Annotated in this window: 48 protein-coding genes and 1 pseudogene (2 of these 49 running past the window's edge); 23 read left to right on the plus strand and 26 right to left on the minus strand. The window is 72.4% G+C overall.

Features of this window, described 5'->3' with window-relative positions:
- The 5 genes from ACIRPX_RS14625 to ACIRPX_RS14645 form a co-directional block, all read left to right on the plus strand.
- A protein-coding gene (locus ACIRPX_RS14625) for an ABC transporter substrate-binding protein (RefSeq protein ID WP_404193342.1) crosses the window boundary here: on the plus strand, positions 1-165 show its end. The gene continues 1,152 nt to the left of window position 1, outside the view; only the last 165 of its 1,317 coding nucleotides appear in the window; its start codon lies off the left edge, out of view; its stop codon occupies positions 163-165.
- Positions 166-170: 5 nt separating this feature from the next.
- A complete protein-coding gene (locus tag ACIRPX_RS14630; protein ID WP_404193345.1) occupies positions 171-1,160 on the plus strand; it encodes a carbohydrate ABC transporter permease in 990 nt (329 codons plus the stop codon).
- On the plus strand, positions 1,153-2,049 hold the full coding sequence (locus tag ACIRPX_RS14635; RefSeq protein ID WP_404193348.1) for a carbohydrate ABC transporter permease: 897 nt from the start codon (positions 1,153-1,155) through the stop codon (positions 2,047-2,049). Before ACIRPX_RS14630 ends, ACIRPX_RS14635 begins: the two co-directional genes overlap by 8 nt.
- A 29-nt stretch (positions 2,050-2,078) precedes the next feature.
- Positions 2,079-3,443 carry a GH1 family beta-glucosidase gene (locus ACIRPX_RS14640; RefSeq protein WP_404193350.1) on the plus strand — a complete coding sequence of 455 codons (1,365 nt, stop codon included), beginning with the start codon at positions 2,079-2,081 and terminating at the stop codon, positions 3,441-3,443.
- Between the two features lie 135 nt (positions 3,444-3,578).
- Complete coding sequence (locus ACIRPX_RS14645; RefSeq protein ID WP_404193353.1) at positions 3,579-5,456, plus strand: discoidin domain-containing protein; 1,878 nt, start codon at positions 3,579-3,581, stop codon at positions 5,454-5,456.
- Positions 5,457-5,539: 83 nt separating this feature from the next.
- Here the strand turns inward: ACIRPX_RS14645 and ACIRPX_RS14650 are convergent, their stop codons facing one another.
- A complete protein-coding gene (locus ACIRPX_RS14650; RefSeq protein ID WP_404193356.1) occupies positions 5,540-6,316 on the minus strand; it encodes a CDP-alcohol phosphatidyltransferase family protein in 777 nt (258 codons plus the stop codon).
- A gap of 107 nt (positions 6,317-6,423) precedes the next feature.
- Here ACIRPX_RS14650 and ACIRPX_RS14655 point away from each other — a divergent pair, with 107 nt between their 5' ends.
- The 5 genes and pseudogenes from ACIRPX_RS14655 to ACIRPX_RS14675 form a co-directional block, all read left to right on the plus strand.
- Positions 6,424-7,404: a dehydrogenase gene (locus ACIRPX_RS14655; protein ID WP_404193359.1), complete on the plus strand. Its 981-nt coding sequence runs from the start codon at positions 6,424-6,426 to the stop codon at positions 7,402-7,404.
- A 115-nt stretch (positions 7,405-7,519) separates the two neighbouring features.
- Positions 7,520-7,918, plus strand: coding sequence for a 6-pyruvoyl tetrahydropterin synthase family protein (locus ACIRPX_RS14660; protein ID WP_384261102.1), 399 nt, complete (start codon positions 7,520-7,522; stop codon positions 7,916-7,918).
- Entirely contained in the window at positions 7,915-9,126 is a 1,212-nt protein-coding gene (locus ACIRPX_RS14665; protein WP_404193363.1) for a glycosyltransferase family 4 protein, read from the plus strand. Before ACIRPX_RS14660 ends, ACIRPX_RS14665 begins: the two co-directional genes overlap by 4 nt.
- Positions 9,127-9,200: 74 nt before the next feature.
- Entirely contained in the window at positions 9,201-10,130 is a 930-nt protein-coding gene (locus ACIRPX_RS14670; protein ID WP_404193626.1) for a class I SAM-dependent methyltransferase, read from the plus strand.
- Positions 10,127-11,056, plus strand: a pseudogene (locus ACIRPX_RS14675) (lysylphosphatidylglycerol synthase transmembrane domain-containing protein); the annotation flags it as partial. The gene ACIRPX_RS14670 and the pseudogene ACIRPX_RS14675, both read left to right, overlap by 4 nt.
- 143 nt (positions 11,057-11,199) lie before the next feature.
- On the opposite strand, the gene ACIRPX_RS14680 reads toward ACIRPX_RS14675, so the two are convergent.
- Positions 11,200-11,964, minus strand: coding sequence for a creatininase family protein (locus ACIRPX_RS14680; protein ID WP_404193366.1), 765 nt, complete (start codon positions 11,962-11,964; stop codon positions 11,200-11,202).
- 38 nt (positions 11,965-12,002) lie between these two features.
- On the opposite strand from ACIRPX_RS14680, the gene ribA reads away from it, so the two are divergent.
- On the plus strand, positions 12,003-12,662 hold the full coding sequence (ribA, locus tag ACIRPX_RS14685; protein ID WP_404193369.1) for a GTP cyclohydrolase II: 660 nt from the start codon (positions 12,003-12,005) through the stop codon (positions 12,660-12,662).
- An 84-nt stretch (positions 12,663-12,746) separates the two neighbouring features.
- On the opposite strand, the gene ACIRPX_RS14690 is transcribed toward ribA, so the two are convergent.
- Positions 12,747-14,000: a serine hydrolase domain-containing protein gene (locus ACIRPX_RS14690; RefSeq protein WP_404193372.1), complete on the minus strand. Its 1,254-nt coding sequence runs from the start codon at positions 13,998-14,000 to the stop codon at positions 12,747-12,749.
- Between the two features lie 233 nt (positions 14,001-14,233).
- On the opposite strand from ACIRPX_RS14690, the gene ACIRPX_RS14695 reads away from it, so the two are divergent.
- From ACIRPX_RS14695 to ACIRPX_RS14705, 3 genes are all read left to right on the plus strand, one after another.
- Positions 14,234-14,671 carry a PPOX class F420-dependent oxidoreductase gene (locus ACIRPX_RS14695; protein ID WP_404193375.1) on the plus strand — a complete coding sequence of 146 codons (438 nt, stop codon included), beginning with the start codon at positions 14,234-14,236 and terminating at the stop codon, positions 14,669-14,671.
- 231 nt (positions 14,672-14,902) lie between these two features.
- Positions 14,903-15,313, plus strand: coding sequence for a VOC family protein (locus tag ACIRPX_RS14700; protein ID WP_404193378.1), 411 nt, complete (start codon positions 14,903-14,905; stop codon positions 15,311-15,313).
- Positions 15,314-15,360: 47 nt separating this feature from the next.
- Positions 15,361-15,702: a VOC family protein gene (locus tag ACIRPX_RS14705; protein WP_404193380.1), complete on the plus strand. Its 342-nt coding sequence runs from the start codon at positions 15,361-15,363 to the stop codon at positions 15,700-15,702.
- 415 nt (positions 15,703-16,117) lie between these two features.
- On the opposite strand, the gene ACIRPX_RS14710 is transcribed toward ACIRPX_RS14705, so the two are convergent.
- Both ACIRPX_RS14710 and ACIRPX_RS14715 read right to left on the minus strand, forming a co-directional pair.
- Entirely contained in the window at positions 16,118-17,476 is a 1,359-nt protein-coding gene (locus ACIRPX_RS14710) for an MFS transporter (protein ID WP_404193383.1), read from the minus strand.
- A gap of 184 nt (positions 17,477-17,660) precedes the next feature.
- Positions 17,661-18,326 carry a TetR/AcrR family transcriptional regulator gene (locus tag ACIRPX_RS14715; protein WP_404193386.1) on the minus strand — a complete coding sequence of 222 codons (666 nt, stop codon included), beginning with the start codon at positions 18,324-18,326 and terminating at the stop codon, positions 17,661-17,663.
- Between the two features lie 154 nt (positions 18,327-18,480).
- Between ACIRPX_RS14715 and ACIRPX_RS14720 the strand changes: the two genes are divergently transcribed.
- Complete coding sequence (locus ACIRPX_RS14720; protein ID WP_404193389.1) at positions 18,481-19,368, plus strand: shikimate dehydrogenase; 888 nt, start codon at positions 18,481-18,483, stop codon at positions 19,366-19,368.
- Between the two features lie 86 nt (positions 19,369-19,454).
- Positions 19,455-21,239 carry a bifunctional sugar phosphate isomerase/epimerase/4-hydroxyphenylpyruvate dioxygenase family protein gene (locus ACIRPX_RS14725; protein WP_404193392.1) on the plus strand — a complete coding sequence of 595 codons (1,785 nt, stop codon included), beginning with the start codon at positions 19,455-19,457 and terminating at the stop codon, positions 21,237-21,239.
- On the opposite strand, the gene ACIRPX_RS14730 is transcribed toward ACIRPX_RS14725, so the two are convergent.
- The 3 genes from ACIRPX_RS14730 to ACIRPX_RS14740 are packed head-to-tail and all read right to left on the minus strand — an operon-like array spanning position 21,226 to position 26,945.
- On the minus strand, positions 21,226-22,689 hold the full coding sequence (locus tag ACIRPX_RS14730; RefSeq protein ID WP_404193394.1) for a membrane-associated oxidoreductase: 1,464 nt from the start codon (positions 22,687-22,689) through the stop codon (positions 21,226-21,228). The genes ACIRPX_RS14725 and ACIRPX_RS14730 overlap by 14 nt on opposite strands.
- A 12-nt stretch (positions 22,690-22,701) precedes the next feature.
- On the minus strand, positions 22,702-24,069 hold the full coding sequence (locus ACIRPX_RS14735) for a hypothetical protein (protein ID WP_404193397.1): 1,368 nt from the start codon (positions 24,067-24,069) through the stop codon (positions 22,702-22,704).
- Entirely contained in the window at positions 24,066-26,945 is a 2,880-nt protein-coding gene (locus ACIRPX_RS14740) for a peroxidase family protein (RefSeq protein ID WP_404193400.1), read from the minus strand. The genes ACIRPX_RS14735 and ACIRPX_RS14740 overlap by 4 nt, the downstream gene beginning before the upstream one ends.
- A gap of 321 nt (positions 26,946-27,266) precedes the next feature.
- Between ACIRPX_RS14740 and ACIRPX_RS14745 the strand changes: the two genes are divergently transcribed.
- The gene (locus ACIRPX_RS14745) at positions 27,267-28,634 is read left to right on the plus strand and encodes a lipase family protein (protein ID WP_404193403.1); all 1,368 of its coding nucleotides are present in this window, start codon (positions 27,267-27,269) and stop codon (positions 28,632-28,634) included.
- Here ACIRPX_RS14745 and ACIRPX_RS14750 read toward each other — a convergent pair.
- The 10 genes from ACIRPX_RS14750 to ACIRPX_RS14795 all read right to left on the minus strand — a co-directional run bounded on the left by ACIRPX_RS14750 (position 28,573) and on the right by ACIRPX_RS14795 (position 43,100).
- On the minus strand, positions 28,573-29,160 hold the full coding sequence (locus ACIRPX_RS14750; RefSeq protein WP_404193406.1) for a histidine phosphatase family protein: 588 nt from the start codon (positions 29,158-29,160) through the stop codon (positions 28,573-28,575). The genes ACIRPX_RS14745 and ACIRPX_RS14750 overlap by 62 nt on opposite strands.
- Positions 29,161-29,167: 7 nt before the next feature.
- Positions 29,168-30,046: a phosphogluconate dehydrogenase (NAD(+)-dependent, decarboxylating) gene (gnd, locus tag ACIRPX_RS14755; RefSeq protein WP_404193409.1), complete on the minus strand. Its 879-nt coding sequence runs from the start codon at positions 30,044-30,046 to the stop codon at positions 29,168-29,170.
- 1 nt (position 30,047) lies between these two features.
- Positions 30,048-31,712: a glucose-6-phosphate isomerase gene (pgi, locus tag ACIRPX_RS14760; protein ID WP_404193412.1), complete on the minus strand. Its 1,665-nt coding sequence runs from the start codon at positions 31,710-31,712 to the stop codon at positions 30,048-30,050.
- 1 nt (position 31,713) lies between these two features.
- Positions 31,714-32,640: a glucose-6-phosphate dehydrogenase assembly protein OpcA gene (gene opcA / locus ACIRPX_RS14765; RefSeq protein WP_404193414.1), complete on the minus strand. Its 927-nt coding sequence runs from the start codon at positions 32,638-32,640 to the stop codon at positions 31,714-31,716.
- Complete coding sequence (gene zwf / locus ACIRPX_RS14770; protein WP_404193417.1) at positions 32,637-34,190, minus strand: glucose-6-phosphate dehydrogenase; 1,554 nt, start codon at positions 34,188-34,190, stop codon at positions 32,637-32,639. The genes opcA and zwf overlap by 4 nt, the downstream gene beginning before the upstream one ends.
- Complete coding sequence (gene tal, locus ACIRPX_RS14775; RefSeq protein ID WP_404193419.1) at positions 34,187-35,359, minus strand: transaldolase; 1,173 nt, start codon at positions 35,357-35,359, stop codon at positions 34,187-34,189. Before tal ends, zwf begins: the two co-directional genes overlap by 4 nt.
- 19 nt (positions 35,360-35,378) lie before the next feature.
- Positions 35,379-37,454: a transketolase gene (gene tkt, locus ACIRPX_RS14780; RefSeq protein WP_404193421.1), complete on the minus strand. Its 2,076-nt coding sequence runs from the start codon at positions 37,452-37,454 to the stop codon at positions 35,379-35,381.
- 209 nt (positions 37,455-37,663) lie between these two features.
- Entirely contained in the window at positions 37,664-39,061 is a 1,398-nt protein-coding gene (locus tag ACIRPX_RS14785) for a glycoside hydrolase family 16 protein (RefSeq protein ID WP_404193424.1), read from the minus strand.
- A gap of 206 nt (positions 39,062-39,267) precedes the next feature.
- Entirely contained in the window at positions 39,268-40,500 is a 1,233-nt protein-coding gene (locus tag ACIRPX_RS14790; protein WP_404193427.1) for an Ig-like domain-containing protein, read from the minus strand.
- Between the two features lie 497 nt (positions 40,501-40,997).
- Positions 40,998-43,100 (minus strand): MMPL family transporter, encoded by a 2,103-nt coding sequence (locus ACIRPX_RS14795; protein WP_404193430.1) that lies wholly within the window; start codon positions 43,098-43,100, stop codon positions 40,998-41,000.
- Positions 43,101-43,308: 208 nt separating this feature from the next.
- Here ACIRPX_RS14795 and ACIRPX_RS14800 point away from each other — a divergent pair, with 208 nt between their 5' ends.
- Entirely contained in the window at positions 43,309-43,716 is a 408-nt protein-coding gene (locus ACIRPX_RS14800; RefSeq protein ID WP_404193432.1) for a VOC family protein, read from the plus strand.
- Here the strand turns inward: ACIRPX_RS14800 and ACIRPX_RS14805 are convergent.
- Together ACIRPX_RS14805 and ACIRPX_RS14810 are read right to left on the minus strand one after the other, a co-directional pair.
- Positions 43,713-44,381: a response regulator gene (locus ACIRPX_RS14805; protein WP_404193435.1), complete on the minus strand. Its 669-nt coding sequence runs from the start codon at positions 44,379-44,381 to the stop codon at positions 43,713-43,715. The two genes, ACIRPX_RS14800 and ACIRPX_RS14805, sit on opposite strands and share 4 nt — an antisense overlap.
- Positions 44,378-45,562 (minus strand): sensor histidine kinase, encoded by a 1,185-nt coding sequence (locus tag ACIRPX_RS14810; protein WP_404193438.1) that lies wholly within the window; start codon positions 45,560-45,562, stop codon positions 44,378-44,380. The genes ACIRPX_RS14805 and ACIRPX_RS14810 overlap by 4 nt, the downstream gene beginning before the upstream one ends.
- A gap of 201 nt (positions 45,563-45,763) precedes the next feature.
- On the opposite strand from ACIRPX_RS14810, the gene ACIRPX_RS14815 reads away from it, so the two are divergent.
- Positions 45,764-47,071, plus strand: coding sequence for a lipase family protein (locus ACIRPX_RS14815; protein ID WP_404193441.1), 1,308 nt, complete (start codon positions 45,764-45,766; stop codon positions 47,069-47,071).
- Between the two features lie 7 nt (positions 47,072-47,078).
- Here ACIRPX_RS14815 and ACIRPX_RS14820 read toward each other — a convergent pair whose 3' ends face one another.
- Both ACIRPX_RS14820 and ACIRPX_RS14825 read right to left on the minus strand, forming a co-directional pair.
- Positions 47,079-47,834 carry an IclR family transcriptional regulator gene (locus ACIRPX_RS14820; RefSeq protein ID WP_404193443.1) on the minus strand — a complete coding sequence of 252 codons (756 nt, stop codon included), beginning with the start codon at positions 47,832-47,834 and terminating at the stop codon, positions 47,079-47,081.
- A 42-nt stretch (positions 47,835-47,876) separates the two neighbouring features.
- The gene (locus ACIRPX_RS14825) at positions 47,877-48,302 is read right to left on the minus strand and encodes a MarR family winged helix-turn-helix transcriptional regulator (protein ID WP_404193628.1); all 426 of its coding nucleotides are present in this window, start codon (positions 48,300-48,302) and stop codon (positions 47,877-47,879) included.
- A gap of 195 nt (positions 48,303-48,497) precedes the next feature.
- Here ACIRPX_RS14825 and ACIRPX_RS14830 point away from each other — a divergent pair, with 195 nt between their 5' ends.
- Genes ACIRPX_RS14830 through ACIRPX_RS14845 form a run of 4 tightly spaced genes read left to right on the plus strand, consistent with a single transcriptional unit; the run spans position 48,498 to position 52,267 of the window.
- Positions 48,498-49,415, plus strand: coding sequence for an SDR family NAD(P)-dependent oxidoreductase (locus ACIRPX_RS14830; protein WP_404193446.1), 918 nt, complete (start codon positions 48,498-48,500; stop codon positions 49,413-49,415).
- Positions 49,415-50,290: an amidohydrolase family protein gene (locus ACIRPX_RS14835; RefSeq protein WP_404193631.1), complete on the plus strand. Its 876-nt coding sequence runs from the start codon at positions 49,415-49,417 to the stop codon at positions 50,288-50,290. Before ACIRPX_RS14830 ends, ACIRPX_RS14835 begins: the two co-directional genes overlap by 1 nt.
- A 10-nt stretch (positions 50,291-50,300) precedes the next feature.
- On the plus strand, positions 50,301-51,803 hold the full coding sequence (locus ACIRPX_RS14840) for a long-chain fatty acid--CoA ligase (RefSeq protein ID WP_404193449.1): 1,503 nt from the start codon (positions 50,301-50,303) through the stop codon (positions 51,801-51,803).
- Positions 51,804-51,811: 8 nt separating this feature from the next.
- Positions 51,812-52,267, plus strand: coding sequence for a MaoC family dehydratase (locus tag ACIRPX_RS14845; protein WP_404193452.1), 456 nt, complete (start codon positions 51,812-51,814; stop codon positions 52,265-52,267).
- On the opposite strand, the gene ACIRPX_RS14850 is transcribed toward ACIRPX_RS14845, so the two are convergent.
- The 4 genes from ACIRPX_RS14850 to ACIRPX_RS14865 all read right to left on the minus strand — a co-directional run.
- The gene (locus ACIRPX_RS14850; protein ID WP_404193455.1) at positions 52,258-53,088 is read right to left on the minus strand and encodes a PaaX family transcriptional regulator C-terminal domain-containing protein; all 831 of its coding nucleotides are present in this window, start codon (positions 53,086-53,088) and stop codon (positions 52,258-52,260) included. The genes ACIRPX_RS14845 and ACIRPX_RS14850 overlap by 10 nt on opposite strands.
- Positions 53,089-53,112: 24 nt before the next feature.
- A complete protein-coding gene (locus ACIRPX_RS14855) occupies positions 53,113-53,964 on the minus strand; it encodes a hypothetical protein (protein ID WP_404193458.1) in 852 nt (283 codons plus the stop codon).
- Positions 53,965-54,146: 182 nt separating this feature from the next.
- Positions 54,147-57,095, minus strand: coding sequence for a glycoside hydrolase family 2 TIM barrel-domain containing protein (locus ACIRPX_RS14860; RefSeq protein WP_404193460.1), 2,949 nt, complete (start codon positions 57,093-57,095; stop codon positions 54,147-54,149).
- Positions 57,092-57,246, minus strand: the 3' end of a protein-coding gene (locus ACIRPX_RS14865) for a carbohydrate ABC transporter permease (protein WP_404193463.1). 709 nt of this gene lie beyond the right edge of the window; only the last 155 of its 864 coding nucleotides appear in the window; the start codon falls outside the window, past its right edge; its stop codon occupies positions 57,092-57,094. The genes ACIRPX_RS14860 and ACIRPX_RS14865 overlap by 4 nt, the downstream gene beginning before the upstream one ends.

The raw sequence follows: 57,246 nt of genomic DNA on the forward strand, positions 1-57,246 counted from the left end.
AGCGCCGCCGCGCTGCCGCAGGTCGCCGACGAGTCGCAGTTCGAGACGGCGGTCGGTACGGCCGTCAAGGACCTGTTCGCCGACGCGGCGGCCGGGCGCGCGATCACCACCGACTCGGTGAAGGCGAAGCTCGAGAAGGCCCAGCAGCAGATGCCGGCGAAGTGAGTTCGATGACCACCACGACCCTCAAGGAGCCGGTGAGGGGGAGTGCCCCCGGGGCGGAGCCGCGCGAACCGCGCCGCCGTCCCGGGCGGATCCGCCGGATCGGGCTCCCGTACCTGCTTCTCCTGCCCGCCCTGCTGCTCGAACTCCTGGTCCATCTCGTGCCGATGGTCATCGGCATCGTGATGAGCTTCAAGGAGCTCACGCAGTTCTACATCCGCGACTGGGGCTCCGCGCCCTGGTCGGGCCTCGGCAACTACAAGGTGTCGGTGGACTTCGACGCCCCCGTCGGCGAGGCGCTGCTGCACTCCTTCTTCGTCACCGTCGGCTTCACCCTGCTGTCGGTCGGTCTGTGCTGGCTGATCGGCACGACGGCGGCGATCTACATGCAGGACACCTTCCGCGGCCGCGGTCTGCTGCGGGCGCTGTTCCTGGTGCCGTACGCCCTGCCGGTCTACGCGGCCGTCATCACCTGGGTGTTCATGTTCCAGCACGACAACGGCCTGGTGAACCACGTCCTGCACGACCAGCTGCATCTGACCGGCAAGCCGTCCTTCTGGCTGATCGGCGACAACAGCTTCTACGCGCTGCTCACCGTGTCCGTGTGGAAGGGCTGGCCGTTCGCCTTCCTCATCGTCATGGCCGGGCTGCAGAACATCCCGCGCGAGCTGTACGAGGCCGCCGCCCTGGACGGCGCCGGCATGCTCCAGCAGATCCGCCGCATCACCCTGCCGTCCCTGCGCCCGGTCAACCAGGTGCTGGTCCTGGTGCTGTTCCTGTGGACGTTCAACGACTTCAACACGCCGTACGTCCTGTTCGGCAAGGCCGCACCCGAGGCCGCGGACCTCATCTCGGTCCACATCTACCAGGCGTCCTTCGTCACCTGGAACTTCGGCACCGGCTCCGCGATGTCCGTGCTCCTGCTGCTGTTCCTGCTCGTGGTGACGGGCGTGTACCTGGTGCTCACCTCACGCGGACGGAGGACCGGAGATGTCTGAGTCGCTGCGGATGCCGGCGCGGAAGGCGCGGGCGGCAGCCAAGTCGCCCATGGCGATGCCCAGTTCGTTCATCTGGACCCGGCGCGTCTTCCTCACCCTGCTCACCGGCTTCGTGCTGATCCCGGTGTACGTCATGGTCTCCAGCTCGCTGAAGCCCCTCGCGGACGTCACGGGCAAGTTCCGCTGGCTGCCCAGCGGTCTGACGATCCGGCCGTACATCGACATCTGGTCGACCGTCCCGCTCGCGAAGTACTTCATGAACTCGCTGATCGTGGCGGTGTCCGCGACCGTCTGCTCGGTGGTGGTCGCGGTGTTCGCGGCCTACGCCGTCAGCCGCTACAGCTTCCGCGGCAAGCGGGTCTTCACCGTCACCGTGCTGTCCACCCAGATGTTCCCGGGCATCCTCTTCCTCCTCCCGCTGTTCCTGATCTACGTCAACATCGGCAACGCGACGGGCATCGCCCTGTTCGGCTCGCGCGGCGGCCTGATCCTCACCTACCTCACCTTCTCCCTGCCGTTCTCGATCTGGATGCTCATCGGGTACTTCGACTCGGTGCCGCGCGACCTGGACGAGGCGGCGCTGGTGGACGGCTGCGGACCGCTGGGCGCGCTCTTCCGGATCGTCGTGCCGGCCGCGATACCCGGCATCGTCGCCGTCGCCGTCTACGCCTTCATGACCGCCTGGGGCGAGGTGCTGTTCGCCTCCGTCATGACCAACGACGCCACCCGCACCCTGGCCGTCGGCCTCCAGGGCTACTCCACGCTCAACGACGTCTACTGGAACCAGATCATGGCCGCCTCGCTGGTCGTCAGCGTGCCCGTGGTGGCCGGTTTCCTGCTGCTGCAGCGCTATCTCGTCGCCGGGCTGACGGCGGGGGCCGTCAAGTGACCAACTCCCACCGCTTTGAGAGGACTTCCGTGTCCGACCGCATCGACCTCGCCGCCTTCCCCCACGATTTCCTGTGGGGCACGGCCACCGCGGCGTACCAGATCGAGGGAGCCGTCGCGGAGGACGGCCGCGCCCCGTCGATCTGGGACACCTACTCCCACACGCCCGGCAAGGTCGCCGGCGACGACAACGGCGACGTCGCCTGCGACCACTACCACCGCTGGCGCGAGGACATCGGCCTGATGCGTCGACTGGGCACCAACGCCTACCGGCTGTCGGTCGCCTGGCCGCGGGTGATGCCCGGCGGCGACGGCCCGGTCAACCCCAAGGGCCTCGCGTTCTACGACGAGTTGATCGACGCCCTGCTGGAGGCGGACATCACCCCGTCCGTCACCCTCTACCACTGGGACCTGCCGCAGGCCCTCCAGGACCGCGGCGGCTGGCCCGAGCGGGACACCGCCCTCGCGTTCGCGGAGTACGCCTCGGTCGTCGCCGAACGCCTCGGCGACCGCGTGTCGCAGTGGGCCACGCTCAACGAGCCCCTCTGCTCGGCCTGGATCGGCCACCTGGAGGGCAGGATGGCCCCCGGCCTGACCGACCTGACGGCCGCCGTCCGCGCCTCCTACCACCTGCTGCTCGGCCACGGCCTCGCCGTCGACGCGATCCGCGCCGCGGCCCCCTCCGCCCGGGTCGGCATCGTCACCAACCTCTCCACGGTGCACGCCGCCACCGACCGCGAGGAGGACGTGGCGGCCGCCCGCCGGCAGGACGGCCACATCAACCGCTGGTGGCTGGACCCGGTCTACGGCCGCGGCTTCCCGGCCGACATGCGCGAGGTCTACGGCGTCGAACTGCCCGAGCGCGACGGCGACCTGGCGAAGATCGCCGCCCCGCTGGACTGGCACGGCCTGAACTACTACATGCCCTCCGTCGTCGCCGACGACCCCTCGGCGCCGGCGCCCCACGTCCGTTCCGTGCGCCGCCTCGGCGTCCCGCGCACCGGCATGGACTGGGAGATCGACGCGAGCGGCATCGAGGCGCTCCTGCTGCGCCTCACCGACGAGTACCCGATCCGCCGGCTGTACGTCACCGAGAACGGCTCCGCCTACCCGGACGTCGTACGCCCCGACGGAACCGTCGACGACCCGGAGCGCCAGGACTACCTGGAACGCCACCTCGCCGCCTGCGCCTCGGCCGTCCGCAAGGGCGCCCCGCTGGCCGGCTACTTCGCCTGGTCGCTGCTCGACAACTTCGAGTGGGCGTACGGCTACGACAAGCGGTTCGGGCTGGTCCACGTCGACTACGAGACGCAGGTGCGCACCATCAAGGGCTCGGGCCACCGGTACGCGGACATCGTCCGCGCCCACCGCGGCCGGGCACGCCGGGCGGCCTGACACAGACCGCGGTGGGCGCGGCCCAGGGGAGCTCGCGCCCACCGCGCCGTTCGTTGATCCGCCGGCCGCGCCGGCAGCCACGCGCACCCGTACATCTGTCATGTACGCAACATCAACGACCCTCAGGAGAGCCGCATGCCGTCCCGCATTCCCCGCACGCTCCTGGCCGCCCTCGCGACGGCGGCCCTGCTGTCCCCGGGCATCACGGCACTGGCCGCACCGGCGTCCGCCGCGGCGGCCGCGGCGAGCTGGGACACCGACCGGGCGAACGCCGCCTACGCGGCGGACCCCGCGGCCGTCACCGCCTCCGGCAGCGAGAACGGCGGCACCACACCCGGCCTGGCCTTCGACGGCAACGGCGCCACCCGCTGGTCCAGCGACTTCGCCGACGACGCCTGGATCCGCGTCGACCTCGGCAGCACCGTCCGGATCGACCGGGTGGTGCTCGACTGGGAGGCGGCCTACGGCAGGAGATACGTGCTGGAGGCCTCGGCCGACGGCACCGACTGGACCCCGTTCTACACGGAGACGGCCGGCACGGGCGGCTCGGTCACCGCGAGCACGTACCCGCAGGAGGTACGGGGCCGCTACGTCCGCATGCGCGGCGTCGAACGCGCCACGCCGTACGGCTACTCGCTGTACGCCTTCAAGGTCTACGGCGGTGAGCCGGCCCCCGCCTCGACGACCCGCACGAACCTCGCCCTGAACCACCCCGCGTACGCCGATTACTACCAGCACGCGGGCACTTCCCCGGCGTTCGTGACGGACGGCGGCATACCCGCGAACCTGAAGGACGACGCGACCCGCTGGTCCAGCGACTGGAACGCGGACCGCTGGGTCTCGGTCGACCTGGGCGCCACGTCGACGATCTCCTCGATGGACCTGTACTGGGAGGCGGCCTACGCGGTCGACTACCAGCTCCAGGTCTCGGACGACAACCGCACCTGGCGCACGGTCTACGAGCCCACCCCGGCCGAGATCGCCGCCCGGCGCGCGAACGTGAAGTCCCCGGCGGAGGCGGTCGGCCTGCACGACACCGTCACCCTCCCCACCCCGGCGACCGGCCGCTACGTCCGCATACTCGGCAAGGAACGCCGCAGCTTCTACAACCCGGCACCCGCGACGGCCCGGTTCGGCTACTCCCTCTACGAGTTCCAGGTGTGGGGCACGGGCGGCAGCGCGTCGGCGGCGTACCCGGCCCTGCCGGGGGACCGGCCGGGCACGTACCGGACCACGTTCTTCGACGACTTCACGGGCGCGGCGCTCGACCGCTCCAAGTGGCGGGTGGTGCGCACGGGAACGGAGATGGGCCCGGTCAACGGCGAGTCGCAGGCGTACGTCGACTCACCGGACAACGTCCGCACGGAGAACGGCGAGCTGATCCTGAACGCCAGGTACTGCAAGGGCTGTACGCACGCGGGCGGTGGCACGTACGACTTCACCTCGGGCCGTGTCGACACCAACACCCACGTCGACTTCACCTACGGCCGGGTCAGCGCCCGGATGAAACTCCCGGTCGGTGACGGTCTCTGGCCCGCCTTCTGGCTGCTCGGCTCCGACGTCGACGACCCCTCCGTCTCGTGGCCCGCCTCCGGCGAGACCGACATCATGGAGAACATCGGCTACCCCGACTGGACCAGCAGCTCCCTGCACGGCCCCGGCTACTCGGCCGACGGCAACATCGGCACCCGCCAGACCTTTCCCTCCGGCGGCACGATCGACCAGTGGCACACCTACGCGGTGGAGTGGACGCCGACGGCGATGCGCTTCTACGTCGACGACCGGTTGGTCCAGGAGACGACCCGCAACAAACTGGAGTCGACGCGGGGCCAGTGGGTCTACGACCACGACCAGTACGTGATCCTGAACCTGGCCCTGGGCGGCGCGTACCCCGCCGGCTGGAACCAGGTGACCAGTCCCTACTGGGGACTGCCGCAGTCGAGCGTGGACAAGGTCGCGGGCGGGGGCGTACGGGCGGAGGTGGACTGGGTGCGGGTGGAGCAGAAGGACTGAGCGGCCTGTCGGGGATACGACGCGAACACCGTTCTCGTCCGATCCCACCTCGCGGCCGGACCGGGCGGCTGAGGGACCCTCGTTCAGGACGCCACCGTCTGCGGCTCCGGCGCCAGGCCCAGGATCTCCTCCACCTCGGCGTCCTGGACGCGGGAGGTGCGGCGCAGCCACCTGACGTCGCGGCCGAAGGACCAGGTGAGCGACCCCAGGGCCAGCAGGACCACGCCGAGGGACGCCAGGTGCGGCAGGCAGCCCGACGCGGCCAGCAGCAGGCAGATGCCCTGCATCGCCGCCACCGTCTTGCGGGCCATGCTCGGCGGGAGTTCCGCGTTCAGCCAGGGGCAGACACGGGCCGCGGCGACGAAGGCGTAGCGCATGGCGCCGATCATCAGCACCCACGGTCCGAACTCCATGGACACGTAGACGCTGAGGACCAGGATGAGGAAGGCGTCGACCTCCATGTCGAAGCGGGCGCCCAGCGGGGTGGAGGTGCCGGTGGCGCGGGCGACCTTGCCGTCGACGCCGTCCAGGATCAGGGCTATCGCCGTCAGGCCGACGAACAGCGTGACGGGCGGGGAGCTCTCGAAGGAGTCCGCGACCAGCGCCGTGACGCCGCCGACCAGGGTGGCCCGGCCCAGCGTCACCCGGTTGGCCGGGCCGAAGGAGCGCGGCCGGGAGCGGTGCAGCGCCCGGGAGAGCACCGCCCAGCTGGCCACGGCGAAGGCCAGGCCGGTCAGCCAGCCCGCCGGCCCCATGCCGATCGCCGTGCCGAGCAGGGCCAGCAACAGGATCTGAAGGCCCGCTCCCACAGCGGTCTCCTGCTGGACCAGCCTCGCGTCGTAAGTGTTGTTCAGGGCCACCGCACACCCTCCGGCCGTATGACAGAGTCGATCAACGCCGCGTACTGTGCGCGGCCTGTGCACACCTCGGTACGTGAACGGCTTCCCGATCGTTCAGGAGGATTCCGATGAACCACATCGCCCGAGCGTTCTGGCTCAGCCGTCCGGGGCTGGGCGAGATACGGACCGCCGACCTGCCCGAACCCGCCGAGGGCGAGGTGCTGGTGCGCTCGCTCTACTCGGGGGTCAGCCGTGGCACGGAGACGCTCGTGTTCCGTGGCGGGGTGCCGCGAAGCCAGCACGCGGCCATGCGCGCCCCCTTCCAGGAGGGCGATTTTCCGGCGCCCGTGAAGTACGGCTACCTCAATGTCGGGGTGGTGGAGGAGGGGCCGGCGGAGCTGACCGGGCGGACCGTCTTCTGCCTGTATCCGCACCAGACCCGGTACGTCGTCCCGGCCGCCGCCGTCACCGTCGTACCGGACACCGTGCCCGCCGGGCGGGCCGTCCTCGCGGGCACCGTCGAGACCGCCGTGAACGCGCTCTGGGACGCCGCGCCCCTGGTCGGGGACCGGATCACCGTGGTCGGCGGCGGCATGGTCGGCTGCTCGGTCACCGCCCTGCTGGCCCGTTTCCCCGGAGTGCGCGTCCAGCTCGTCGACGCCGATCCCGGCCGTGCCGAGGTCGCCGAGGCCCTCGGTGTCGACTTCGCCGCGCCCGCCGACGCGCTCAGCGGCCGCGACCTCGTCGTGCACGCCAGCGCCACCGAGCAGGGCCTGGCGCGGGCGATGGAGCTGCTGGCGCCCGAGGGCACCGTCGTCGAGCTGAGCTGGTACGGCGACCGGACGGTGGGCCTGCCGCTCGGCGAGGCCTTTCACTCCCGGCGCCTGACCATCCGCAGCAGCCAGGTCGGCACCGTCTCCCCGGCCCGCGCGAACCGCAGCTACGCCGACCGTCTCGCCCTCGCCCTCGATCTGCTGGCCGACCCGGCGCTCGACGCCCTCATCACCGGGGAGAGCACGTTCGAGGAGCTGCCGCGGGTGATGCCGAAGCTGGCCTGTGGCGAGATTCCCGCCCTCTGCCACCGCGTGAGGTACCCCGAAACGGCCTGACCTGAGAAAAGAGTCTGAGACGGCTGAACACGGGGAAGCGAAGAGCCGTACTAAGGGCATCCCCCGGCAGGCATCGACCGGGGGGCCAGACGCGCCGCACCTGGAGGGTCGTCCGTTGTTCAGTGTCACCGTCCGCGATCACATCATGATCGCCCACAGCTTCCGCGGCGAGGTCTTCGGGCCCGCGCAGCGCCTGCACGGAGCGACGTTCCTGGTGGACGCCACGTTCCGGCGCGAGCAGCTGGACGACGACAACATCGTCGTCGACATCGGACTGGCCACGCAGGAGCTGGGCGCCGTGGTCGCCGAGCTGAACTACAGAAACCTCGACAACGAGCCGGAGTTCGCCGGGACCAACACGTCGACGGAGTTCCTGGCGAAGGTCGTCGCCGACCGGCTCGCCGCCCGGATCGAGAAGGGCGCCCTCGGCGAGGGCGCCAAGGGCATCGCGGGGATCAGCGTGACCCTGCACGAGTCGCACATCGCCTGGGCGAGTTACGAGCGTGCCCTGTGACCCACGTGACCTTGGAGAAGGTGGAGAAGCGCCGGCCGGCGGCGGAGCGGACGACGCTCGACTACGTCCCCCTCCAGCACCCCGGCCCGAAGGACGCCGAGATCATTCCCATGTCCCTGCGCTCCGTGCACTTCGTCCTGCCGGGCGGTGTCGACGACCCGGCCGCGCCGAGCGGCGGCAACGCCTACGACCGGCGTGTCAGCCTCGATCTGCCCGGCTTCGGCTGGCAGGTCCACCCGCACGCGGTGGCCGGTGGGTGGCCCCGGCCCACGGCCGCCTCCCGCGCCGAACTCGCCCGTACGCTCGGGGAGTTGCCGGACGGCTCGGTCGTCCTGATGGACGGCATCGTGGCCTGCGGCGTCCCGGAGGTCGTCGTCCCGGAGACCGAACGGCTGCGCCTCGCCGTGCTGGTGCACCTTCCGCTCGGCGACGAGACGGGCCTGGAGCCCGCCGTGGCCGCCGAACTGGACGCCAGGGAGCGGGCCGTGCTGCGGGCCGTGCCCGCCGTCATCGCCACCAGCGACTGGGCCGTACGGCGCCTCGTCTCGCACCACGGCCTCGCGCCCGAGCGGGTGCACGTCGCCGCCCCCGGCGCGGACATCGCGCCCCTCGCCTCCGGCACCGACGGTGTCTCCCGGCTGCTGTGCGTCGCCGCCGTGACCCCCCGCAAGGGGCAGCACCGGCTGGTGCAGGCGCTCGCCGCGGCGGCCGACCTGCCGTGGAGCTGCGTGTGCGTCGGCGGACTCGGGCACGACCCCGAGTACGTCGCCCGTCTGCGGCTGCTGATCGAGGAGAACGGTCTGGAGGACCGCATCGAGCTGGCCGGCCCGCGGGCCGGTGCCGCGCTCGACGCCAGCTACGCCGCCGCCGACCTGATGGTCCTCACCTCCTACGCCGAGACGTACGGGATGGCCGTCACCGAGGCCCTGGCCCGCGGCATCCCGGTGCTGGCCACGGACGTCGGCGGGCTGCCGGAGGCGGTCGGACGCGCTCCCGACGGCGGCGTGCCCGGCATCCTGGTGCCGCCGGAGGACCCGGCCGCGCTCGCCGCCGAACTGCGCGGCTGGTTCGGCGAGGCAGACGTCCGGCGCAGGCTCAAGGCCGCCGCCCGGGGCCGGCGGGCCGCCCTGGACGGCTGGGCGACCACGGCCCGCAGCCTTGCCGGAGTACTGGGCCGGCTGCCGAGCGAACCCAGGAGGGCGGCATGAACAGGACCGCAGAGATCGGTGGGAAGATCCCGGCGCGGCCCGGGTCCCGCCACGACTCCGAACCGGTAGACCCCATGACGCGCAGCCCCGAACCGACGGACTCCGTGATCCCCGGCGCCGGCCCCGCCCCCGGGGAGCGCGCCACCGTGCGCCTGCGGGACAACGGGCCCGACGAGGCGCCCCGGTACGCGCCCGAGTGGCTGGAGCTGCGGGAGCCCGCCGACGCCGCCGCGCGGGCGCACGACCTGCTCGACCCGCTGCGGATCCGGCTGGCCAACCGGCCCGGCAGGGGCGGCCTCGTCATCCACGACCTGGGCTGCGGCACCGGCTCCATGGGCCGCTGGCTCGCACCCCGGCTGGACGGCGCCCAGCACTGGATCCTGCACGACCGCGACCCCTACCTGCTGCACTTCGCGGCCGTCGCCTCCCCGCGCTCCGCCGCCGACGGCAGCCGGGTCAGCGTGGAGACACGGCGCGGCGACGTCGCCCGGCTCACGGCGGACGCCCTGCGCGGCGCCTGTCTGGTGACGGCCTCCGCACTGCTCGACGTCCTCACCCGGGAGGAGATCGACACCTTCGCGGACGCCTGCACCGGAGCCGGCTGCCCGGCCCTGCTGACCCTCTCCGTCGCCGGACGCGTCGACCTCGGTCCCGCCGACCCGATGGACGAGGAGATCGCCGAGGCGTTCAACGCCCATCAGCGCCGGGACGGCCTGCTCGGCCCGGACGCGGTCACGGCGGCGTGCGAGGCCTTCTCGGAGCGGGGCGCGACGGTCCGGGTGGACCCGAGCCCCTGGCGGCTCGGGCCGGACGAGGCCGCGCTGACCGCCCAGTGGCTGCGCGGCTGGGTGGGTGCGGCCGTCGAGCAGCGGCCCGCGCTGAAGGCGCGTGCGCAGCGGTACCTGAGCGAGCGCCTGGCCGCCTGCGAGGCGGGCGAGCTGCGCGTCACCGTCCATCACAACGACCTGCTGGCGCTGTCCCGGCCGACGGGCGGGGCGTCATGAGCGTGGAGACGGTAGGAGTGCCGGTGGTACGGCGCGAGGGGCGGGGCGGGGTGCGCACCGGCGTACCGGCGACGGCCGCGCCCCGCCGGCGCAAGGCCCTGGCCCTGCTCGACTCCCCGGCCGTACGGGCCCACTTCGGCACCGTCGCCGGCGTCGCCATCCTCGGCGGCCTGCTGTGGCGCCTGGGCACCGGGGTCCTGCTGGACGGGCTGCGGCGCATCGACGCGACGACACTGCTGCTCGCACTCGCCGTCGGCCTGGTGACCACCGTGCTCAGCGCCTGGCGCTGGGCGCTGGTGGCCCGCGGACTGAGGATCCACCTCCCCCTCGGGACGGCCGTCGCGGACTACTACCGCTCGCTCTTCCTGAACGCCGCCCTGCCCGGCGGTGTCCTCGGAGACGTCCACCGGGCCGTGCGGTCCGGGCAGAACGCCGGCGACATCGGCCGCGGTGTGCGGTCCGTCGTGCTCGAACGGGTCGCGGGACAGATCGCGTTGACCGTGGTCGGGGCGGTGATGCTGCTGACGATGCCGTCGCCGGTGCGGGCCGAGGTGCGCCACGTCGCCCCGCTGGCCGCGCCGGCCGTACTCGGCGCGCTCGCCGTCGTCGTCGCGCTGCGGATGAACAAGGCGCCGTCCCGGCGCGGACGGGCGCTGCGCGCGACGCTCGGCGAGGCGCGCGAGGGACTGTTCTCGCGGCGCAACTGGCCGGGCGTGACCCTCTCGTCGCTGCTGATCCTGGCCGGCCACTTCGCGCTGTTCGTGCTCTCCGCCCGGGTCACGGGGTCCGGTGCCTCCGTCGCCGTCCTGCTGCCGCTGGCCGTGCTGGCGCTGGCCGCCATGGGGCTGCCGCTGAACGTCGGCGGTTTCGGGCCCCGCGAGGGCGCCACCGCCTGGGCGTTCGGCGCCGCGGGCCTCGGCGCGAGCAGCGGTGTGGCGGTCGCCGTGGTGTACGGCGTGCTCAGCTTCGTGGCCGCGCTGCCCGGCGCCCTCGTGCTCGTCCACCGCTGGTGCACCGGCCCGCGCACGGGCTCCCGGGCGGCCGCCGCGGCCCCGGAGCCCGCCGCCCGCTACGCCCGCCCGTCCGCCGAGGTGAGGAGCGAGAAATACGCGCCGAAGGAATCCGCGAGGCTCGCCAGCAGTTCCTTCCCCTTTTCCGCGGAACCCAGCGAAGGGCGCCCGATGACGCCCGAATCGGTGTAGCCGGACATACCGAGGGTCAGGAGATGGCGCCGGTCGTCCGCGACGAAATCGGAGGTCTCATAACCGGGCCGGAGGAATTCCGGGTGAGCGTGCAGAAGGATGGAGGTCTCGATTTCTCCCGCGTGCATGTCGGTCAGCAGCGAGGTGGTCACCCCCGCCCGCTGCCGCGCCGCCTCCCAGTCCTCCGCGGCCGGGAAGAGCGCCATTCGTTCGCCGCGGGCGGAGGATTCCTGAACGACGTTGCCCAGTACGTAGTTCCCGCCGTGCCCGTTGACCACCACCAGGGCGTCGACGCCGGAGCGGCGGAGCGAGGCGGCGATGTCCGACACCACCGCATGAAGGGTCACCGAGGAGATGCTGACGGTACCGGGCCAGGCCGCGTGCTCGTGCGAACAGGAGATCGTCACCGGGGGAAGCAGGTGCACCGGGTACGCCGCGGAGATCTCCCGGGCCACGGCGCAGGCGACGAGCGTGTCGGTCGCCAGCGGGAGGAACGGGCCGTGCTGCTCGAAGCTTCCGACGGGAAGCACCGCGACCTGCGTTGAGACACCCGCGCCCCTGGTCCGTACCTCTTCCGTAGTGTCCGCCGGCACCAGCCCGTCCGCCGCCGTACGCGCGCCCGAAACACTCATTTCTTCACGGCCTTTCGTCTCTGCTTAGGAATCAGATCATGACAGAAAAAATCGGCGTCCTCGGCAAGAAGTCTCCACAGCGCACGGGCGTGGAGCGGATCGTGAATGCGCCATTGCCCACGGTGTACGGGCAATTCCGCGCAGTGGGCTACCTGGACCACGATCGCGGCGATGAGCAAGTGGCCCTCGTGCACGGTGACATCGGAGCCGAGGGCGTTCTCACCCGGCTGCATTCCGAGTGCCTGACCGGTGATGCCTTCGGTTCGCAGCACTGCGAGTGCGGGGATCAACTGGCCTTCGCGCTCAAGGCGGTGGCCGCCGAGGGCAGCGGCGTCGTCATCTACCTGCGCGGCCACGAGGGCCGCGGCATCGGTCTGCTGGCCAAGCTGCGGGCGATGGCGCTGCAGGCGGAGGGCCTGGACACCGTCGAGGCGAACCTGGCGCTCGGGCTGCCGGTGGACGCCCGCGACTACGGCGTGGCCGCCGGAATCCTGCACGACCTGGGCGTGAACTCGGTGCGGCTGATGTCCAACAACCCGCGCAAGCGGGAGGCGCTGGTGCAGCACGGCATCGAAGTGGCCGAGACCGTGCCGCTGTTGATCCCCCCGTGCGAGAGCAACATCACCTACCTGCGCACCAAGCGGGAGCGGCTCGACCACGTCCTGCCGCACCTGGACGCGGTCGCGCACCTGTCCTGAGCACGTCCGCCACCTCGCCGCCGGTGCCCGCAGGGACCGCCGCCGGCGAGGTGGGGGTTCACGCGCCGGGTGCCGCCGCGGGGCTCAACCGCGCCACGACGGCGCCCGGTCCGTGACGGCCTCGTGGACCAACCGACGCAGCTCCGGGATGATCCTGAGCGAGGTCCTCGGGCGGACCTGGGTCATGAACTGCACGGTCAGGTCGCGCACGGGGTCGACCCAGAACGTCGTCGTCGCCGCGCCGCTCCAGCCGTAGGTGCCGGCCGCCGTCGGTGACAGGGTGCGTTCCGGGTCGACGACGACGGAGACGCCGAGGCCGAAGCCGACGCCGTCGTTGTTGGGCTCGTCGTGGGCCGGGCGGCTGCCGTGGGCGCGCAGGTCGGCACCGCCGGGAAGGTGGTTGCGGGTCATCAGGTCCACCGTCCCGGGCGCGAGCAGCCGGACGCCGTCGAGTTCGCCGCGGCGGCGCAGCAACTCCATGAAGCGGTGGAAGTCGTACGCGGAGGCCACCATGCCGCCGCTGCCGGACAGGAAGCGGGGCCGCCCGCCGCGCAACGGCAGCCCCGGGACGGGCTTGATACGGCCGTCGTCGCCCTCGCCGTACAACTCGGCCAGCCTGGGCGCCTGTTCGTCGCCGACCTGGAACCCGGCGTCCGCCATGCCGAGCGGACCGAGGATCCGCTCGGCGAAGAACGCGTCGAGCGGCTGCCCGGACACGACCTCGATCACCCGGCCCAGCACATTGGTGGAGACCGAGTAGTTCCACTGCGTGCCCGGCTCGAACTGCAGCGGCATCCGCGCGTACACCTCGACGGTCCCGGCCAGGTCCGTGCCCGGTACCACCGAGGACTCCAGGCCGGCCGCACGGTACAGGGCGTCGACGGGATGGCTGTGGTAGAAGCCGAAGGTCAGGCCCGAGGTGTGGGTCAGCAGGTGGCGGATCCGTATCGGCCCGTCGGCCGGGCGGGTCCGTACGTCCTCGCCCTCGCCGCTCTCGTACACGCGCGGGTTCGCGAAGATGGGGAGATAACGGTCGAGCCGGTCGTCGAGCGACAGCCGGCCCTCCTCCACGAGCATCAGGGCGGCGACCGAGGTGACCGGCTTGGTCATGGAGTAGATCCGCCACAGGGTGTCGGCCTCGACGGGCAGGTCCTCGGCGACGTCACGCCGGCCGTGGGTGGTGAGGTGCGCGACGCGCCCACCGCGGGCCACGGCCACCAGGAAGCCGGGCAGGCGTCCCTCGTCGACGAGGTGGGCGCACGCCTGGTCGAGCCGGTCCAGGGCCTTCACGTCCAGCCCGGCCTCGTCCGGTTCGGCCTCTTGTCGCAGCGTTGCCATCGCTCTCCTTCGAATGCGCTCGTCGAGGTGTGGTCAGGCGGTACCCCCGCCCGGACGGCCTCAGACCTCATCGTCGCGCAGGAACCTGGACCTGGGACCCCTCCCGGTCATGATTGATCGTTTGAGTGGAACGTTTCGGCAACGCCCGGCCCGCCACAGCCGGCCGGGCGGTGCGCGGCCCGCGGTGCCCCCGCGCGGGAATGTGCGGCTCCGCCGGAGGGGTTGATCGAGGTATGACTCAGGACGCACTGCTCGAACTGCTCTCCGAAGGGCGTGGCGGGGTGCTGGTCACCCTCAAGCGCGACGGCCGGCCCCAGCTGTCGAACGTCGGCCACCACTACTACCCCGACGAACGCGTCGTCCGGATCTCGGTCACGGACGACCGGGCCAAGACACGCAACCTGCGCCGGGACCCGCGGGCGTCGTACCACGTGACCACCCCCGACCGCCGGGCGTACACCGTCGTCGAGGGCACGGCCGAGCTCTCGCCCGTGGCGAAGGACCCGCACGACGACACCGTCGACGAGCTGGTCCGGCTGTACCGCGACGTCGTCGGCGAGCACCCCGACTGGGACGACTTCCGCGCCGCGATGGTCAGCGACGGGCGGCTGGTGGTGCGGCTGAAGGTGGAGCACGCCTACGGAATGCCGCAGGGGGCCAACCGGGGCTGAGGGCAGCCCCGGTGCACCCCGACCACGTGCTCCGGCCGCCCCTGAATCCGGCCGGAGCACGCGCCGTTACCTCATGATTACCGCAGTGTGCCCCATGCCTCAACGGCGCCCGGTGGCCGGAGGCTTCACGGAGACCTAGGACCCGGGGCGCAGGGCGGACGGCCGATGGCCCTGGGATCACCGGCTGCCTAGGCTGCGAGGGTCGAAACCGCAGCTCGGAAAGAGGTCAGCATGGCTGTCAACGGCCGCAGTCACATCCGTGTCGCCCGGCCCTCCCGGGACCTCGCCGCCGCCGAGCGGTTCTGGGTGGGCGGGCTCGGGCTGAGCGTGGTGTGGCGGGCCGAGGGGGGGACCGAACCGGGCGAACACGATCTGCTGATGGCGGGCTGGCCGGACGCGGGCTGGCACCTGGAACTCGTCCACGAGCCCGGACGGCCCGTCGAGCCCCGGCCCACCGAGGAGGACCTCCTCGTCGTCTACGTCGACGGGCCGGTGCCGGAGGAACTGGTCGCCCGTCTGGAGGAGCACGGCGGCAAGCGGGTGACCTCGCCGAATCCGTACTGGAACCGGTGGGGCGTGACGGTCGAGGATCCGGACGGGTACCGGCTGGTGCTGTGCGAGCGGGGCTGGTCCAACGCGTAGCCTCCGCGGTGCTTGCCGCGGGGCCGGTGCGCGCATACTCTCCGCGCGTGATCAATGGGGCCCATGTGGTGATCTACAGCAATGACGCCGGGGCGGACCGGGCGTTCTTCCGGGACGTCCTCGGGTGGGAGCACGTCGATGCCGGGCACGGGTGGCTGATCTTCAAGGCGCCGCCGGCCGAGGTGGCCTTCCATCCGGCCGACGGTGAGCCGTCGCACGAACTGATGCTGATGTGCGACGACCTCGACGCGACGACGGCCGAACTCACCGACAAGGGCGTGGAGTTCACGCGGCCCCTGCAGGACGCGCGCTGGGGCCGGCTGACCGGGTTCCGGCTGCCGGGCGGCGGCGAGGTCGGTCTCTACGAGCCCCGGCACCCGAAACCGTAGCCGGGCCCTGCGACGACCGCAGCCGAGTCCGGCGCCCCAGGACCGCGACAGCCGGTACCGGCGAACGCCTGATGACCCCAGCCGTGTCCGGCCACCCCGGAGCGGTTGCCGGCGGCCGCCGGGGGTGTGTCGGCGGACCGTGGCCACCTGAGTGATGGCTGGCGGACCCGGCTCCGGGGCCGTTCCCGGCGGCCCATGACCTTCTGGGCTGTGGTCGGCGGGACGAGGCGACTGGAGTCGTGGGTCGGCGAACCCCGGCTGCGCGGGCCGTGGCCGGCGACACCTGGTGTGCGGAGTGGTGGCCGGCGGCTGGCCCGCGGTGCCGTGGGCGGCGATGCCTGGCGGCTGGAGTCAGGGGCGGTGGACCCCGGTCTCCGGAGCCGTGTGGGGTTCGGAGGCCGGGGTGGCGGGGCGGTCAGGCCGTCACGGTCTCCCGCTGCGACGCGGGGCCGGGCGCGCGCTCGCCCAGCTGCTCCGTGGGGACCTTGTGGGTCTCGCGGGCCGAGAGCGCGGCGACGACCGGCGGGACGCACAGGGCCGCGGTGAACAGGGCGACCGAGGACCAGTCGGTGCCGTCGGGGCCCGCGATCCGCGCGGCGAAGGTGACCGCGAACCCGGCCACCGCGAAGCCGATCTGGGTGCCGATCGCCATGCCGGACAGACGGACACGGGTGGAGAACATCTCGCCGTAGAAGGAGGGCCAGACGCCGTTCGCGGCGCTGTAGACCACGCCGAAGGCGACGATGCCGAGCACCAGGGTCAGCGGATAGTTGCCCGTCGAGATCGCCCACAGGTAGAGGAACATGGCGATCGCGCTGCCGGCCGCGCCGATCAGGAACACGGGGCGGCGGCCGACCCGGTCCGACAGGGAGGCCCACAGGGGGATCGCGGCGAGCGCGACGAGGTTGGCGAGCGCGCCCACCCACAGCATGGCGGACCGGGACATGCCGACGGAGTCGCTGGTGGCGTAGGCGAGGGCCCAGACGGTGAAGATCGTGGAGACCGAGGCGACCAGCGCGCCCCCGATCACCCGCAGCACGTCGGCCCAGTGCTCGCGCATCAGCACCGCGAGCGGCAGCTTGGCCACGCCCTCGGTGGCCGCCTGCTGCGCGAAGGCCGGCGTCTCCTCCAGCCTGCGGCGGATGACGTAGCCGACGGCGGCGACCACGACGCTCGCCCAGAACGGTATCCGCCAGCCCCAGGCCAGCAGCTGGTGCTCGGGCAGCGCGGCGACCGGGATGAAGACCAGGGTGGCGATGAGCTGGCCGCCCTGGGTGCCGCCGAGGGCGAAGCTGGTGAAGAAGCCGCGCCGGTGCGACGGCGCGTGCTCCAGCGTCAGGGAGTTCGCGCCGGCCTGCTCGCCGGCGGCCGAGACGCCCTGCAGGACGCGGCACAGCACCAGCAGGACCGGGGCCAGGCTGCCCACCTCGGCGCGGGTGGGCAGGCAGCCGATCAGGAACGTCGACAGGCCCATCAGGAGCAGCGTGAAGATCATGACCTTCTTGCGGCCGGTCCGGTCGCCGAAGTGCCCGAGGAAGAGCGCGCCGACGGGCCGGGCCGCGTACGCGACGCCGAAGGTGGCCAGGGACAGCAGGGTCGCGGTGGCCGGGTCGGACGCGTCGAAGAAGACCTTCGGGAAGATCAGCGCGGCGGCGCTGCCGTAGATGAAGAAGTCGTAGTACTCCAGGGCGCTGCCGATCCAGGCGGCCGCCGCGGCCTTTCTCGGTTGCCCGGCGGCTGCGGCGGGGTCGCGGGGTGCGACGGAGTGCGACACGGCGTGCTCCTTCGAGGGAACTCCGACGTAGGCGGAGTGAGCGGGAGGGGGAAGCGGAGAGCGGGGCAGCGGGCCGATGGAGGAGCCGGATCCCGGCCTAATTAACCCACTGGATAGTTAGTCTCGGTGGGTAGGGATGTTGCGCCGCCGTTTCGCGCGTGTCAAGGGGGGCTGCCGCGCGGCCTCAGTCCGCGGCGCGCTCCGCCGTCAGGTAGGCGATCACCATGTCGCCGAGCATGGCGCGGTAGTGCTCGCGCTGCGCCGGGTCCACCAGGTCGCGGCCGAACAGGGCGCCGAAGGTGTGCCGGTTGGCGACCCGGAAGAAGCAGAAGGAGCTGATCATCGCGTGCAGGTCGACCGCGTCGACGTCGGCCGTGAAGAGGCCGGACTCCTGCCCGGTGGCCAGGATGCGGCGGATCACGTCGAGTGCGGGGGAGCCGATCTTCCCGAGTTTCTCCGAGCCGACGATGTGGGCGGCGCCGTGGATGTTCTCGATGCTGACCAGGCGGATGAAGTCGGGGTGCTGCTCGTGGTGGTCGAAGGTCAGCTCCGCCAGGCGCCGGATCGCCGCGACCGGGTCCAGGTGCTCGACGTCCAGCTCCTGCTCGGCCTCCCGGATCACGCCGTACGCCCGCTCCAGGACGGCCGTGAACAGCTGCTCCTTGCCGCCGAAGTAGTAGTAGATCATCCGCTTCGTGGTGCGGGTGCGGGCGGCGATCTCGTCGACGCGGGCGCCGTCGTACCCGGCCCGGGCGAACTCCTGTGTGGCGACGTCGAGGATCTCGGCCTGGGTGCGGGCGGCGTCACGGATCCGCCCGTTCGGTCGTGCCGGTTCGTCGACGCTGGTCATCGGGTTCCTTCGGGAGTGCGGCCAGTGCCGCAGATTGTAGAAGGCGGCCCGGGCGGAGCCGCCCGGCAGGCGGGCCGGGGCTTCCCAGGGAGCGGTCCGGCTGATATAGCTAACGTACTAGTTCGTACATTAGCGCTCGGTTCAGGAGGTCCGCGTGGCCAAGGACTCGTATCTCGTCGGACTGATCGGTTCGGGCATCGGCCCCTCGCTCAGCCCGGCGCTGCACGAGCGGGAGGCGGACCGGCAGGGTCTGCGCCATCTGTACCGGCTCATCGACATCGATGGGCTCGGGCTGCCTCCGCAGGCGGTCGGCGACCTGTTGCGGGCCGCCCGCGACCTGGGCTTCGACGGGCTGAACATCACCCACCCGTGCAAGCAGCTCGTCATCGGGCACCTGGACGCGCTCGCCCCGCAGGCCGAGGCGCTGGGCGCGGTGAACACCGTGGTCTTCGAGGACGGCCGTGCCGTCGGGCACAACACCGACGTCACCGGGTTCGCCGCGTCGTTCGCGCGCGGGCTGCCGGACGCCTCGCTGGAGCGGGTGGTGCAGCTGGGGGCCGGCGGCGCGGGCGCGGCCGTCGCCCACGCGACGCTCACGCTCGGCGCGGAACGGGTCACCGTCGTCGACGCGCTGGCGGATCGGGCGGTCTCCCTGGCCGGCCGGCTGAACGAGCACTTCGGGCAGGGGCGCGCCGCCGCCGCTTCGCCGGACCGGCTGGCGGGGCTGCTGGCGTCCGCCGACGGCGTCGTGCACGCGACGCCCATGGGGATGGCCGCGCACCCCGGCCTGCCGTTCGCGGCCGGCCTGCTCCGGCCCGAAGTGTGGGTGGCCGAGGTCGTCTACCGGCCGTTGGAGACCGAGTTGCTGCGGGCCGCCCGGGCGGTCGGCTGCGCCACGCTGGACGGGGGCGGGATGGCCGTGTTCCAGGCCGCGGACGCGTTCAGGCTCTTCACCGGGCGTGAGCCGGACGCCTCGCGGATGCTGGCGGACATCGGTGAGCTGGCCGGGGCCTCGGAGAGTCCGGTCGGCCCCGTGCGGTGACGGCCACGGGTCGTTCGTGGTTGATCGCGCCGTTCCCCGCGCCCCTGAAGGGGTGTCGCGGTACGGCATGTCGAAGGAGTTGGGCCGTGCGTACCTCTATCGCCACCGTTTCGCTCAGTGGGTCGCTCACCGAGAAGCTCACCGCCGCCTCGCAGGCCGGGTTCGACGGAGTGGAGATCTTCGAGAACGATCTGCTGGCCAGCCGGCTCACCCCCGAGGAGATCCGGGGGCGGTGTGCCGATCTCGGGCTGAGCATCGATCTCTATCAGCCGATGCGCGACGTCGAGGCCGTGCCCGAGGAGGAGTTCGGGCGCGGCCTGCGGCGGGCGCGGCACAAGTTCGAGGTGATGCGGCGGCTGGGTGCGGACACGGTGCTCGTCTGCTCCAGCGTGCATCCCCTCGCGGTCGACGACGACGATCTCGCCGCCGGGCAGCTCGGCCGACTCGCCTCCCTGGCCGAGGAGTTCGGCGTCCGCGTCGCCTACGAGGCGCTCGCCTGGGGGCGGCACGTCAGCACCTACGACCATGCCTGGCAGATCGTGGAGAGGGCGGACCATCCCGCGCTCGGGACCTGTCTCGACAGTTTCCACATCCTCTCCCGCGGGTCCGACCCCAAGGGGATCGAGGACATCCCGGGCGAGAAGATCTTCTTCCTGCAGCTCGCGGACGCGCCGCTGCTCGCGATGGACGTCCTGCAGTGGAGCCGCCACTACCGCTGCTTCCCGGGGCAGGGCGGCTTCGACGTCGCCGGACTCGTGCGGCACGTGCTGCGCGCGGGGTACGACGGGCCGCTCTCGCTGGAGGTGTTCAACGACGTCTTCCGCCAGGCCGAGGCCGGTCCTACGGCCGTGGACGCGCACCGCTCGCTGCTGGTGCTCCAGGAGGCGGTGGGACCGGCCGGCCTGCCGGGGCCCGTCGTCCCCACCGGGGTGGCCTTCGCCGAACTGGTCACACCCGACGCCGAGCCGGTCTCCGAGGTGCTCGGCGCACTGGGGTTCGCCCGTACCGCGCGGCACCGCAGCAAGCCCGTCGACCTGTGGCAGCAGGGCGAGGCGCGCGTCCTCGTCAACACCGGTCCGGCGGCGCGGCGCGAGGGGACCGGACTCGCCGCCATCGGCCTGGAGTCACCGGACCCGGGCGGCGCCGCCCGCCGGGCCGAGGCCCTGCTGGCGCCGGTGCTGCCGCGCCGTCGCGCGGCGGACGACGTGCCGCTGGAGGCGGTGGCGGCCCCCGACGGCACCGAGCTGTTCTTCTGCGCCACGAACCGGCCCGAACTGCCGGACTGGCGCGCGGACTTCGAGCCCGTCGCGCACACCGCGAGGGACTGCGGCGTGACCCGGATCGACCACCTGGCCCTGGTCCAGCCCTGGCACCACTTCGACGAGGCCGCCCTCTTCCACCGCAGCGTCCTCGGGCTGTCCGCGCAGGAGAGCGTGGACGTCGCCGATCCGTACGGGCTGCTGCGCAGCCGGGCCGTCAGCAACGCCGACGGGAGCGTGCGCATCGCGCTGTCCGTGGGCGCGTCCCCCGACGAAGACACCGCGCACGCGCAGCACATCGCCCTGGCGACGCCCGACGTGGTGGCCGCGGCCCGCCGCCTCCTCGCCGCGGGCGGACGGCTGCTGCCGATACCCGCGAACTACTACGACGACCTGGCCGCCCGGTTCGAGTTCGCCGACGGGGAGCTGGAGACGTACCGCGAGCTCGGCATCCTCTACGACCGGGACGCGCACGGGGAGTTCCGGCACTGCTACACCCGGACCGTCGGCCGCGTGTTCTTCGAGCTCGTCCAGCGCGACGGCGGCCATCGCGGCTACGGGGCGCAGAACGCGCCCGTCCGGCTGGCCGCCCAGCACGTCACTGGCGGCTGACGCTTCTGGTCACGCCGGTGACGACCGTCGTGGCCAGGATCCAGCCGGTGATGATCAGGGCGTAGGCGAGGTACTGGTACCAGCCGTCCGGCGCGAAGGCGTCCTCCTGGCCGAAGGAGATCACCGGCAGGAGCAGGTCCAGGGTGTAGAAGACCGGGTTGAAGTGCGGGGCCTCGGACTCCTTGAGCGGGTGCGGATGGTGCACGGCGTAGGCGGCCGAGCCGACGGCCAGCAGGGAGAGCAGCCAGACGGCGGCGCGCAGCGGGCGGAAGCCGTAGCCGACGGTGGCGTCCTGGACGTAGCCCCACAGGCGCCCGTACCAGGTGCGGGTGGCGCGCAGCCGGCGCTGCTTGGCGAGCTGGACCATCCGGGCGGCGTAGTCGTCGCCGACCCGGCGGTAGGCGGCGGTCAACTGCTCGTAGGCGTAGGGGACATAGCCCTCGGGGTCGCGTTCCAGCATGCTCAGGCGGCGCTCGGCCGGCACGTGCGGGGTCAGGGCGGTGTAGCTGAGCTCGTTGATGTGGACCCTCTCCGGCAGGGTCGCCGGATCCAGGGTGAGCAGGTCGATCTGGGAGCGCCGCAGGTTCAGGGCGCCCTCGATGCGTGTGTCGGGGCGCAGCCACAGTTCGCCGATGACGCAGCTGCTGGCCCGCAGCGCGGTGCCGCCCGGCTGGGAGAGGCGGGAGTGCAGCAGGTCGAGGCAGCCGGGTATGCGCGAGCCGCGGAACTCGATCCGGCCGCGGGCCGTGAGGCAGCGGGCGCGGACGTCGGAGCCCACGGTGAGGTTCTGCGCGTCGAGCGCGGTGCCCGACGGCAGCTCGAACTCGGTGTCCCGGAAGTTGACCCCGCCGGCGACGGACGCGCCGGTGAGCCGGACCTGGCCGCGGGCGCGCAGCCCCGGCGCCCAGAGGTCGTCGCCGATCTCGACCTGGTTGAGCTGCAGGGCCGGCTCACCGGCGTCCGGCGCCTCGAAGCGCGCGCGGTCCATGAACAGCGCCCCGGCGATGTGGGCCCCGCCGAGCCGCACCGGTCCACGGAACCGGCAGTCCGTCAGCCGCAGCACGCCCTCCACCCGGATCGTGGCGGCCGTCAGACCCGGCAGCACCGAATTGCTCAGGTTGAGCTGGCGGACCCGCCAGCCGTACAGCTGCGGCACCTCGTCGACGTGGCAGCCGCTGAGCCGGACGGCATGGTCGGTCTGCGCGTACCGCAGGTCGAGCTCGCCCGTGACGCGCGCCCCCGACAGCTTGAGGGCGGCGATCTCCCCGGGCTCACGCGGCCCGTTGAGCAGCAGATGGCGCAGGACGGAGGCGCGGACGGAGCGCTCCGGCCCCCAGTCCGCGCCGTCCGCCGCGTCCTCGGCGGTCCCCGTGCCGAAGTCGACCGCCGCTCCCGTCGCGAACGCCCGCCATATCCGCCGCTCGGCCGGCGTCAGATCGTTGATCTCCACAAACCGGGAACTCTAGTCCCACAACTCCGCGTGCCGCCGGTGGGTTTCGGTGAGGCCGTGCACGAAGAACCGCTCGTAGTACTCCCGTTCCACGTGGTGGGCCTGGAGCCAGATCCCCGGCACATGGATCGCGTCCGTGTGCGCGGGGAAGCGGCGGTGGGTGCGGATGACGTACTCGCAGATGTCGCGCGCGCAGTCGATCACCCGCTCCTCGTACTCGCTCGCCTCGGCGAGATAGCGCTGCCCGTAGTCCTCCCGGTAGATGCGGGTGAAGACGTCCTTGTCCGTGTAGGTGCCGCCGGCGCCGAACTTGGCGCCGATCACCGAGTCGACCGCGTCCGACATCGACGGGTGGGCCGGCGGGCACGCGGCCGCGATCAGCGGTTCGCCCCCGGGCGAGGTGAGGCCCACCGGGTGCGAGCGCAGCGTCGCGTACCTCGGCAGCGGGACGTGCCAGCGCCAGACGTCCGCGAGCCGCCAGCGCGGGGTGACGAAGGTGAAGCCCAGCATCCGGCCGTACGCGCGGGAGAACTTCGGGTCGCCCAGGGCGATCTGCGGGTTGATCGACGCGTGGATCCAGGCGCCGAGCCCCATGGCCTCGGCCGTCAGCATCAGGTTCTGCAGCAGCAGATCCGCCTCGATCTGCGTGCGCATCGGGCCGAGCGCGCCGAGCGGCAGCTTGAGATCGCCGTTGAGGAAGCCGTCGGCGACCCACTTCCTCACGCCGGCCGGGCGGTAGAAGTTGCGGTCGTCCACCAGCGTCGGCCGGGCGCCGTCGGGTTGGGTCAGCAGATACATCAGCGCGTTGATGTACTGGTGCGAGAGGTCCACCACCGGGAAGAACACCGTCGTCCCGGGGAGGTTGGACAGGAAGCGGTTGGAGTCCAGGTAGGCCGGGAAGTCCCGCCTGTCCCGGGGTACGTCGAGCCGGTGGTCGAGGACCCTCACCTTGGACCGTTCCGCCCGTGCCACCAACGTCTCGGCGTCGAAGGGCTCCTGGGGCGCCGGCGCCAGCCTGCGCAGGTAGTACGTCCCCGTGTCGTTGATCATGAAGAAGTGGGTGCCCTGCGCGTTGTCGGGGCTGCCCGCGGTCCGTCCCGCCATGGTCAGGTTGGGCTTGGCCATGATGGGCGTACCGTCGCGCGGGTCCTCGAAGGGACGGTCCGGCATGGTCAGGCCCGTGCAGCCGGTGACCGCGACGAGCACCGCCTCCTCCAGCTCCGACAGCGGTTGCGGGGTGTGCGTGGAGCGGTGGCTCATCGAGCCGGCCGGCACCGAGGCGCCCCGGCCGACCCGGTGGGTACGCCGGTGCCAGACCGTGTCCAGCAGGGGCCGGCCGAGCAGGTCGGCCAGCCCGGGGTGTCCGTCGGCCGGGCTCATGCGCGGCCTCCGCCGGCGTCCTCGTCGCCGGTCGGCCGCACGGCGCGCCACGGCGCGAAGGCGCTCGCCGCGCGCGGCAGCAGCGCCGCCAGCTCCGGGCAGTGCCGCAGGATCACCGAGTTCATGCCGCCCCGCTCCACCCAGTCGATGCCCAGCGGCGTGTACACCTCGGGCCGGTAGTCGACGTTCAGGAAGCGGTCGGACTGAAGGCGCCGGCTCGCCATCAGGATGAAGACGCGGAACGCGGTGTCGCTGAAGCCGAACCCGGTCGGCGGGTTCTCCCCGAACAGGCCCACCACGGTGTCGATCTCGTCGACCGAGCGGTAGACGTCCTTGAGCCGGGCGAGCGTCTCCGCGTTCTCGGTCAGCTCCTCGAAGGAGCGGATGCGCCGCTTGTGCAGGCCCTCGCGGAAGTCGTTGTAGCGCGGCACGCCGCGCCGCCGCGTCCGGACCAGGTCCACCACCGACAGGTCGATGATCTCCCCGTCCCGCTCGAAGTGCTGCAGCGCCCGCGGGAAGTTGTGCAGGGTGATCGCGCCCGGATGGGCGATGCCGAAGGAGTACAGGGTGTTCGCCAGGCCCGTCTTGCGGATCTGCGTCTCCGCCGCGCCGCCCTGGATGTCCAGGAGGCCCACCGTCTCCAGACGCTGCCCGAAGTGGTGCTCACGCAGCTCGAAGTCGTCGGGGACGAGCGGGTGCATGCGGTAGACGGTGACGAAGTCCTCGGTGAGCGAGTACGGCGCCGTGTGGTGGTCCGGCAGGGTCTTCGGGATGCCCGTCAGCGAATGCGCCTCGAACAGCCACAGGCCCAGCTGGTTGAGCCACTTCCTGGGCGGGCCCTGCCAGTTGGTCTTCAGCGCGATGTCGATCGCCTCGGTGGCGAGGATCGCCGGCGTCCACTCCACCGTGTGGATCTTGGCGATCAGCGCCGAGACGACGAGCCGCGCCGTGTGGTGGATGCGCTCCTCGCTCATCGTGGGGTACTGGTCGCGCAGCGCCTCGCACACCGCGTTGTGCTCGCGGGCGAAGAGGGTGTGCATGCAGCTCAGGCCCATCCACCAGCTCTCGTTGAAGCCGGTCAGCGGGATGTGGCCGTTGCCGCCGCCGGGCAGATGGCCGTCCTCCAGGCGCAGTTCGGCACGTCCGTCGGCCTCCCGCAGGAAGCGGGCGGTCTGCTCGTCCTCGCCGTACACCTCCGATCCGTCCCACCAGTGCGAGGCGGTGTTGCCGAACAGGATCGGCGGGCGGCCGGGCACCTCGATGCCCTCGTTCTCGGCGAACCGCATCACGTTCTCGCCGGGCCCGCCGGGGGTGTTGTGCCAGGGGCCGCTGCCGGGCGGCAGCGGAACCTCGACGCTGCGCCCGCCGGGCTTGTGGCGGCGGTGGTTGACCCAGTCGTGCACCTGGAACTGGATCCAGGCCGCGGCGAGCACGTTGAGCGAGGTCGCGGGCACGAAGTTCTCGCGGTACAGGAGCCGGCGGCTCACGGTGACCGCGTTGGGGGTGTCGAAGAGGTCGGGCCGGTGGTCCGGCTCCAGGTTGCGGCCGAAGGCGGCGCCGACCGCGCCCATCCGCGGGGCCGACAGATCGTTGTACGTCCCGTCGTAGGACCGCTCGCCGCGCAGCCGTTCGGGGATCGGCGCCGGGACCCGCTGCGCCCTCGGCGGTGCCTCGCGGGGTTCGGTGTCGATCAGGTTGAGCCGGCGCAGCACCCTGCGCAGGAACACCAGGTTCAGCAGGCTCAGCTGCAACGGCAGCCGGTGCCAGGGCACATACCGGTTCAGCAGGGCGAAGCCGGCCTCCGCCGGGCGGCCGAGGACGCGGTTGCGCAGGGGTTCCCCGGTGACGAACCGCAGCCCGAGCCGGTGGGCGCTCGCGGCCTGGTAGGCGGCCTTGCGGGCCCGGTTGATGTTGCCGAGCGGGCGGAAGTCGTCCGTGGTGTACCAGGGGTTGAAGGCCAGGTCCTCGATCCGCCCCGCGGCCGCGCGGGCCTCGGCGGTCGTCAGGTCCTGGCCGGGCAGCGTGAGCCGGGCCACCGCCACCGCGGGCGAGACGGCGTCCTTCCACTCCACCGAGGCGTCCTCGACCGGGGTGCGCCGCTCGTCCACGAACCGCTGCACGCACAGGTCGTAGCTGACGTCCCCCTGGGCCAGCCGGTGTGCGAACTCGCGGCGCAGGGCGTCCGGGTCGCGGCGGTCCGGCGTGGGCGCGGGCGGGGTGCCGGGCGCGGGCCGCAGCAGGTACCGCACGGGTCCCGCCTCGCCCCACAGGATCGCGCCGCGGCTCCAGAAGGTCTCGCCGGCCAGGGAGCCCACGGTGTGCCGGGTGGCCGCCCGGACGTTGCGGCGCATCCGGTTCGCGGTGCCGAGACCCACCGCGAGCGGCAGCTTCACCAGCAGCCCGAACGCCTTCCGCACGGGGCTGCGGGCTCCCGCCATGGCCTTGGCGAAGGCCACGAACTCGCGGGCGTCGCGGGCGTGGGAGACCGGGTGGCTCGTCGCCAGCAGGTCGTGGCTCTCCTCCTGGGACACCCGCACCCGTACGGCCGCCCCGTGCAGGTCGGGTGAGCCGTCGCCCTGCCGGATGCCGCTCGCGTTGGACAGCCGCACCAGCGCCGGGTACTCGGCGCCCGGCCGGGCGTAGCCGACGCGCAGTGCCGCGGGCAGGTCGTCGTGGAAGCGCAGCCGGGCGTTCTCCACGGCCACCGGTGCCTTGGCGTGGAACGTCCGGGCGACCCCTCCTCCCCCCGCCCGGGCATTCTTGACCTGCACCTTCATCAACTCGGCGGCGAGCTGCTCGAACACCAGCCGTTCCGCTTCGGCGCTGCCGCCCTCGTACCGCTCGTACGGCGGTTCCTGCTGCCCGGTCTCGGCCATCGGTCATTTCCTCACGTACGGATACGTACGGGACAGAGCCCTGCACGCTACCGGCGGCCGGGGGGACTCACAGCGACGGTTCGCGCCGTTGTGCGCCCTCGTGCGCGCGCGGCGTGCCAAGCGGCGGCGCCGGGCGTCCTGGCCGGTCAGCCGGGTGGCCGCGGCGGTGGTGACGACCCGTGGCCGCACCGCGCGCGCCTCCGTTCCCCAGCAACACCATCCGCCGCCCCCGCCGTGGCCGGGGAACGACTCCCCGCCGGTTGACGGCCCACGGGGGCGGTGGTGTGCTCACCACCCGCATCGTTCCGGGGGAGGTCCCACATGCGGGACGCATACGTCAAAGGGCCCGCGTACAGCGCGCTGCGCCCGTGCAAACCCAAGACCGATCCGAGCGGTTTCCCCGTCTACCCCGACCTGGTGGAACGGCTCGTCGAGGCCAAGCACCAGCCCGATCCGGAGGGCGTCCTCCCGCATGTGCTGGCGACCTGCTCGGACTACGCGTACGCCGGGTTCGAGCAGCACAGCGATCCGGACACCGTCGCCATGATCATGGCGCGGCTGGGCCTGGGGGAGAACGAGGTCCGGGTCTTCGAGCAGCGCGTGGACGCCATGTACATCGCGTCGGCCGCCTACCTGATCCTCGACAAGGACCACCGGGCCGCGATCCTCTGCTACCGCGGCACCCAGCCCGAGGACATCATCAGCATCCTCACCGACGCCGACGTGCGGCCGGAGATGCTCACGGTGGAGCTGGAGGGCCGGCGCCACGAGGTGCACGCCGGCTTCTACCGCAACGTCCGCGCCACCCGGCATCAGGTCGTCGGGGCCCTGGAGCGGGCCGTGCGCGGCGAGTCCCTGAACCCCGCGCAGGAGGGCTCGCGCGGGGACGGCCTGGAGGCCCTCTACCTCACGGGGCACAGCCTCGGCGCGGCGATGGCGGCGATCATGGCGGTCACGCTCGTCCACGAGCCGCGCTACCGGCACATCGCCGAGAGGCTCAAGGGCGTCTACACCTTCGGCCAGCCCATGGTCGGCGGCCCCGACCTGGCCCGCGCCTGCGAGGAGACGCCCGGGCCGCGCGGCACCTATCCGCTGCGCGACCGGCTGCTGCGCTACATCTTCGACCGGGACGTCGTGCCCGCGCTGCCGCCCCGGCCGGTCGGCCCCTACGCCCCCTTCGGCCGCGAGTTCCACTACCGCAGGCGGCACGGGCCCGTCGACGCGGCGCTCACCTTCGCCGCCGACTCGGCGATCGAGGCCCTGACCCTGCCGGGCGACCTCGTGCGCGCGGCCACCGGCCGGGACCGGGACGGGCTGCTGCCGCGGATCACGGAACGGGCGCGCCGGTCGGTACGGCCCCTGCTGCGCGGCGGCGGGGACGGCGGCTGGACCGAGACCGGCGAACCGGGCCTGAACTACCCGCAGATGGACAGCCTGGCCGGACTCGCGGTGGTGGCGCCGCTGGCGTTCTTCGCCACCCGCCTGGCACTGACCCGCTCCATTCCCTTCAAGTACTCCTTCGACGACCACGGCCCGGGCCACTACGTCAACGCGCTCGCGCCACCGGGCGTGCTGAGCGAGTTCGGGGACGTGCTGCAGCCCGGGGCGGTCACCGCGAGCGGCGGCTCTACGGCCTGGTGTTCCACTCGGCGATCACCGGGCGGCCGTGCTCGGTCGACAGCCGGCTGACGGTGCCCGTCGCCAGCTGGAAGAGCCGTCCGTCCGCCGGCGCGAGGCCGAGCCGACGCGCCGTCAGGACGCGGAGGACATGGCCGTGGGCCACGAGGACCACGTCACCGCCGGGGAGGAGGGCGTCCACCCGGGACAGCACCCGGTCGGCGCGCCGACCGATCTGCTCGGGCGTCTCGCCGGGGTGGCCGTCGGGACCGGGCGGCACGCCGTCGGTCCACAGGTCCCACCCGGGGCGGGTGCGGTGGATGTCGACGGTGGTGACGCCCTCGTAGGCGCCGTAGTCCCACTCGTGCAGGTCCGGCTCGACCGACGCCCCGGTGATGCCCGCGAGTTCGGCGGTGCGTGTCGCGCGGCCGAGCGGGCTGGTCAGGACGCGTGCGTAGGTCCGCTGCGAGAGGAGCGGAGCGAGGGACTTGGCCTGCCCCTCACCGTGCGCGGTGAGAGGCAGGTCGGTGAAGCTGGTGTGCTGTCCCGACAGGCTCCACTCCGTCTCGCCGTGGCGGACCAGGAGAAGGTCCCCCACGGCCCGGCTACTCCTTCGACTCGACGGCGTGCCCGCCGAACTGGTTGCGCAGCGCGGCGATCATCTTCATCTGCGGCGAGTCGTCCTGGCGGGAGGCGAACCGTGTGAACAGGGAGGCCGTGATCGCGGGCAGCGGCACGGCGTGGTCGATGGCCGCCTCCACCGTCCAGCGGCCCTCGCCGGAGTCCTGCGCGAAGCCCCTGAGCTTGTCCAGGTGCTCGTCCTCGTCCAGGGCGTCGACCGCGAGGTCCAGCAGCCAGGAACGGATGACGGTGCCCTGCTGCCAGGAGCGGAAGACCTCGCGGACGTTGTCCACGGAGTCCACCTTCTCCAGCAGCTCCCAGCCCTCGGCGTAGGCCTGCATCATGGCGTACTCGATGCCGTTGTGGACCATCTTGGAGAAGTGCCCGGCGCCCACCTTGCCGGCGTGGACGTAGCCGTAGGGGCCCTCCGGCTTCAGCGCGTCGAAGATCGGCTGGAGCCGCTCGACGTGCTCATGGTCGCCGCCGACCATGAGCGCGTAGCCGTTCTCCAGACCCCACACGCCGCCGGAGACACCGGCGTCGACGAAGCCGATGTTCTTGGCGCCCAGCTCCGCGGCGTGCTTCTCGTCGTCCGTCCAGCGGGAGTTGCCGCCGTCGACGACCGTGTCGCCGGGGGACAGCAGCCCGCCCAGCTCGTCCACGACCGACTGGGTGGCGGCGCCCGCCGGGACCATCACCCAGACCACGCGCGGCGCGTCGAGCCTGCCCACCAGGTCGGCGAGGCTCTCCGCGTCGGAGAGGTCGGGGTTGCGGTCGTAGCCGACGACGGTGTGGCCGGCGCGGCGGATCCGCTCGCGCATGTTGCCGCCCATCTTGCCGAGACCGATGAGACCGAGTTGCATGTCACTTCACTTCCTTGAGCTCGCGGTACGCGGCCACGAGAGCGGTGGTGGAGGGATCGAGACCGGGAACGTCCGTGCCGTCCGTCAGGGCGGGCTCGACGCGCTTGGCGAGGACCTTGCCCAGCTCGACGCCCCACTGGTCGAAGGAGTCGATGTTCCAGACGGCGCCCTGCACGAACACCTTGTGCTCGTAGAGGGCGATCAGCTGGCCGAGGACCGACGGGGTCAGCTCGCGGGCCAGGATCGTGGTGGTGGGGTGGTTGCCCAGGAAGGTCCGGTGCGGCACCTGGGCCTCGGGCACGCCCTCCGCGCGCACCTCCTCGGCCGTCCTGCCGAAGGCCAGCGCCTGGCCCTGCGCGAACAGGTTGGCCATCAGCAGGTCGTGCTGCGCGGCCAGTTCGCCGCTCAGCTCGCCCGACGGGCGCGCGAAGCCGATCAGGTCGGCGGGGATCAGCCGGGTGCCCTGGTGGATCAACTGGTAGTAGGCGTGCTGGCCGTTGGTGCCGGGTGTGCCCCACACCACCGGGCCGGTCGACCAGCCCACCCGGTGGCCGTCGCGGTCCACCGACTTGCCGTTGGACTCCATGTCCAGCTGCTGGAGATAGGCGGTGAACTTCGACAGGTAGTGGCTGTAGGGCAGCACGGCATGGGACTCGGCGCCGAAGAAGTTGCCGTACCAGATGCCCAGCAGGCCCAGGATCAGCGGGGCGTTGGCCTCGGCCGGCGCGCCGCGGAAGTGCTCGTCGACGATACGGAAGCCGTCGAGCATCTCCCGGAAGCGGTCCGGGCCGATGGCGATCATCAGGGAGAGGCCGATCGCCGAGTCGTACGAGTAGCGGCCGCCGACCCAGTCCCAGAACTCGAACATGTTGTCCGGGTCGATGCCGAACGCGGTGACCTTCCCGGCGTTCGTCGACAGCGCCACGAAGTGCCGGGCGACCGCCTTCTCCTCGCCGCCGAGCCCGGCGAGCAGCCAGGAGCGGGCCGCGGTGGCGTTGGTGAGGGTCTCGATCGTGGTGAAGGTCTTGGAGGCGACGATGAAGAGCGTCTCCTCGGGGTCCAGGCCGCGGACCGCCTCGTGCAGGTCGGCGCCGTCGACGTTGGAGACGAAGCGGAACGTCAACTCCCGTGCGGTGAAGGTGCGCAGGGCCTCGTACGCCATCGCCGGCCCGAGGTCGGAGCCGCCGATGCCGATGTTGACGACGTTGCGGATGCGCTTGCCGGTGTGGCCGGTCCAGGCGCCGGAGCGGACGCGGCCGGCGAAGTCGGCCATCTTGTCCAGCACGGCGTGGACCCGGGGCACGACGTTCTCGCCGTCGACCTCGATCACCGCGTCCCGGGGCGCCCGCAGCGCCGTGTGCAGCACCGCGCGGTCCTCGGTGACGTTGATCCGCTCACCGCGGAACATGGCCTCGCGCAGCCCGGACACGTCGGTGGCGGCGGCCAGCTCCTGCAGCAGGGCGAGGGTCTCGTCGGTGACCAGGTGCTTGGAGTAGTCGATCCGCAGGTCGCCGACGCGCACGACGTACCGCTCGGCGCGGGCGGGGTCCGCCGCGAACAGCTCACGCAGCATCGGGTGGTGCAGCGCCCGCGCGCGGTGGTCCTCCAGAGCGGTCCACTCGGGGCGCCGGGTGAGCCGGGGGGAGTCGGCCGAAGAGTCGGACATGTCAGACGGTCTCCTTGGTGGCCTCGCCGCGCAGGGCGACGGCGTACATCTCGTCGGCGTCGAGGCGGCGCAGCTCCTCGGCGATGAGCTCGGACATGGTGCGGACCTTCAGCGCGAGGGTGCGCGGGGGCTGGTCCGGCAGGGTCAGCGTGGCCAGCGGGCCCTCGGGGCGGTCGATGACGATGTCGCCGCCGGCGGTGCCGAGGCGGACGGTGGTGACGACCGGGCCGTCGGTGACCACGCGGTCGATGCTCACGTTCAGCCGGGCCTCCAGCCAGCGCGCGAGCAGTTCGGCGGCCGGGTTCTCGGCCTCGGCCTCGACGGCGCCCGAGACGATCTCCGTGCGGGCCTGGTCCAGCGCCGCGGCCAGCATCGAGCGCCACGGTGTCAGCCGGGTCCAGGCGAGGTCGGTGTCACCGGGCGCGTACGAGCGGGCCCGCTGCTCCAGCGCCACCAGCGGGTCCGCGACCGCGTACAGGTCGGTGATCCGGCGCTGGGCGAGGGCGCCGAGCGGGTCCTTGGCGGGCACCTCCGGCGCGTCCACCGGCCACCACACCACGACCGGGGCGTCCGGCAGCAGCAGGGGCAGGACGACCGAGTCGGCGTGTTCGGACACCTCGCCGTAGGTGCGCAGCACGACCGTCTCGCCGGTGCCGGCGTCGGAGCCCACCCGCACCTCGGCGTCCAGCTTGGAGGCGACGCGGTCGCGCGGGGTGCGGGCCTGGCGCCGGATGACGACCAGGGTGCGCGAGGGGTGCTCGTGCGAGGCCTCCTCCGCGGCCTTGATCGAGTCGTAGGCGTTCTCCTCGTCCGTGACGATCACCATCGTCAGGACCATGCCCACGGCGGGCGTGCCGAGGGCGCGGCGGCCCTGCACCAGCGCCTTGTTGATCTTGCTTGCCGTGGTGTCGGTCAGGTCGATCTTCATGGCCTGCGCCAGCTCCGTCCGTCTCGTGCGAGCATCTCGTCGGCTTCCTCGGGTCCCCAGGATCCCGATGCGTACTGCGCGGGCCTGCCGTGGTCCGCCCAGTACTTCTCGATCGGGTCGAGGATCTTCCAGGACTCTTCCACTTCCTGGTGACGGGGGAACAGGTTGGCGTCGCCGAGCAGTACGTCCAGGATGAGCCGCTCGTACGCCTCCGGGCTGGACTCGGTGAAGGACTCGCCGTAGGCGAAGTCCATCGTGACGTCCCGGATCTCCATCGAGGTGCCCGGCACCTTGGAGCCGAAGCGGACCGTCATGCCCTCGTCCGGCTGGACGCGGATGACGATCGCGTTCTCGCCGAGCTCCTCGGTGGCGGTCGAGTCGAAGGGGGAGTGCGGCGCCCGCTGGAAGACGACCGCGATCTCGGTGACCCGGCGGCCCAGGCGCTTGCCCGTGCGCAGGTAGAAGGGGACGCCGGCCCACCGCCGGTTGTCGATCCCGACCTTGACGGCCGCGTAGGTGTCGGTCCTCGACGTGGGGTCGATGCCCTCCTCCTGGAGGTATCCGGCCACCTTCTCGCCGCCCTGCCAGCCCTCGGCGTACTGCGCGAGCACCGTGCTGCGGCCCAGGTCGTCGGGCAGCCGCACCGACTTCAGCACCTTGAGCTTCTCGGTGAGCAGCGCCTCGGCGTCGAAGGCGATGGGCTCCTCCATCGCGGTCAGGGCCATCAGCTGCAGCAGGTGGTTCTGGATGACGTCGCGGGCGGCGCCGATGCCGTCGTAGTAGCCGGCCCGGCCGCCGATGCCGATGTCCTCGGCCATGGTGATCTGCACGTGGTCGACGTACGAGCGGTTCCAGATGGGCTCGTACATCTGGTTGGCGAAGCGCAGCGCCAGGATGTTCTGGACGGTCTCCTTGCCCAGGTAGTGGTCGATGCGGAAGACCTGGTCCGGATCGAACACGTCGTGCAGCAGCGCGTTCAGCTTGCGGGCGCTGGCCAGGTCGTGCCCGAACGGCTTCTCGATGACCGCCCGCCGCCAGCCGTCCTGGGGGGCCTTGGCCAGTCCGTGCTTCTTCAGCTGCTGGACCACCTTCGGGAAGAACTTCGGCGGTACGGAGAGGTAGAAGGCGTAGTTGCCGTTGGTCCCGCGCGCCTTGTCGAGCTCGTCGACCGTGCTGCGCAGCAGCTCGAACGCCGTGTCGTCGTCGAAGTCGCCCGGGATGAACCGCATGCCCTCGGCGAGCTGCTGCCACACCTCCTCGCGGAACTCCGTCCGCGCGTGCTCGCGCACCGCGTCGTGCACGACCTGCGCGAAGTCCTGGTCCTCCCAGTCCCGGCGGGCGAAACCGACGAGCGAGAAGCCCGGCGGCAGCAGACCGCGGTTGGCCAGGTCGTAGACGGCCGGCATCAGCTTCTTGCGGGACAGGTCACCGGTGACGCCGAAGATGACGAGCCCGGAGGAGCCCGCGATACGGGGCAGCCGCCGGTCGCGCTCGTCGCGCAGCGGATTGGTCCAGTCGAGATCCGCCTCGGTCGCGGCCTGATCGGTCATTCTGCGTCGACCCCCTTGCTGTCCAGGGACTTCGTCACGGTGTTCAGCAGGTCCTCCCAGGCCGTCTCGAACTTGGCGACGCCCTCGTCCTCCAGCTGCTGGACCACCTCGTCGTAGGAGATGCCGAGCGCCTCGACGGCGGCCAGGTCCGCGCGGGCCCGGTCGTAGCCGCCGGTCACCGTGTCACCGGTGATGCCGCCGTGGCCGGCGGTGGCGTTCAGCGTGCCCTCCGGCATCGTGTTGACGGTGCCGGGCGCGACCAGCTCGTCGACGTACAGGGTGTCCTTGTACGCCGGGTCCTTCACCCCGGTGGAGGCCCACAGCGGGCGCTGCGGGTTGGCCTGCGCACCGGCGAGGGCGGTCCAGCGCGCCGACGGCCGCGTCGGGCCGGCGACGGAGCCGAACACCTCTTCATAAGCCTCGTACGCGAGCCGTGCGTTCGCCAGCGCGGCCCTGCCCCTCAGGGCGAGCGCCTCGTCGGTGCCCAGCACGGTCAGGCGCTTGTCGGTCTCGGCGTCGACTCGGGAGACGAAGAAGGAGGCGACGGAGTGGATCGTGGCCAGGTCCAGGCCCCTGGCCTGCGCCTTCTCCAGGCCGGCCAGGTAGGCGTCCATGACCTCGCGGTAGCGCTCCAGCGAGAAGATCAGCGTGACGTTGACGCTGATGCCCCGGCCGACCACCTCGGTGATCGCCGGGAGCCCGGCCTTCGTCGCCGGAATCTTGATCATGACGTTGGGGCGGTCGACCAGCCAGGCGAGCTGCCCGGCCTCGGCGACGGTGGCCCTGGTGCGGTGCGCGAGACGCGGGTCGACCTCGATCGAGACCCGGCCGTCACGGCCGTCGGTCGCCTCGTACACGGGCCGCAGGACGTCGGCGGCGGCGCGCACGTCGGCGGTCGTCATCATCCGTACGGCCTCGTCGACGGTGACGCCCCGCACGGCGAGGTCGGCGAGCTGCTCCTCGTAGCCCTCGCCGGAGCCGATGGCGGCCTGGAAGATGGAGGGGTTGGTGGTCACGCCCACCACGTGGCGGGTCCGGACGAGCCGGGCCAGGTCGCCGGAGGCGATGCGCCTGCGCGAGAGGTCGTCCAGCCAGACGGAGACGCCTTCGCCGCCGAGGCGTTCGAGGGCTCCCACCGCGGGCGCGGTTGCTTCGGTCACAGTGATCATCTTCTTTCTGGCGATCGGATCAACGGCGGACGGCGGCCAGGGATTCCCGGGCCGCGGCGGCGACGTTCTCGGGGGTGAAACCGAACTCGGCGAACAGGGTCCCGGCGTCGGCGGAGGCACCGAAGTGCTCGAGGGAGACGATGCGTCCGGCGTCACCCGTGAAGCGGTACCACGTCAGGCCGATGCCCGCCTCGACCGCGACGCGGGCCTTCACCGAGGGCGGAAGGACGCTGTCGCGGTAGGCGCGCGGCTGCTCCTCGAACCACTCCACGGACGGCATCGACACCACGCGCGTGCCGGTGCCCTCGGCCTCCAGCCGCGCGCGTGCGGCGACGGCGAGCTGCACCTCGGAACCGGTGGCGATCAGAATCACGTCCGGCGTCGCGGTCGAGGACTCCTCCAGGACGTAACCGCCCTTCGCCGCGTCGGGGTTGGGCGCGTAGGTGGGTACGCCCTGGCGGGTGAGCGCGAGGCCGTGCGGAGCCGGCCGGGTGGAGTGCCGCCGCAGGATCTCGGCCCAGGCGACCGCGGTCTCGTTGGCGTCGGCGGGCCGGACCACGTTCAGGCCGGGGATGGCGCGCAGCGCGGCCAGGTGCTCGACCGGCTGGTGCGTGGGTCCGTCCTCACCGAGACCGACGGAGTCGTGCGTCCACACGTACGTCACCGGCAGCTGCATCAGGGCCGACATACGGACGGCGTTGCGCATGTAGTCGGAGAACACCAGGAAGGTGCCGCCGTAGATGCGGGTGTTGCCGTGCAGGGCGATGCCGTTCATCTCCGCGGCCATCGAGAACTCGCGGATGCCGAAGTGGACGGTGCGGCCGTACGGGTCGGCCTCCGGCAGCGGGTTGCCCCTCGGCAGGAAGGACGAGGCCGGGTCGATGGTGGTGTTGTTGGAGCCGGCCAGGTCGGCGGAGCCGCCCCACAGCTCGGGCAGCACCCCGCCGAGCGCCTGCAGCACCTTGCCGGAGGCGGCGCGCGTGGCGAGAGCCTTGCCCTCCTCGAAGACCGGCAGGGCGTCCTGCCAGCCCTCCGGCAGCCGCCCGGCCACGATCCGGTCGAACAGCTCGGCCCGCTCGGGGTGGGCGCCGCGCCACTTGTCGATCCGCTTGTCCCAGGCGGCGTGCGCCTCGGCACCGCGGTCGAGGGCCTCGCGGGCGTGGGCGAGCACGTCGGCGTCGACCTGGAACGACCGCTCGGGGTCGAAGCCGAGCACGCGCTTGGTGGCGGCCACCTCGTCGGCGCCGAGCGCCGAGCCGTGGGAGGCCTCGCTGTTCTGCGCGTGCGGGGCGGGCCAGGCGATGATCGTGCGCATCGCGATGATCGAGGGGCGCCCGGTCTCGGCCTGCGCGGCCGTCAGCGCCGCGTGCAGCGCGGGCACGTCGACGTCGCCGCTCTGCGCCGGCTCGACGCGCTGGGTGTGCCAGCCGTAGGCCGCGTAGCGCGCGAGGACGTCCTCGGAGAACGCGGTCGCGGTGTCGCCCTCGATGGAGATGTGGTTGTCGTCGTGGAGGAGGACCAGGTTGCCGAGCTTCTGGTGGCCGGCCATCGAGGAGGCCTCGGCGGAGACGCCCTCCTCCAGGTCGCCGTCGGAGACGATCGCCCAGACGGTGTGGTCGAAGGGGGAGGTGCCCTCGGGGGCCCCGGGGTCGAACAGGCCGCGCTCGTAGCGGGCGGCCATCGCCATGCCGACGGCGTTGGCGACGCCCTGGCCGAGCGGTCCGGTGGTGGTCTCCACACCGGCCGTGTGCCCGTACTCGGGGTGACCGGGGGTCTTGGAGCCGTGGGTCCGGAAGGCCTTCAGGTCGTCCAGGCCGACCTCGTAGCCCGCCAGGAACAGCTGGGTGTAGAGGGTGAGCGAGGTGTGGCCGGGGGAGAGCACGAAACGGTCCCGGCCGGTCCACTCGGGGTCGGCGGGATCGTGACGCATCATCTTCTGAAAGATCGTGTAGGCGGCCGGGGCCAGGCTCATCGCGGTGCCGGGATGGCCGTTGCCCACCTTCTGCACCGCGTCGGCCGCCAGCAGGCGGGCAGTGTCGACCGCACGCCGGTCGAGTTCGGTCCATGTGAAGCGGTCCGGTGTCTGCGTGCTCATCTTCAAGAAGTCCTCGATCGAAGCGATTCTGCTGCTCGGATGCGTTCAAATCTAAAAGTCTGACTTTTGAGCCGGAAGGTCGCCTGCAGCACACCGAACAGACGCCGGCGGCGTTCCGGGCGGAACTGCGGTAGGCCCGAAACCGCCGGCCGGCACGGGTGATGCCCCGCGAGGAGGGGTGTCCTCGCGGGGCATCGTCATGTGCGGGGTCAGTGGCCGAAGTCGAACCAGTTCACGTTCACGAAGTCGGCCGGCTGGCCGCTGGTGAAGGTGAGATACACGTCGTGCGTCCCGGTCACCGAGCTGATGTTGGCCGGGACGGTTCTCCACGACTGCCAGCCGCCCGTGTTGGACAGTGCGAAGCTGCCGATCGGTGCGTTGCTGCGGCTGTCCAGGCGCACCTCGACCAGACCGCTGACGCCGCTCGCCGCGCCGCTCGCCACCCTGGCCTTGAACTGGGTGGCCGCCGTGGAGCCGAAGTCGACGCCCTTGTAGAGCGCCCAGTCGCCGTTGGCGATGTAGCCGATGTCCTGTCCGCCGCCGCTGTCCGTGGTGCTCTCGGCGGTGACGCCGGACTGGCTGTCGTAGGACTCGGCCTGGATGGGGCTGTAGGCGTCGCGGTTGCCGCTGGGCGGCGGTGTGGTGCCACCACCGCCGGACGAGAGGACCTGGACGTAGTCCACGACCATCGGGTGGCCGGACTCGGTGGCGCTGGTCGGACCGCCCCCGAAGGCGTCCGGGAAGCCGCCGCCCATCGCCACGTTCAGGATCACGAAGAAGCCGTGGTCGGTGGCGTTGGCCCAGGTCGTCGCGTCCATCTGACTGGCCGTCACGGTGTGGTAGTTGACGCCGTCGACGTAGAAGCGGATGGCCTCGGGGCTGACCGAGCGGTCCCACTCCATGCTGTAGGTGTGGAAGCCGGACTGGCAGGTGCTGCCCGGACAGGCGATCGAGTTGCCGATGCCCGTCGTCTCGTTGCAGGGACCGCCCGGATTGGTGCCGCAGTGCATGGTCGCCCAGACCTTGTTGATGCCCTGGACGTTCTCCATGATGTCCAGTTCACCGACGCTCGGCCAGTTCTGGTAGTTGCCCCGGTAGGGCGCGCCGAGCGCCCAGAACGCCGGCCAGTAGCCCGCGGCCGCGTCACCGGTGACGTTGGGCATCTGGATCCGGGCCTCGACGCGCAGCTTGCCGCCCGCCGGGGGCTGGAAGTCGGTGCGGGTGGTCTCGATCCGGCCGGAGGTCCAGTGGCCGGACACGTCGCGCACCGGGGTGATGCGCAGGTTGCCGTTGCCGTCGAGCGCGACGTTGTTGGTGCTGCTGGTCATCCTCTCGACCTCGCCGGTGCCCCAGTTGGCGGCACCGCCGGGATAGGAGGTCCCGGTGTCGTACTGCCAGTTGGAGGTGTTGACGCCGGTTCCGGCGGAGCCGTTGAAGTCGTCGAGGAAGACCTGGTTCCAGCCCGACGGGGGAGTCGGGGCGGACGCGCTGGCGGACTGGGTGGTCATGGTGGCGGCCGCGGCCACCAGGCCGAGGGTGCCGACGGCGGCGACGACGGCCCGCCGCAGCGAGCGTCGTCTGTGGTGCGTGCCGGAGGTGTCACTCATGCGGGGTGCCTCCCGGGGACGGAGTGAGATGCGCTGGATGCCATGAGGTCCGATATTTCTGAGAGCGCTCTCAGAGTGGCCCCAATGTGCTCCCGGTGCCTCCGGTCGTCAAGAGTTGAAGCAGGCAAAGTCTCTCTGCGGCAGGTGAGTTCACCCCATGAACGGCATATGTGCCGGAGCTCGGCGCGCACATCCCGGTCGTGGCACTAGACGGCGCTGCCCTTCTTCCACTCCGGCCACGACAGGTTCCAGCCGTTGAGCCCGTTGTCCGGCTCGACGGTGCGCTCGCCCGAGTTCTTCACGACGACCACGTCGCCGAGCATCGAGCTGCTGTAGAACTTGTAGCCCGCCACCGAGGTGTCGTCCGCGCCCTTGGTGTCGTGCAGGCCCACACAGCCGTGGCTGGTGTTCTCGTGGCCGAACACCGCGGTGGACGCCCAGTAGTTGCCGTGCACGAAGGTGCCGGAGGTGGTCAGGCGCTGGGCGTGCGGGACGTCGGAGATGTCGTACTCGTCGCCGAGCCCGACCGTCGAGGACTCCATCCGGGTCTGCCGGAACCGCTCGCTGATCACCATGATCCCGGACCAGGTGGTGTGCTCGGAGTCGCCGCCGGAGACCGGGTAGGTGGCGTGCACCGCCCCGTCCCGCTTCACCACCATCTCCTTGGCCGACAGGTCGACGGTGCTGATCTGCTCGCGGCCGATGTGGAAGGTGACGTCCTTGGACTGTGTGCCGTAGACGCCGTCCGCGCCCTCGACGTCCTTCAGCCGCAGGCTGAGGGTGATCTTCGTGCCGGCCGCCCAGTACGTCTCGGGACGGAAGTCGAGCCGGGTGTCGCCGAACCAGTGGCCGACCACCTCCACGGCCGGCTCGGCGGTCACGGTGATGGCCTTCTGGACCGCGGCCCGGTCCTCGACGGCGTGCGTGAAGTTGATCGACACGGGCATGCCGACGCCGGAGGTGGAGTCCGCCTCCGGCGTGAAGTAGCCGACGAACGTCTCCCCGGGCGACTTCGTGGTGAAGGTCGCGGTCTCGGCCGAGCCGCCCTCGGCGGCGGCGGACACCGTGTACTTCGTCCCCGAGTACGGGTTCGCGGTCGAAGTCCACCTGGTCTTGGCCGTGTTGAGGGAACCGGCCAGCGTCGAGCCGTCGTTCCCGGTGACCTTCACCGAGGCGAGCGTGCCGTCGGTCACGGTCACCTCGACGGGGCTCGAGAACGCGGCCTTTCTGGTGCCGTCCGCGGGGGTGACCGAGATCGTGGGCTTCTTCGCCGCGGCCTTCGTGCTCGTCCGCACCGCCTCCGGCGAGGCGTCCGCCGAACCGCTGCAGCCGGTCAGCGCGGCGGCGGCCGGCGCGATGCCCAGCACCGCCAGCAGCCCGCGCCGGGACCACGTCCGCGACGGCTGCTCGGACCGGTTCGATATGTGCGCAACGCCCACGGCTGGCCTTCCTGGGATGTCCGTCTTCTCCGGGTGCATCCTGCGCCGCGTAACTTTGTTGCTCCTTTGAATCCGCGGGCCGGTTCCTGAGATTCCTGTGAGGAACCGTGTGGAGGGCCGGCTCGCGGGCGGGAGCGATCGGGCCGCCTCACGGCCACCTCACGGTCGCCCCCTGGCCTCTTACGGAGGCACCTCCCAGGCGAGTCGGCCCGGTTCTCGCCGGGGTCCTGGAGCACCGGCGCCCCGGAGGGCCGGGGGCGGTTCCGCCGACGTTCTGCTCCTGGTTCCGCGCCGGGGCGGCGGCAGCCTCGGCCCGGAGGGGCGTCGAGGGGAGAGCGCTCCGCGCCCTCGTCCCGGCGGGCCGCCGCGGTGGAGGACCGCCCGGAGCGGAGGCGCGCGGCGCGGGCCGCGGGACCGACCGTGCGCGGGGGGTCTGCCGGCCCGCGGGCGAAAGGGGTGACGTCCGCGGCCCGGCCCGCGGACGTCGGCGGGGAAGCTCACGCGTTCGTCGTCGCCCGCTCCCGCGGCGCCGCCCCCTCGCTCAGGCCGAATCGGTCGTGCGCCCGCCGGAGCGGCTTCGGCGACCACCAGGCACGGCGGCCCAGGAGGGTCGTCGTGGCGGGCACGAGCAGCATCCGAACGACGGTCGCGTCGATCAGGACCGCGAGGGTGAGACCGAGGCCGATCTGGAGGATGGGGGAGAAACCGCCCGTCATGAAGGCGCCGAAGACGACGGCGAGGAGGAGGGCGGCGCAGGTGACGACCCGGCCCGAGCGGCGCAGCCCGGTCACCACGGCCGCCTGGGGGTCGCCGGTGGCGAGCCATGCCTCGCGCATCCGGGCCAGGATGAACAGCTCGTAGTCCATGGCCAGTCCGAAGGCGATCGCGACGATCAGCGGGGGTGCCGTGAGGCTGAGCGCGCCCAGGCCCTCGGCGCCCAGCACGCCGGCCAGATGGCCGTCCTGGAAGACCCACACCACCACGCCGAGGGCGGCGCCCAGACTGAGCAGTGTGGTCACGACGGTGCGCAGCGGGATCAGCACCGACCCGGTGAAGGCGAAGAGCAGCACGAAGATGCCGGCCAGCACGGTCACGGCGGCCCAGGGTGCCCGCGCGGCGAGCATGGCGCGGAAGTCGACCAGACGGGCGGCCGGGCCGGTCACCTCGACGGGCTGGTCTCCGCGCAGGGCGCGGACCTCGTCGACCAGGGCCGTGGCCCGGGCGCCGTCGACCCGGCCGGACGGCTGAAGCCGGACGACCCTCGCGCCGCCCGGCAGTTCGCGGGACCGGGCGGCCGGGGAGAGGGCGCGGATCCGGTCCGCGGTCGCGCTGTCGGTGCCGGGCCCGAGGAGGACGGTGACCGGTGAGACGCCGGTACCGGACGGGAAGTGCGCGTCGACGGTGTCGTACAACTGCCGTGCCTCGGTGCCGGCCGGCAGCTGGGTGGCGTCGCCGATCTCGATCTTCATGCCGGTGACGGGCAGGGCGAGGACGAGCAGGGCCGGTACGACGGTGACGAGCACGGCGATCCGGCGGCGGGCCGCGAAGCGGGCGACGCGGGCGAAGAAGCGGCCCTCCTCGCCCTCCGGCCGCACCTTCGCCGGGGTGATCCTCGCGCCGAACTTCACCAGCAGCGCGGGCAGGAGCGTCACCGCGGCCAGCATGTCGACGACGACGACCGCCGCCACGGCCAGCCCCATGCTGCGCAGGAACACGCTGGGGAAGACCAGGAGCCCGGTCAGGCTGACGGCCACCGTGAGCCCGGAGAACAGGACCGTCCGCCCGGCCGCGGCGACCGTCCGGTGCACCGCCGTCACGACGTCCGCGGTGTGCCGGCGCTCCTCGAGGAAGCGGACCAGCATCAACAGGGCGTAGTCCACGGCCAGTCCGAGGCCCAGCATGGTGGTCACCTGGATCGCGTAGACGGAGATGTCGGTGACCTGGCTGAAACCGAACAGAGCCAGGAACGCGCCCGCGATCCCGCTGACCGCGATCACCAGCGGCAGTGCGGCCGCGCGCAGTCCGCCGAACACCACGAGCAGCAGGGCCAGTACGACGGGCAGCGAGATCAACTCGGCGTTCTTGACGTCCTGCTGGGCGCGCTCGCCGAGCTGTGTGCCCAGCAAGGGGCCGCCGCTGACGTGGACCTGGGGCGCGTCGATCTGCCGGATGCGGTCGCGGGCCGCCGTCACGGCCCGTTCCTCGGCGTCGTCGGTGAGGCCGCCCTCAAGTGTGACGGGGAGGATCAGCGCCTGTCCGTCCGCGGCGGTCAGGCCGCGTGTCGTGTACGGGTCCGGTACCGCGGCGACCCCCGCGACGGCGCGCACGTCCGCGACGGCCCGCTCGACCTGGCGGCGCAGTGCGGGATCGGAGACCGCGACGCCCGCGACGACGCCGGTGATCGACTCACCGGTCGGGTCGGTGCGGTCCAGATACCGGGCGGCGTGCTCCGACTCGGTGCCCGGGACCTCGGGCACGTTGTCGGAGAGCCGTGCGAAGACGCCCGTCCCCAGCCCGAAGCCGAGCAGCAGGAAGAGCGCCCACAGAAGGATGACGGTCAGCGGGCGGCGGGTCGCGGCCCGGGCGAGGCTGGAGAGCACGGTGCCTCCCGGCAAGTGGTCGGTTCTCGACGCCCCCAGGTTCGTCCCGGCGGGGGTGGTCCCGGATCGCCGGAGGGAGCGGTTCGGGGGCCTGGGCCGTACGAGGGAGGCGGGGGTCCTTCTCCCCCTCAGGAGGGAGAAGGGGGAATCGCCGGGCCCGGCGGCGCGGTTGACGCAGCCAGGTACCCGTACGTCCCGAGGAGCCCTCATGTCCGACGCACCGGCCGTCCGCGAACTCCGTCTGGTGGTCACGGCCGACGACTACGACACGGCCCTGCGCTTCTACCGCGACGTGCTGGGCCTGCCCGAGCGCGCCGCGTACGCCTCGCCCGACGGACGGGTCACCATCCTCGAGGCAGGCCGCGCCACGCTGGAGCTGACCGACCCGGGCCACGCCGCGTTCATCGACGACGTCGAGGTGGGGCACCGCGTGGCCGGGCACGTCCGGGTCGCCTTCGAGGTCGGTGACGCGGCCGCCGCCACGGCGCGGCTGTCCGCCGCGGGCGCCGAGGTGCTCGCGGAGCCGACGCGGACCCCGTGGAACTCGCTCAACTCGCGGCTGGAGGCTCCGGGCGCACTGCAGCTCACCCTCTTCGAGGAGCTCGGCACCCCCTAGGCGGAGCCCGGTGTCACCAGCCCCGTCTCGTACGCGCAGATCACCGCCTGCACCCGGTCCCGCAGGCCGAGCTTGCTCAGCACGTTGCTGACATGGGTCTTCACGGTGTGCTCGCTGACGAACAGGGTCGTGGCGATCTCGGCGTTGGACAGGCCGCGGGCCAGCATCCGCAGGGTCTCCACCTCGCGGGCGGTCAGCGCGTCCAGCCGCTGCGGGGGCACCTCGGTCGCGGCCTCCTCCCGGCGGCGCCGCACGATGTCCGCGACCAGCCGGCGGGTCACCGTCGGCGCGAGGAGGGAGTCGCCGGCCGCCACGACGCGCACGGCGTGCACCAGGTCGTCGCGGCGCACGTCCTTGAGCAGGAAGCCGCTGGCGCCCGCGTGGAGCGCCTCGTAGACGTACTCGTCCAGGTCGAACGTGGTCAGCATGACGACCTTGCAGGCGGACTGCGCGCACACCCGCCTGGCCGCCTCCAGCCCGTCCATCACGGGCATGCGGATGTCGAGGAGCAGCACGTCCGGCGCGTGCAGCCGCACCGCCGCGACCGCCTCGGTGCCGTCACCGGCCTCGGCGACCACCTGGATGTCGTGCTGGGCCTCCAGGATCATGCTGAAGCCGCTGCGGACCAGTTCCTGGTCGTCGGCGACGACCACCCGGATGCTCACCCCAGGGCCGCCTGCCGGCCGGCGGTGGCGGGCAGGCGTACGACGACGCGGAAGCCGCCGTCCGGCCCGGATCCGGTCTCGGCACCGCCACCGCACGCGGTGGCCCGTTCCCTGATGCCGATCAGGCCGTGCCCGCCGCCCGGTGCCGTGGGTCCTTGCCCGTCGTCCGTCACGGTCAGGATCAAGTGGTCCTCCGCCCAGTCGAGTTCGACGGTCGCGCGGGAAGCGTACGCGTGCTTGACCGTGTTGGTCAGCGCCTCCTGGGTCACGCGGTAGACGGCGACCTCGGCGTCCGGCGGCAGGGCGCACGGCTCGCCCCTGGTCCGCAACTCGACGTGCAGGCCCGTCGATTCGGCGACCTGGCGGACCAGGGTCGGCAGGCCGGCGACGCAGGGCTGCGGCGACGTACCGCTTCTCTGCTCCTCCTTGAGGACTCCGAGGATGCGCCGCAGCTGCGCCATGGCGTCCCGGCCGGCCGCGGCGATCGCCTCGAAGGAGGCCTCCGCACGGTCCGGATCGCTGCGCACCACGACCGGCCCGGCCTCCGCCTGCACCACCATCAGGCTCACCGCGTGGGCGAGGACGTCGTGCATGTCCCGGGCGATGCGGGCGCGTTCCTGGGCGAGGGCCCGCGCGGTGTCGGCGGCGCGCTCCCGTTCCAGCCGCCGGGCCCGGTCCTCCACGGCGGTGGTGTAGGCGCGCTGGACCCGGGCGAGCGTCCCGAGGCCGTACGCGCACAGGATGGTCAGCAGGTGGAAGGCGTACTCGAAGGGGCGGGCGTGCTCCTTGTGCTGCATGGTCAGGGTGATGCCGACGAGCCAGCCCGCCAGCATCAGCCGCCGCTGCCAGACGGGGGAGCGGGCCGCCAGTGTGTAGAGGACGACCAGGCCGCCCCAGACCACGTCGGGCGGGGGCGCGTGATAGACGGCCATCGCCGGTGTCGCGGCCGAGACGACCCATGCCGTGGCGAAGGGCCGGCGCCGCCGCCACACGAGTGGCACGGCGGTGGCGGCCCCCAGCAGCCAGCCCTGCAGGCTCAACGGGTCGTCCCCCTCGTCGGGGAACAGCCACTGCAGGGAGACCGCGAACAGCACGAGTGCGGCGAGTGCGGTGTCGACGGCGTAGGGATTGGCCGTGCGCAGGCGTGCGGCGGCCCGCGTGAACCAGGACTGCGGGGACATGGGCGGCTCCTCGGGGCAAGGGCAGCTCCAGTATCACGACGGCCGCGCGGGCGGGCCTCGCCGGTGCGAGGGATATCCGGGCACCAGTCAGCGGCGCGCAATGGACACCCCCTGTTTTGTCGGCCCTGAACTAGCAGCGCTTACCTACGGGTCCGTAACCTCGCGGCTCCCGTCACCACGCAGAAGGGACGCTTCGAGGTGATGAAGCACAGCGCGAGGAAGAGGACGAGGAAGCGGCACCCCCGCAGGGCCGCGCTCGTCGCGGCCGGGGTCCTGCTGGGCGGCCTGCTCGCCGTCCCGGCCGTGACCGCGACGGCCGGCACGGGCGGCGGGTGCGCCGACTCCGACGCCGCGATCTACCGGCCCCCGGTGAGCGCCGCGGCCGCGCCGGGCGAGGTCGTCTCCTGCCGGACGGCCGACTCCCTGCCGATGATCGGCGACGGCACGCCGGTCCGTGCCTGGAAGGTGCAGTACGGCTCCACCGACGGCCACGACAGGAAGGACACCGTCGCCGGAACGGTGATCGTGCCCCGCGAGGCGTGGCGGGGGCCGGGCGAACGGCCCCTGGTCGCCTTCGTGCCCGGCACCCTCGGCATCGGCCCGCAGTGCGCCTTCTCCAGACAGCTCACCGGCGCCTACCAGGACGCCTACGAGGGCCCGAACCTCGCCGCCCTGCTCAAGGCGGGTTTCGCCGTCGCGGCGACCGACGGCGCCGGCTACCTCGACGGCCAGGTGCATCCGTACGTCTCGGGCGCCGACGCCGGGCACGCGGTCCTGGACATGGTGCGGGCCGCGTCCAGACTGCCCGGCAGCGGGGTCGGCCCGGACACCGGGGTGGGGATCTGGGGCTACTCCGAGGGCGGCTCCGGAAGTCTGTGGGCCGCGCAGCTCGCCGCCTCGTACGCGCCGGAGCTGAAGGTGGTGGGGGTCGCGTCCGGCGGTGTGCCCGGCGATCTGCGGCAGGTCGGCACCGCCCTCGACGGCGGGCCGTTCGCCGGATTCCTCGTCGACGCCGTGATCGGCATGGCGGTGACCCACCCGGACATGCCCTTCGGCTCGCTCCTGAACGGCACCGGCCGCCAGGCGGTCGAGGACGCCGAGTCGCTGTGCGCGGTCGGCACGGTCGTGCGCTTCGCGGGCGCCCAGGTGCGGAACTACACCGGGGACGGGCTGACCCTGGAGCAGCTCTTCGCCCTGCGCGGACCCGACGGCACCAGCTGGGGCCAGATCGTCGACACCGACAAACTCGGCGTGGGGGTGGGCACTCCGGGCTCCGGGGCGCGCTACGAGATCGGCTTCCCGGTCCTGCAGTACCGCGGCCTCCTCGACGAGGTGATCCCGGCCGAAGCCGCCCGGAGCACGCGGCGGGCGTACTGCGACGCGGGGATCACCACCCGGTGGGTGTCGTACGCGGGCGACCACCTCACCGGCGATCCGCAGTCGATCACCGACGCGGTGAACTGGCTGGCCGGCCGCTTCACGGGCAGGCCGCCCGGCGGCAACTGCTGAGCGGGCCTCACGGCGGGCTCGCGGGGCGCCAGCCCATCGCCCGCGAGATACCCAGCGCCGCGAGCCGCACGGCGGGCGCCAGGACCGGTACCTGCGCGTCGGCCTGCGGCACCACCACCGACACCGCGGCGACCACGGCCCCGCCCCGGCCGCGCACCGGGGCCGCCACCGACAGGGCGTCGTCGGTCACCTGACGGCTGCTCACGGCGACCCCGGTGTGCCGCACCTCGGCCAGCACCCGGCGCAGCCGCGCCGGGTCGGTGATGGTGTACGGCGTGAAGGAGGCGAGCGTGCCCGCGCAGTACCGCTCCTGGAACTCCGGATCGCCGTGCGCCAGCAGGACGAGCCCGACGCCGGTGGCGTGCAGCGGCCAGCGGGCGCCGACGCGGATGTGCACCCCGACCGCGGAGCGCCCCGAGATCCACTCGGTGTAGACGACCTCGGCGCCGTCCTGCACCGCGAGCTGCACGTTCTCGTGGGTCGCCTCGTACAGGTCCTCCAGGTACGGCAGGGCGAGCTGGCGCAGCGCGAGTCCGCGCGGGGCGAGCGCCGCGATCTCCCACAGCCGGAGCCCGACGTGGTAGACGCCGGAACCGTCCCGCTCCAGGGCGCCCCAGTCGGTGAGCGCGCCCACGAGCCGGTGCGCGGTGGTGAGGCTCAGCCCGGCCCGCCGGCTGATGTCCGTCAGTGACAGCGCCGGATGCTCGTGGTCGAAGGCGGCGAGCACGGCCAGCAGCCGGTCGGGCGCGGTGGGGGTGTTCACGGCGGGCGTCCTTCCGGCGGGCCGGGGGCGGGGGCGGCGGCGTCAGGCCAGTCCGTCCTCGGCGATCCGCAGCAGCAGCGCGTGCAGCGCCGCGCGCTCGGCCGGCTCCAGCGGGCCGAGCAGGTCGTTCGTCACCCGCAGGCCCGCCTCGTCGGTGTCGCGCAGGAAGGCGCGGCCCTCGTCGGTGAGGGCGACGATGCGGCTGCGGCGGTCGTCGGGGGAGGGACGGCGCTCGGCGAAGCCCAGCTTCTCCAGGTCGTCGACCAGGCCGACGATCGCGCTCGGGTCGTAACCGAGACGGGTGCTCAGCTCGCGCTGCAGCGCGCCCTCGGAGGTGGCCAGGAAGCGCAGGACGGCGTAGTGGCGCAGGCGCAGCCCGGACTCCTGGAGGAAGGTGTTGAACAGCTGACCGGAGCGCAGGCCCAGGCGGTACAGGAGATAGCCCGTGTCCGCGTGGAGCCCGCGCATCCACGGCTCGTCCGCGTCGATGGGCTGCGGGGCGGCGTGCTGGCGTGTGATGGCTGGCTCCCTGGGCTCGGTGCGTGGTGGAGATTCCAGCATGCCGCACCCGTGGGTCGCCAACAACTATTGACGTCAACAATTATTGCTCTTAGCTTCGATCTCGCAGTCGCACCCAGCACGCCGAAGTGAAGGGATCCACCCGTGCCCAGCATCGATCTCACCGGCCAGGCCGCCGTCGTCACCGGCAGCGGCCGGGGCCTCGGCCTCGCCTACGCGCACGCCCTGGCCGCCCACGGCGCGTCCGTGGTCGTCAACGACGTCGACGAGGCCGTGGCCGAGGCGGCCGTGAAGTCCATCACCGAGGCGGGCGGCAACGCCGTCGCCGAGGTGGTCCCGGTCGGCACGCGTGAGGCCGCCGACCGGCTGGTGGCCCGCTCGGTCGAGGCGTTCGGCCGGCTCGACGTCCTGGTCACCAACGCCGGAATCCTGCGCGACAAGGTGCTGTGGAAGATGACCGACGACGACTTCGACGCGGTCGTCACCACCCACCTCAGGGGCACCTTCACCTGCGCCCGCGCCGCCGCCGTCCGCCTGCGCGAGCAGGGCGAGGGCGGCACGCTGATCCTGGTCGGCTCCCCGGCCGGCCAGCGCGGCAACTTCGGGCAGACCAACTACGCGGCCGCCAAGGCCGGCATCGCCGCGATGGCCCGCACCTGGTCGATGGAGCTGAGCCGCGCGCAGATCACCGTCAACGCGATCGTGCCGGTCGCCGCGACCGCGATGACCGAGACCATCCCCGCCTTCGCCCCGTACGTCGAGGCCATGCGTGGGGGCACGCCGCTGCCGGGCTTCCTGCGCAGGGGCGAGGGCTTCGGCACCCCCGAGGACTGCGCGGCCCTGGTGCCCTTCCTCGCCTCCGGGGCCGCCCGGGGCATCACCGGCCAGGCCATCGGCATCGGCGGCGACAAGGTGGCACTCTGGTCCCACCCGCAGGAGATCAGGGCGGCGTACGCCGACGGCGGCTGGACCCCGGACACCCTGGCCGACGCCTTCCCGACGGCCGTGGGGGCCGAGCTCCAGACGGTCGGCATCCCCGCGCCCAGGATTCCGGAGGCGTGATGGACATCCAGGACCTGGTCGCGATCGACGTCCACACCCACGCGGAGGTCTCCTCCAAGGGCCACTCCTCGCTCGACGACGACCTGCACGACGCCTCCTCCGCCTACTTCAAGGTCGAGGGCAGGCGGAAGCCCACCCTGGAGGAGACGGCCGCCTACTACCGCGAGCGGAGGATGGCCGCGGTGATCTTCACGGTGGACGCCGAGTCGGCGACGGGCACCGCGCCCGTACCCAACGAGGAGGTGGCCGAGGCCGCCGCCGCCAACGCCGACGTCCTCATCCCCTTCGCCTCCGTCGACCCCTTCCGCGGGAAGGCGGGCGTACGGCAGGCGCGGCGCCTGGTCGAGGAGTACGGCGTGCGCGGCTTCAAGTTCCACCCGAGCATCCAGGGCTTCTTCCCCGACGACCGCGCGGTGGCGTACGGCCTCTACGAGGTGATCGAGGAGACGGGCACCATCGCCCTCTTCCACACCGGCCAGACCGGCATCGGCGCCGGCGTCCCCGGCGGAGGCGGCATCCGGCTGAAGTACTCCAACCCGCTGCACGTCGACGACGTCGCCGCCGACTTCCCGCACCTGAAGATCATCCTGGCGCATCCGTCCTTCCCCTGGCAGGACGAGGCGCTCGCTGTCGCCACCCACAAGCCGGGCGTGCACATCGACCTGTCCGGCTGGTCGCCGAAGTACTTCCCGCCGCAGCTCGTGCAGTACGCCAACACGCTGCTGAAGGACAAGGTCCTCTTCGGCTCCGACTTCCCCGTCCTCACCCCCGACCGCTGGCTCCGCGACTTCGAGCAGCTGTCGATCAAGGACGAGGTGAAGCCGAAGATCCTCAAGGAGAACGCCGCCCGGCTGCTCGGGCTGACCAAGCCGTAAGGGACCCCAGATGCGCAATGAGGGACTCGGGTCATGGCCCGCACGCCGGGCCCGCAAGACCCCGCACCGCACCGCCCTGATCCACGGCGGCACCGCGCTCACGTACGCGCAGCTCCACGACCGCACCACCCGCCTCGCCCACGCGCTGCGCGCCCGCGGCATCCGGCGCGGCGACCGCATCGCCTACCTCGGCCCGAACCACCCCTCCTATCTGGAGACCCTGTTCGCGGCGGGCACGCTCGGCGCGGTCTTCGTCCCGCTCAACACCCGGCTCGCGGGCCCGGAGATCGGCTTCCAGCTCGCCGACTCCGGGGCGAAGGCACTGGTCCACGGCCCCGCGCACACCGGCCTGGTGGCCGGGCTGCCGGGCGACACCGACGTGCGGACGTACGTCGAAGTCGGCCCCGCCTACGAGGAGTTGACGGCCGCGGCCGCGGCCGAGCCGATCGACGAACCGGTCACCCCCGACGACACCTGCATCATCATGTACACCTCGGGGACCACCGGCCGCCCCAAGGGCGCGATGCTCACCCACGGCAACCTCACCTGGAACGCGCTCAACGTCCTGGTCGACACCGACCTGATCGCCGACGAACGCGCCCTGGTCAGCGCGCCGTTGTTCCACACGGCCGGCCTGAACATGCTGACGCTGCCGGTGCTGCTCAAGGGCGGCAGCTGCGTCCTGGTGGAGGCCTTCGACCCCGAGGCGACCTTCGACCTGGTCGAACGGCACCGGATCACCTTCATGTTCGGGGTGCCGACCATGTTCGAGCAGGTGGCCCGGCACCCGCGCTGGCCGGACGCGGACCTGTCCAGTCTGCGCATCCTCACCTGCGGCGGCTCCCCGGTCCCCACACCGCTGATCGCCGCCTACCAGGAACGGGGCCTGACCTTCCTCCAGGGCTACGGCATGACCGAGGCGTCCCCCGGCACGCTCTTCCTGGACGCCGAGCACGCGGTGAGCAAGGCGGGTTCGGCCGGCGTCCCGCACTTCTTCAGCGACGTCCGCGTCGTACGGCCGGACCTCACACCGGTCGAGGCCGGCGAGACCGGCGAGGTCGTCGTCCGCGGGCCGCACGTCATGCCCGGCTACTGGGGGCTGCCCGAGGAGACGGCCGCCTCCTTCGTGGACGGCTGGTTCCGCAGCGGGGACGCGGCCCGGGTCGACGAGGACGGCTACGTCCACATCGTCGACCGCATCAAGGACGTGATCATCTCCGGTGGCGAGAACATCTACCCGGCCGAGATCGAGGACCTGCTGCTGGCCCACCCGGACATCGTCGAGTGCGCGGTCATCGGCGTGCCGGACGACACGTGGGGCGAGGTGCCGCGCGCGGTCGTCGTCCCGCGCGAGGGCGCCGCGCTCGACCCCGACGAGGTGCTGGCCTCCCTGTCCGGCCGCCTCGCCAGGTACAAGATCCCGAAGTCGGTGGTGCCGGCGGACGCCCTGCCGCGCACCGCCTCCGGGAAGCTCCTCAAGTCCCGTGTCCGCAACCGGTACGGCAACAGCTAAGGAACTCCATGAGCATCACCGTCAACGGCATCGACGAACTCAGGAAGCTCGCGGGCAGCGAGCTCGGCACCGGTGAGTGGATCGAGGTCACCCAGGAGCGGATCGACACCTTCGCCGACGCCACCGGCGACCACCAGTGGATCCACGTGGACCCCGAGAAGGCCGCCGAAGGCCCCTTCGGCGCGCCGATCGCCCACGGCTACCTCACCCTGTCCCTCTTCATCCCCCTGTTCACCGGGCTGCTGGACGTCCAGGGCGTCACGACGAAGGTCAACTACGGCCTGAACAAGGTCCGTTTCCCCGCGCCGGTGAAGGCCGGCTCCCGCATCCGTCTCGCCGCCCGGCTCGCCGCGGTCGAGGACGTGCCGGGCGGGGTGCAGATCACCGTGGACGGCACGATCGAGATCGAGGGCGGCACCAAGCCGGCCGCCGTCCTGCAGAGCCTGTCGCGCTTCTACGCCTGACCGGGGCGGACCGGCACCAGGTCGAGAAGGCGTCGCGCGGCCTCGCGCGCGAGCGGGGTGAGTCCGTCGTGCACCGTCCGGAACGTCTTCTCGGCCCGCTCCGCCGGCCAGTCGTCCGGCAGGTGCTTGACCGGCAGGCGCGGGTCGCCGCGGATGATCCGCAGCCACTCCGTCTGCAGCCGCAGCCGCAGCACGAGGGCGTCCTCGGGCTCCGGCTGCGGGCTCTCCCGGCCCTGCCAGCGCTGCGCGAACTCCTCGTATCGTGAGGCCAGTTCGGGCAGCTGCCAGGTCTCCTCGATCATCGCGCCGATGTCCATGCCGACGTCGGCGTGCGCGCGGAAGACCTTCACATGGGCGGACAGGCCGAGTTCGGCGACGAGCTCCGCCACGTCGACCTCGCCCGGCGCGATCCACAGGCCGCTGAACAGCGGGCCGAAGCCGCTCCAGGTCAGTTTGGAGCGCAGGTCGTGCCGCTGCCGCTGCCAGGACTCGGGGAGCGAGAAGCCGAGCAGGGTCCAGGTGCCGTCCCAGTCGCGGTTGACCGCGCCGGTGTGCCAGATGCGCCGCTCCCCGTCGCGCAGCACGGCCCGCGCGTGCTCCGTCAGGCCGAAGTACATCCTGCGGCCCTCACGCTGGCGGCGCAGCAGCCCGCGGTTGACCATCCGGGTCAGGGTCGAGCGGGTCGCCTGCTCGCCGACTCCGGCGCGCTCGAACACGTCGATCACGCTGCCCGAGTACACGCAGACGTCCCGCCCGAGCACCTGGTCGCCCAGGAACGTCAGCAGCAGGGACTGGGGCCGCAACGACTCCTCACCTGTCATGCGGCCACCGTACGTCGTCCCCGGTCAGCTCGTCGTCCGCCGGTACGTGTACACCGTCGTCGCCAGGGCGCACACCCCCGGCGGGACGACCTCCGCCCGCAGGGTGCCGCTGCGCACGTCGTAGTCGACGCCCTCCGCCTCGAACGTGCCGTCCTTGCAGATGCTCTGCTGGGGGAGGCCGAACAGGGCCTGCACGGAGCCGGTGACCGGCTGCCCGTCCAGCTGGTGCGGCAGGTCGACCTGGAGCAGGGGGCGGCTGACCGGGAAGAGCTGACGCGACGCGTCGTCCGAGGCGCACACCAGGCGGGTGTCCGTCACGAAGTCGCAGCCCTGGATGTCGCGCACCGGCCTGTCCAGGGTGATCTGCCAGACCTCCGCGAGCCGGCCGCCGTGCCGCGGGGTGGACGGGTTCAGCAGGGGAGCGGGGAAGACCTGGAGCCGGTTCTGGTCGCCCCACTCGCCCGACACCAGCCACTGCGCGTCGGGCGACACGGCGGCGAAGGAGTTGTTGGCCTTCTCGCCGGGGTCGAGCGGGTGCACGTACTCGTAGCGCTTCCCGGCGGGCGTGGTGACCGCGAACAGCTTCGACGTGGCCGTGTCGGCGCCCTGGTAGGCGTCGAAGGTGTAGCCGCGGGCGACGTCCGGGTCACCGACGTGGTTCCAGCCCTGGATTCTCAGGCTCAGCGGGATGTCCGCGAGACCGCGGTACAGCACGGAGCCGTCGGCGCGGCTCGCCGGGCCCTGCCCGCCGCCCAGCGTGTCGGTGTACGACGTACCGGACTGCGCCCAGTGCGGCTCCCCGGAGGCGAAGGCGTTCGGGGCGCCGAGGGCCAGGGCGGAGGTCAGTGCGGCCGGAGCAACGAGGTGACGCTTCATCAGGCACCTGCCACGTCCTGGAAGATGAGGTGCGAATCGAACCACGTATCGGCCCACGGGTCACCGTCGCCGCCGGCGGTCGCGGAGTTGAGCGGGGGCTCCGCAGGCCGTCCACGGACACGCGCGGACACGCGCCCGGCGGGGGCGACCGGTGTTCCGTGAACGGCAGGGCGGCCGGGGGATCAGGAACCGGTGGAAGCGCGTGCGGGGATCCGGAGCAGGCGCAGCGTCCAGCTCCAGCGGTGGACGCCCGGGCGGATCAGGTACGAGGCGGAGGTGTCGGGGCCGCAGGACGCCGTGCCCAGGCCCCGGTGCGCCGCGTCGAGGTGCACGACGCACCCGGGGCGCGGCACCAGTTCGTCGTGGTGCGCGGCGGCGGTGAGGTCCTCGGCACGGAACCGGGTCACCGAGACCTGGCGCGGCTCGTCCAGCTCGACCGCGAGACCCGTCGCGTCCGGCGCGGACAGCGTGAAGCGCCGCACGCCGTGCCGGCCGCCGCTCTCCTGCGGCCGCAGATAGGGGGTGAACAACGCGTCGACGGGCAGGGCATGGTGGCCGACGGGGGCGCCCGCACTGCGGTCGGGATACGACTCCCACGGCCCCTGCCCGAACCACTCCAGCAGGTCCAGGCCCCGCGCCGTCTCGAAGACCGTGCCGACCCGCGCCACGTCGTCGAACTCCTCGGGCAGCTCCGCCTCCTCGCCGACCAGGATGCCGCCCTCGACCGGGGTGAGCACCTGCCGGTGCCGTACGACGCCGGCCGCCGCGGCGTACTCGGCGTCCACGGTGACCCGGCCGCCGTCCCGGCGTACCGAGACCGCCTTGCGGACCAGGGCGTCGAGCCCCCACGCCCGCCAGCGCCGGGCCGTGCCGCCGAGCTCGTCGTTGTCGGTGGGCGCCCGCCACAGGCACAGCGTGGGGCCGGCGGTCAGCAGGGGATGGAGCAGCAGGCCCTCGTCGTCGACCCGTACCACGCCCTCCACCGGGACGTCCCCGGACACGGAGGGACCGCGCAGCCGCACCTGCGGCACGCACACCTCCGTCCCGCGCGGCGCCCAGGGCAGGTCCTCGGCCGTGCTCACCCGCAGCGTCAGCCAGGCCTCCCCGCCGTCGCGCGGCACCGCGAACGGCAGCGGCACGGCGGCCGTCTCGCCCGGCCGCAGCGCGGGCAGTTCGGCCGGCGCGGTCAGCGTGCGGCCGTCGGCCAGGGACAGCTCCCAGGTGCCGGAGAGCCACTCCAGGCCGCGGAAGTGCTGGTGGTTGCCGAGCACGATGCCCTCGTGCCGCCGGCACTCGATGCGTAGGGGAGCCGCGATCTCCCGGTGCTCGTACAGGACGGGCTTCGGGGTGCGGTCGGGCAGGACGACCCCGTCGGCGACGAACGCGCCGTCGTGGATCGTCTCGCCGAAGTCGCCGCCGTAGGCCCAGCGGTGGCCGGGCGCGGTGACACCGTTGCCGTACTGCCCGGCCCCCGCGCGCCCGGCAGGTCTGCCGTCGCTCACGCGCTGCAGGATTCCGTGGTCCCAGAACTCCCAGATGAATCCGCCCTGAAGGCCCGGCGTGGACTCGATGGCCGCCCAGTGGTCCGCCAGGGTCCCGTTGCTGTTGCCCATCGCGTGGCTGTACTCGCACTGGATGAGGGGCCTGGTCTGGCGGCCCGAGAGGGCGTGGGCGACGCAGTCCTCGATCGGCGCGTACATGGGGCAGGCGATGTCGGAGGCGTCGCCGGTGGCCGCCCAGTCGAGTTTGGCGGCGCCTTCGTACTGGATCGGCCGGGCCGGGTCGTGTCGGCGCACCCAGCCCGCCGCCGCGTCGTGGTTCGCGCCGTAGTCGGACTCGTTGCCCAGCGACCAGACGATGACCGAGGGGTGGTTCTTGTCCCGCAGCACCGTCCGCGAGACGCGGTCCACGAAGGCGTTGAGGTAGCGCGGGTCGTCGGCGATCTCGTGGGCGTGGTCGTGGGACTCGATGTCCGCCTCGTCGACGACGTAGAGGCCGAGGGCGTCGGCGAGGTCGTAGAGGGCCGGGTCGGCCGGGTAGTGGGAGGTGCGGATCGCGTTGAAGCCGAAGCGCTTGAGCAGGGTCAGCTCCGCGCGCAGGTCGTCGTGCGTCACCGTGCGGCCGGTCAGCGGGTGGAAGTCGTGCCGGTTGACGCCGCGGACGAACACGCGCTCGCCGTTGATCAGCAGGTCCCGGCCGGCGATCTCGACGTCGCGGAAGCCGACGCGGTGGCGGGAGGTGTCGGCGACGGTGCCGTCCGGGCGGTGCAGGCGGACGGTGAGGTCGTACAGCTCGGGCGTCTCGGCGGTCCAGGTGCGCACCCCGGGCACGGTGGCCTGCACGCGGGCCTCGCCGAGGAAGGCGGAGACCCGTTCGTCCTCGGCGTTGCGGCGGTCGAACTCCGTGTCCTGGGTCAGGAGCCGGCCGTCCAGGTCGGCGCTCACGTGCCATCCGGCGGGCAGGGCGCCCCGTGCGTCGCGCACGCGGCAGTCGACGCGCAGTGCGCCGTCGTACCCGGCGCGCACCGTCACGTCGGCCAGGTGCAGGGGATCGGTCGCGTACAGCAGCACCGACCGTGTGATGCCCCCGTGCCACCAGTGGTCCTGGTCCTCGACGTGCGAGGCGTCCGACCACTTCACCACGGTCAGCCGCAGCACGGACCGCTCACCGGCGCGTACCACGCCGGTGAGGTCGAACTCGGCGGCCAGGTGGGAGTCCTTGGAGATGCCGACGGGCCGCCCGTCGACGTGCACGAGGAGCACGCTCTCGGCGGCGCCGACCTGGAGCACGATCCGGCGCCCGGACCAGTCGGCGGGCACGTCCACCTCGCGCTCGTGGACCCCCGTCGGGTTGGCGGCGGGGGAGCCGGGCGGGAACTCGGCGAACGGCATGCGGACGTTGGTGTACGACGGCAGGTCGTCCGTGTCCTGGAGGGTCCAGGCGCCGGGGACGTACACCGTGGACCACACGCCGCCGAGCGGCGCGTCGGGCGCGGGCAGCAGCTGGAAGCGCCAGTCGCCGTCCAGGCAGAGGGCTCCGGAACGCCGGTCGACGGCGTTCGCCGCGAGCCGCCCCCAGGAGGTCACCTCGGGTGCCTCCCAGGGGCGCAGCGCGAGCAGCGGGTCGGTCAACGGATGGCTCCCTTGCCGAGGTCGCCGATGATCTGCCGGGCGCCGATCGCGAAGACGATCAGCAGGGGGAGGAGGGCGAGCAGGGCGCCCGTCATGACCATTCCGTAGTCGGTGGTGCCGTGGACGCCGTTGAGCTGGGACAGCGCGACCT

Source organism: Streptomyces sp. NPDC101225, assembly GCF_044767585.1.
Lineage (GTDB): Bacteria > Actinomycetota > Actinomycetes > Streptomycetales > Streptomycetaceae > Streptomyces.

Excerpts from the sequence above, each read along its gene's own strand:
- ACIRPX_RS14630 (WP_404193345.1), top strand. The coding sequence starts at position 171 with ATGACCACCACGACCCTCAAGGAGCCGGTGAGGGGGAGTGCCCCCGGG.
- ACIRPX_RS14635 (WP_404193348.1), top strand. The coding sequence starts at position 1,153 with ATGTCTGAGTCGCTGCGGATGCCGGCGCGGAAGGCGCGGGCGGCAGCC.
- ACIRPX_RS14645 (WP_404193353.1), top strand. The coding sequence starts at position 3,579 with ATGCCGTCCCGCATTCCCCGCACGCTCCTGGCCGCCCTCGCGACGGCG.
- ACIRPX_RS14655 (WP_404193359.1), top strand. The coding sequence starts at position 6,424 with ATGAACCACATCGCCCGAGCGTTCTGGCTCAGCCGTCCGGGGCTGGGC.
- ACIRPX_RS14670 (WP_404193626.1), top strand. The coding sequence starts at position 9,201 with ATGACGCGCAGCCCCGAACCGACGGACTCCGTGATCCCCGGCGCCGGC.
- ACIRPX_RS14680 (WP_404193366.1), bottom strand. The coding sequence starts at position 11,964 with ATGAGTGTTTCGGGCGCGCGTACGGCGGCGGACGGGCTGGTGCCGGCG.
- ribA (WP_404193369.1), top strand. The coding sequence starts at position 12,003 with ATGACAGAAAAAATCGGCGTCCTCGGCAAGAAGTCTCCACAGCGCACG.
- ACIRPX_RS14690 (WP_404193372.1), bottom strand. The coding sequence starts at position 14,000 with ATGGCAACGCTGCGACAAGAGGCCGAACCGGACGAGGCCGGGCTGGAC.
- ACIRPX_RS14695 (WP_404193375.1), top strand. The coding sequence starts at position 14,234 with ATGACTCAGGACGCACTGCTCGAACTGCTCTCCGAAGGGCGTGGCGGG.
- ACIRPX_RS14700 (WP_404193378.1), top strand. The coding sequence starts at position 14,903 with ATGGCTGTCAACGGCCGCAGTCACATCCGTGTCGCCCGGCCCTCCCGG.
- ACIRPX_RS14715 (WP_404193386.1), bottom strand. The coding sequence starts at position 18,326 with ATGACCAGCGTCGACGAACCGGCACGACCGAACGGGCGGATCCGTGAC.
- ACIRPX_RS14735 (WP_404193397.1), bottom strand. The coding sequence starts at position 24,069 with ATGAGCCCGGCCGACGGACACCCCGGGCTGGCCGACCTGCTCGGCCGG.
- ACIRPX_RS14740 (WP_404193400.1), bottom strand. The coding sequence starts at position 26,945 with ATGGCCGAGACCGGGCAGCAGGAACCGCCGTACGAGCGGTACGAGGGC.
- ACIRPX_RS14745 (WP_404193403.1), top strand. The coding sequence starts at position 27,267 with ATGCGGGACGCATACGTCAAAGGGCCCGCGTACAGCGCGCTGCGCCCG.
- gnd (WP_404193409.1), bottom strand. The coding sequence starts at position 30,046 with ATGCAACTCGGTCTCATCGGTCTCGGCAAGATGGGCGGCAACATGCGC.
- pgi (WP_404193412.1), bottom strand. The coding sequence starts at position 31,712 with ATGTCCGACTCTTCGGCCGACTCCCCCCGGCTCACCCGGCGCCCCGAG.
- opcA (WP_404193414.1), bottom strand. The coding sequence starts at position 32,640 with ATGAAGATCGACCTGACCGACACCACGGCAAGCAAGATCAACAAGGCG.
- zwf (WP_404193417.1), bottom strand. The coding sequence starts at position 34,190 with ATGACCGATCAGGCCGCGACCGAGGCGGATCTCGACTGGACCAATCCG.
- tal (WP_404193419.1), bottom strand. The coding sequence starts at position 35,359 with ATGATCACTGTGACCGAAGCAACCGCGCCCGCGGTGGGAGCCCTCGAA.
- tkt (WP_404193421.1), bottom strand. The coding sequence starts at position 37,454 with ATGAGCACGCAGACACCGGACCGCTTCACATGGACCGAACTCGACCGG.
- ACIRPX_RS14785 (WP_404193424.1), bottom strand. The coding sequence starts at position 39,061 with ATGAGTGACACCTCCGGCACGCACCACAGACGACGCTCGCTGCGGCGG.
- ACIRPX_RS14800 (WP_404193432.1), top strand. The coding sequence starts at position 43,309 with ATGTCCGACGCACCGGCCGTCCGCGAACTCCGTCTGGTGGTCACGGCC.
- ACIRPX_RS14810 (WP_404193438.1), bottom strand. The coding sequence starts at position 45,562 with ATGTCCCCGCAGTCCTGGTTCACGCGGGCCGCCGCACGCCTGCGCACG.
- ACIRPX_RS14815 (WP_404193441.1), top strand. The coding sequence starts at position 45,764 with ATGAAGCACAGCGCGAGGAAGAGGACGAGGAAGCGGCACCCCCGCAGG.
- ACIRPX_RS14825 (WP_404193628.1), bottom strand. The coding sequence starts at position 48,302 with ATGCGCGGGCTCCACGCGGACACGGGCTATCTCCTGTACCGCCTGGGC.
- ACIRPX_RS14835 (WP_404193631.1), top strand. The coding sequence starts at position 49,415 with ATGGACATCCAGGACCTGGTCGCGATCGACGTCCACACCCACGCGGAG.
- ACIRPX_RS14840 (WP_404193449.1), top strand. The coding sequence starts at position 50,301 with ATGCGCAATGAGGGACTCGGGTCATGGCCCGCACGCCGGGCCCGCAAG.
- ACIRPX_RS14845 (WP_404193452.1), top strand. The coding sequence starts at position 51,812 with ATGAGCATCACCGTCAACGGCATCGACGAACTCAGGAAGCTCGCGGGC.
- ACIRPX_RS14850 (WP_404193455.1), bottom strand. The coding sequence starts at position 53,088 with ATGACAGGTGAGGAGTCGTTGCGGCCCCAGTCCCTGCTGCTGACGTTC.
- ACIRPX_RS14855 (WP_404193458.1), bottom strand. The coding sequence starts at position 53,964 with ATGAAGCGTCACCTCGTTGCTCCGGCCGCACTGACCTCCGCCCTGGCC.